Annotated in this window: 32 protein-coding genes and 2 pseudogenes (1 of these 34 cut by a window edge); 11 read left to right on the top strand and 23 right to left on the bottom strand. The window is 51.8% G+C overall.

The genetic code is table 11. The annotated features are described in order from the left end of the window. The 9 genes from OK023_RS04320 to speB all read right to left on the bottom strand — a co-directional run. A protein-coding gene (locus tag OK023_RS04320) for an NAD(P)/FAD-dependent oxidoreductase (protein ID WP_317695161.1) crosses the window boundary here: on the bottom strand, window positions 1-824 show its 5' portion. It extends 388 nt beyond the left edge of the window; only the first 824 of its 1212 coding nucleotides appear in the window; its start codon is at window positions 822-824; the stop codon falls past the left edge of the window. Further along, window positions 821-1762 (bottom strand): VOC family protein, encoded by a 942-nt coding sequence (locus OK023_RS04315; protein WP_317695159.1) that lies wholly within the window; start codon window positions 1760-1762, stop codon window positions 821-823. The genes OK023_RS04320 and OK023_RS04315 overlap by 4 nt, the downstream gene beginning before the upstream one ends. 256 nt (window positions 1763-2018) lie before the next feature. Then, a complete protein-coding gene (locus OK023_RS04310; protein WP_317695156.1) occupies window positions 2019-2813 on the bottom strand; it encodes an IclR family transcriptional regulator in 795 nt (264 codons plus the stop codon). Window positions 2814-2842: 29 nt separating this feature from the next. After that, a complete protein-coding gene (locus OK023_RS04305) occupies window positions 2843-3598 on the bottom strand; it encodes an SDR family oxidoreductase (RefSeq protein ID WP_317695154.1) in 756 nt (251 codons plus the stop codon). Next, entirely contained in the window at window positions 3595-4638 is a 1044-nt protein-coding gene (locus tag OK023_RS04300) for an aromatic ring-hydroxylating dioxygenase subunit alpha (RefSeq protein WP_317695152.1), read from the bottom strand. Before OK023_RS04300 ends, OK023_RS04305 begins: the two co-directional genes overlap by 4 nt. 19 nt (window positions 4639-4657) lie before the next feature. After that, entirely contained in the window at window positions 4658-4966 is a 309-nt protein-coding gene (locus OK023_RS04295; protein ID WP_317695148.1) for a recombinase-like helix-turn-helix domain-containing protein, read from the bottom strand. Window positions 4967-4968: 2 nt separating this feature from the next. Next, entirely contained in the window at window positions 4969-5286 is a 318-nt protein-coding gene (locus OK023_RS04290; protein WP_317695146.1) for a non-heme iron oxygenase ferredoxin subunit, read from the bottom strand. 325 nt (window positions 5287-5611) lie between these two features. Further along, entirely contained in the window at window positions 5612-6478 is an 867-nt protein-coding gene (rluF, locus tag OK023_RS04285; protein ID WP_317695144.1) for a 23S rRNA pseudouridine(2604) synthase RluF, read from the bottom strand. 341 nt (window positions 6479-6819) lie between these two features. After that, the gene (gene speB / locus OK023_RS04280; RefSeq protein ID WP_317695142.1) at window positions 6820-7740 is read right to left on the bottom strand and encodes an agmatinase; all 921 of its coding nucleotides are present in this window, start codon (window positions 7738-7740) and stop codon (window positions 6820-6822) included. Window positions 7741-9057: 1317 nt separating this feature from the next. Here speB and OK023_RS04275 point away from each other — a divergent pair. Beyond that, window positions 9058-19746 carry an Ig-like domain-containing protein gene (locus OK023_RS04275; protein ID WP_317695140.1) on the top strand — a complete coding sequence of 3563 codons (10689 nt, stop codon included), beginning with the start codon at window positions 9058-9060 and terminating at the stop codon, window positions 19744-19746. Between the two features lie 439 nt (window positions 19747-20185). Here the strand turns inward: OK023_RS04275 and msrA are convergent, their stop codons facing one another. The 5 genes and pseudogenes from msrA to speA form a co-directional block, all read right to left on the bottom strand. Continuing rightward, window positions 20186-20908 (bottom strand): peptide-methionine (S)-S-oxide reductase MsrA, encoded by a 723-nt coding sequence (msrA, locus tag OK023_RS04270; RefSeq protein ID WP_411569407.1) that lies wholly within the window; start codon window positions 20906-20908, stop codon window positions 20186-20188. Window positions 20909-20928: 20 nt separating this feature from the next. Continuing rightward, on the bottom strand, window positions 20929-21426 hold the full coding sequence (gene msrB / locus OK023_RS04265) for a peptide-methionine (R)-S-oxide reductase MsrB (RefSeq protein ID WP_317695138.1): 498 nt from the start codon (window positions 21424-21426) through the stop codon (window positions 20929-20931). A 353-nt stretch (window positions 21427-21779) separates the two neighbouring features. Beyond that, complete coding sequence (locus OK023_RS04260) at window positions 21780-28991, bottom strand: Ig-like domain-containing protein (protein ID WP_317695136.1); 7212 nt, start codon at window positions 28989-28991, stop codon at window positions 21780-21782. Between the two features lie 273 nt (window positions 28992-29264). Beyond that, window positions 29265-29693 (bottom strand): hypothetical protein, encoded by a 429-nt coding sequence (locus OK023_RS04255; protein ID WP_317695134.1) that lies wholly within the window; start codon window positions 29691-29693, stop codon window positions 29265-29267. A 1173-nt stretch (window positions 29694-30866) separates the two neighbouring features. Next, window positions 30867-32832, bottom strand: a pseudogene (gene speA / locus OK023_RS04250) (biosynthetic arginine decarboxylase). 857 nt (window positions 32833-33689) lie between these two features. On the opposite strand from speA, the gene metK reads away from it, so the two are divergent. Then, on the top strand, window positions 33690-34844 hold the full coding sequence (gene metK / locus OK023_RS04245) for a methionine adenosyltransferase (RefSeq protein WP_317695131.1): 1155 nt from the start codon (window positions 33690-33692) through the stop codon (window positions 34842-34844). Between the two features lie 127 nt (window positions 34845-34971). Here metK and fhuB read toward each other — a convergent pair whose 3' ends face one another. The 6 genes from fhuB to hrpB form a co-directional block, all read right to left on the bottom strand. Beyond that, window positions 34972-36990, bottom strand: a complete 2019-nt coding sequence (fhuB, locus tag OK023_RS04240; RefSeq protein ID WP_317695129.1) for a Fe(3+)-hydroxamate ABC transporter permease FhuB — start codon at window positions 36988-36990, stop codon at window positions 34972-34974. After that, complete coding sequence (fhuD, locus tag OK023_RS04235) at window positions 36987-37892, bottom strand: Fe(3+)-hydroxamate ABC transporter substrate-binding protein FhuD (protein ID WP_317695127.1); 906 nt, start codon at window positions 37890-37892, stop codon at window positions 36987-36989. Before fhuD ends, fhuB begins: the two co-directional genes overlap by 4 nt. After that, window positions 37892-38689 carry a Fe3+-hydroxamate ABC transporter ATP-binding protein FhuC gene (fhuC, locus tag OK023_RS04230; protein ID WP_317695125.1) on the bottom strand — a complete coding sequence of 266 codons (798 nt, stop codon included), beginning with the start codon at window positions 38687-38689 and terminating at the stop codon, window positions 37892-37894. The genes fhuD and fhuC overlap by 1 nt, the downstream gene beginning before the upstream one ends. Window positions 38690-38734: 45 nt before the next feature. Beyond that, window positions 38735-40924 (bottom strand): ferrichrome porin FhuA, encoded by a 2190-nt coding sequence (gene fhuA, locus OK023_RS04225; protein WP_317695123.1) that lies wholly within the window; start codon window positions 40922-40924, stop codon window positions 38735-38737. A 255-nt stretch (window positions 40925-41179) separates the two neighbouring features. Then, on the bottom strand, window positions 41180-43675 hold the full coding sequence (gene mrcB / locus OK023_RS04220) for a bifunctional glycosyl transferase/transpeptidase (RefSeq protein ID WP_317695121.1): 2496 nt from the start codon (window positions 43673-43675) through the stop codon (window positions 41180-41182). Between the two features lie 135 nt (window positions 43676-43810). After that, window positions 43811-46261, bottom strand: a complete 2451-nt coding sequence (gene hrpB / locus OK023_RS04215) for an ATP-dependent helicase HrpB (protein WP_317697483.1) — start codon at window positions 46259-46261, stop codon at window positions 43811-43813. 67 nt (window positions 46262-46328) lie between these two features. Here hrpB and thpR point away from each other — a divergent pair, with 67 nt between their 5' ends. The 6 genes and pseudogenes from thpR to folK all read left to right on the top strand — a co-directional run bounded on the left by thpR (window position 46329) and on the right by folK (window position 51415). After that, window positions 46329-46871 carry an RNA 2',3'-cyclic phosphodiesterase gene (gene thpR, locus OK023_RS04210; RefSeq protein ID WP_317695118.1) on the top strand — a complete coding sequence of 181 codons (543 nt, stop codon included), beginning with the start codon at window positions 46329-46331 and terminating at the stop codon, window positions 46869-46871. Next, window positions 46868-47575 (top strand): DNA/RNA nuclease SfsA, encoded by a 708-nt coding sequence (gene sfsA, locus OK023_RS04205; RefSeq protein WP_317695116.1) that lies wholly within the window; start codon window positions 46868-46870, stop codon window positions 47573-47575. Before thpR ends, sfsA begins: the two co-directional genes overlap by 4 nt. 306 nt (window positions 47576-47881) lie before the next feature. After that, entirely contained in the window at window positions 47882-48337 is a 456-nt protein-coding gene (gene dksA, locus OK023_RS04200) for an RNA polymerase-binding protein DksA (RefSeq protein WP_317695114.1), read from the top strand. A 66-nt stretch (window positions 48338-48403) separates the two neighbouring features. Continuing rightward, window positions 48404-49314: pseudogene (gene gluQRS, locus OK023_RS04195) on the top strand (tRNA glutamyl-Q(34) synthetase GluQRS). 167 nt (window positions 49315-49481) lie between these two features. Next, window positions 49482-50924, top strand: coding sequence for a polynucleotide adenylyltransferase PcnB (pcnB, locus tag OK023_RS04190; RefSeq protein ID WP_411569406.1), 1443 nt, complete (start codon window positions 49482-49484; stop codon window positions 50922-50924). After that, window positions 50924-51415, top strand: coding sequence for a 2-amino-4-hydroxy-6-hydroxymethyldihydropteridine diphosphokinase (gene folK, locus OK023_RS04185; protein ID WP_317695112.1), 492 nt, complete (start codon window positions 50924-50926; stop codon window positions 51413-51415). Before pcnB ends, folK begins: the two co-directional genes overlap by 1 nt. Before the next feature lie 16 nt (window positions 51416-51431). On the opposite strand, the gene qseC is transcribed toward folK, so the two are convergent. Then, the gene (gene qseC / locus OK023_RS04180) at window positions 51432-52790 is read right to left on the bottom strand and encodes a quorum sensing histidine kinase QseC (RefSeq protein ID WP_317695110.1); all 1359 of its coding nucleotides are present in this window, start codon (window positions 52788-52790) and stop codon (window positions 51432-51434) included. After that, a complete protein-coding gene (qseB, locus tag OK023_RS04175) occupies window positions 52787-53449 on the bottom strand; it encodes a quorum sensing response regulator transcription factor QseB (RefSeq protein ID WP_317695108.1) in 663 nt (220 codons plus the stop codon). Before qseB ends, qseC begins: the two co-directional genes overlap by 4 nt. A gap of 161 nt (window positions 53450-53610) precedes the next feature. Between qseB and panB the strand changes: the two genes are divergently transcribed. The 3 genes from panB to panD all read left to right on the top strand — a co-directional run bounded on the left by panB (window position 53611) and on the right by panD (window position 56053). Further along, window positions 53611-54405 (top strand): 3-methyl-2-oxobutanoate hydroxymethyltransferase, encoded by a 795-nt coding sequence (panB, locus tag OK023_RS04170; protein WP_317697477.1) that lies wholly within the window; start codon window positions 53611-53613, stop codon window positions 54403-54405. Between the two features lie 56 nt (window positions 54406-54461). Beyond that, complete coding sequence (gene panC / locus OK023_RS04165; RefSeq protein WP_317695105.1) at window positions 54462-55313, top strand: pantoate--beta-alanine ligase; 852 nt, start codon at window positions 54462-54464, stop codon at window positions 55311-55313. A gap of 359 nt (window positions 55314-55672) precedes the next feature. Continuing rightward, window positions 55673-56053 (top strand): aspartate 1-decarboxylase, encoded by a 381-nt coding sequence (gene panD / locus OK023_RS04160; protein WP_317695102.1) that lies wholly within the window; start codon window positions 55673-55675, stop codon window positions 56051-56053. Between the two features lie 35 nt (window positions 56054-56088). Here the strand turns inward: panD and OK023_RS04155 are convergent, their stop codons facing one another. Then, window positions 56089-57324, bottom strand: a complete 1236-nt coding sequence (locus tag OK023_RS04155; RefSeq protein ID WP_411569387.1) for a polysaccharide deacetylase family protein — start codon at window positions 57322-57324, stop codon at window positions 56089-56091. Between the last annotated feature and the right edge of the window lie 347 nt (window positions 57325-57671).

Below are 57671 nucleotides of genomic sequence, written 5' to 3'. Positions count from 1 at the left end.
AAAATAGCCGGGTGGCTGGTGCGTCCCTGCCCGTCGACAACGATGCCACCCTCTACCCGTAACCCGGCCGTTCGCGCCAGTTCCAGATTCAGTTCAACCCCAATCCCCACCACCACCAGGTCGAAAGGTTGTGCAGGGCTGTTTGTGCTGCCGATCCAGGCATCTCCCTGACGATCTTCAAGGGAGATATCACCGCAATCGCAGTGCACCGTTACTCCCTGTTGCTGATGCAGATCCAACAGTGCTTGGGAAACATCGGCTCCGACACTGCGCATGCAAAGTGCTGGCTGACGTTCAAATACCGTCACTTTTCTCCCCAGTTTGCGTGCAGAAGCGGCAATCTCTAATCCGATCCACCCTCCGCCAACAACGGCCAGCGTTTTACACTGCTGCAAAGCTTGACGCAGTCGGGTCGCATCATCCCAGGAGCGTAGAGTCATTACCTTTGGATGCTCTGCCCATGAGCTATTAGGCAGACGTGGGCGTCCACCAGTAGCAAGCAGTAGCTGCTCAAACTGCAACTGCCGGCCATCGCTGAGGGTGACAAGTTGCCTTGTGCCATCGATGGCTTCAGCGCGCAATGGGCGGTACCAGTCGATATTGAGTCCTTCAACCACTGCTTCGCTGAACAGGCGACTCAATGGGGGATTACTATCCAACAATGCGGCTTTAGAAAGCGGTGGACGTTCGTAAAAATCATAGGGTTCATCACTCACCACCGTCAGCTTGCCGCTATAGCCGTGTTCACGTAGCGTTTTCGCTGCCCAGCCACCCGCTTGCCCTCCTCCGATAATCACAATCCCTGCATGGATTGGCTGATTCATGCAACCCCCACTTTCTTATGCTGGCGGCGGGTATCATGATCGATCCCCCCTTCTACGGCCCATTCAGTAAATGAAACCAACGAATGTTCAAGCTCACGCGGCTGCCAGTTTTCTGTCAGGAAATCATCATTGGTGTAGTACTCGAAAGCGCCACCGGTTGGGCTGTTGACATACCAGAAATAGGCAGAGGAGATCGGATGGCGGCCTGGGCCAATAAAGGTGCTCCACTGCTGTTTGTTCATGGCGATCCCTCCGCCAATCACTTCGTGGATATCACGCACGGTGAAGGCAACGTGGTTCAGGCCGCGTGGGCGATTTGGCAATTTCAGCAAGAACAGGCTGTGATGCCCTCCACGAACCTGAGCACGCAGGAATACGGCACGGTCGATGTAGCGATCGGAAACCTGAAAACCAAGCTGCTCACGGTAAAACCGTTCGGTCGCGGGAAGATCTTCAACGAAGAACACCACGTGACCAATATTGACCGGTTCTGCCTTGTCATAAACCGGGCTGGGCTGGTCAATACGGCGTACATCACCCCATTGGTTGATGGGTAAAACCGGCAGTTTTACCGGTTGTTGGGCAGTAACGGCAAAACGCAGTGTCATGCCATTGGGATCGCGGCATTCCAGCTCTTCACCGACCTGACGAAAACCTGGCACCTGCGCCAAGCGTGGTTGCAATGCCGCTAGCGCAGCCGGGCTTTCAACTCCCCATGTCATCCGGCGCAGGGTGGAACCGGCTTCAAACGCGGCGGGAAGATCTTCACTGTTCTGCGGGCATAGCTCCACGCTGGCACCACTTAATGTGGTGAATACACGACGTGGTTCTCCTCCACACTGCAACGTAGGTTGTAGACCAAAGTCCTGCATGAATTTTTCGCACTTTGGCAGATCTTCAACGCCAAACTCCAGCTTTTCGATGCCGATGATGTTCATTGTTGTGCCTCACGTTATCGCTGAATACGTTTTTCAGGCGTAAGCGAAACCCGACCCATTAAATAGCCATGAGTCTTAGAAACTATCTCAATAGGCGTTATTGACGTAGGCAATTTGGACACCAACAGCGCACAGAAACCGGAACGTACAGGGGGATACGTGAGCGTTTCTAACACTGTCCAGAGCCAAAATGGCCAGTAAAATAGCGCTAATGAGAGAGGTTCTTATTCCTGCCTGAATCAAAAAGCCTTTTTAGTTAACCCACATTGGCCTGTTGCGGTGCGCCTAATAAACCGGATATCTTCACTGCCGCGTCGCGAACTTCCATACGCAACCGCTCACGATCCGCTTTGGGGATCTCATCAAACGGCACCATAATGCTGACCACCGCTTCCACCCGTCTTTCACGGTTAAAGATCGGATAGACGATTGAGGAAATACCGAGGCGGAAAAAGGATTCACCAATGACATAGCCACGCGCCTTATCCTGCTGCACCATTTGCCACAGCGCTTCGCGGTTGGCTGGTGAACCTAAAGATACATCGGGTAACGCCTCATGCGGGAACAGCCGTTCAAACTCTTCACGGCTGGTACTTGTCAACAACATGCGCCCAAGAGACGTGCGGTGTACCGGCAAACGCGTGCCTACACTGACTTGATTAATCTGCGAACCGGCAGCACTAACGCGGGCGATATAGATCACGTCATTCCCGTCGCGGATCGCCAGATGGCTGCTACATTGGCTACGATCGCGCAGTTGCTCGATCACCGGTTGGCCTGCCTGTGCAACATCCAGCGAGGCAATATATTCGAAGCCCAACCGCAGAACTTTAATCCCCAATGCAAAGGTGTTAGTACGCGGATTTCGTTCTAGAAAACCCAAGTGCTCCAACGTCTGCACCACTCGGTAGGCTGTCGCCTTCGGCATATCGACCAAGCGATGGAGTTCAGCAAAGGTCATCTCCTTATGCTGCTCACCGAATGCCAATAGCAGCTGTAACCCACGATCCAAACCCGGGATCAAATACTTACACGCTTGTTCATCTGCCATATACTGCTCCTGAAATGTTTGCCTGCCCGTCAGTTAAATACGAAACCACCGTTGACGGGAATTAGCTGACCGGTAACAAAATCTGCCAGCGGTGACAGCAAGTAAAGCACGCTACCGGTCACATCGTCGGGATGTTGCGCCCCAGCCAACGCCCGGCCTTGTTCATACAGCTGATGACGTTCAACAGGGACGTATTCAGTAGCTTCCACCCGCGTCAGACCCGGAGCAATCGCGTTAACACAGATCCCTTGTGGCCCCAACTCTCGGGCCATAGAGCGGGTCATTGAGATGACCGCCCCTTTGCTAGCCACGTAGGCCATCAGTCTCGGTGCTCCCCATAGCGCGGTATCTGACGCGATATTAACGATTTTCGCATGCGGCGCTTGTGCGAGTAGCGGCACTGCCGCCTGACTCACCAACCAGGTTCCACGCACATTGACTTGCATCACGTTGTCCCACAGGTCAATGTCGTACTCCATCATCGTTTTTCCACCCACCCCGGTCGCCAGCGCCGCGTTATTCACCAGCCCATCAATTGCACCACCTTCAGCGATTGCAGCAAATGTCGCAGAGATAGATTGTGGTGAAGCCAGGTCGATAGTATGAGATTCCACCTGTGCTCCCTGCTCACGCAAGCTGGCAGCACTGTCTTGCAACTCTTGCGCCAAGATATCGCACATCACCACACTGGCACCGGCCTGGGCCACCGCTGTAGCAAAACTGCGCCCCAGTCCGCGAGCCGCTCCTGTGACAACAATGCGCTTTCCCGCCAGCAAACCGTTCACTGTGCCGCCTCCTTTTCGCTGAGCATCGCCAACTGTTTTTGCGCTTCTTTCTGCATCATACGGCGCAGGCGGGAGAGACCAACGTCATGCTGGTAAAGGTATTCGCGACCACGCGCGTTAGGTGCCATATTTTCAAGCACGATACGATCCTGTTCCAGAACGTCCCAATGCAGCTGTTCCAAACGGTTACGATACATAAAGCGCCACATATCACGCTGCCAATCCTTAACCTTACGGATACGCCAGAAGAACACGCGGCAATGATCTTTATCCTCCGGCACAACCATACCGATGATCCAGAAGTGGCCCCCAGGCCCAAAGCGCTTTTTGTATGGGATCGACAGGCGCATCCAGTAAGTACCGCTGCTGCCAAACTCTACCCAGTCAAAGTTCACGCCAATCTGACCATTCTTTTTAAAGATAAAACCGCTGTCGGTGGGTTCAAGTGCCATATCCGCCTTGCGATCGCCTTCGGCCATTGAGTGAGATGAGGAGTGCAGATAAGTGCCATGCATCGGGTCCATAACGTTTTCCAATGCATACTGATAATTACAGTTCCAACTGGCAGTACACAGGAAATGGCTATAGCTCGTGTCATCTGCCAGTTCCTGTGGAAAGATCAGTTCGGCAGGCTCTTCATCAGCGGTCACACCAAAATAGAGAAACACCGCACCATGAGCTTCCTTCGCCGGGTAAGAACGCAGGCATTTCTGCCCGACCAATGGGCAACGAGCCACCGCGGGCACATCCTTGACCGTGCCATCACCACCCACTTCGATGCCGTGATACCAACAGGCGATGCGATCGCCCAAGTTCCAGCCCATCGATAAGCGAGCGCCACGGTGTGGGCAGCGGTCTTCCAAAGCATGTATCGTCCCTTCGCCATCGCGCCATAACACTATCTGTTGTTCGAGGCGGGTGATCCCTACCGGATTGCTACCGACTTCCCAACTGGCTAACACCGGGTACCAAACTCCGCGTAACCCTTGATCTAAATAGTTTTGTAATATTTGCTCGGAGGATGTGGTATTGGCTGTCATAGTCTTCTCCCTATGCGGTTCAGAAACCGTTAACGCGAAGAAACTCACGGAATGCGGTTTCATTCCACGGCTGACCATTTCTATCGAAAAGGCGACGCTGATTGAGTGCGCTGACGATCTGATCCAGTTCTTCAGCTCCCTGTTCGAAGATCTCTTCCAATGCCGACACCAGCGCAGTTTCAAACCCGTCTGGCACACGTGCACGGGTTTGCCAGATCACATTTTGAAACTTGCCAGGGTGGTGGATTTGGCCATTACCTCCAACACGATCAGGAGTTACCTGTTGGGTATCCGGCAGCCAGGGGTTGAAATCGGCAATATGCTGCATACTTATTCCTCCGCGATAAAGGTGATTTGGATTTGATTATCGATCACACGGGTAGGGTAGGTTTGCAGATCACGGCCACCCGGCTCACGCAGGCATTTACCGCTACGCACATCGAACACGGCTTCGTGCAGTGGGCACTCAACTTTTCCGTTATCAACAAACCCTTGGCTGAGCAAGGCATAGGCATGCGGACAAACGTCTTCCAGCGCGTAATATTGACCATCAATCAAATAAACGCCGACCTCTTTTCCCTCTACATTCGCAGAGAAAGGAAAATCTTCTTTAACCTGAGACACTTCGCACACGTTCTTCCAGCTCATTACTTTTATCCCCTATCTGATTGTTTCATATATGAAACTCAGTTTCTTATTTAATACTCTCAATATAGGTCTGGCGAATCTTTCGTCAAGTCGACAATGGAGAGTTTGTTAAAAGTTGGTTATTTAAAAGTTACAACTGAGGAATAGATCACAAAAGATGCACTGATAGGAAAAAACAAAAGCAAAACGCCCTTGGCCATCACTGACCAAGGGCGTTAATCGCCTTAATAAATACTAGGCTGTGCCCCTTAACTGTACGTGAGCGCCGCTGCCAGGGAATTAAAGAGCGCGGCTAATCGGTCACTAACGCTAAAATGCTCAACCATCAGCGCCCTTTCTTTTTACGTCCAGGCTGAGTAAAACGCTTGCGTGTAGCCGGGTTACCAGCGGGTTTGTCGGCCTTCTTCTGCCCACTGCCAGCAGCGGGTTTCTTCACTGCCGGTTTGGCTTTCTTGTTCGGTTTTTCCTCAGACGATGAACCTTCGATCATTTTAAACAGCTCAACCAATTCATCATCGGTGAGATCGCGCCATTCTCCCAATGGTAAACCAGCCAGGCCCACATTCATGATTCGAATGCGTTCAAGCTTGGTCACCTCATAGCCAAAATGCTCGCACATACGACGGATCTGACGGTTCAGCCCTTGTACCAGGACGATACGAAACACAAAAGGGGCTTCCTTCTTCACCTTACATTTTTTGGTTACCGTACCCAGCATTGGCACACCCGCCGCCAAACCACGGACAAACTCGTCCGTCACCGGTTTGTTGACCGTGACCAGGTATTCCTTCTCATGGTCATTTCCCGCTCGCAGGATTTTGTTTACCAGATCGCCATGGTTGGTGAGGAAAATCAGCCCCTGGGAATCTTTATCAAGCCGCCCGATAGGAAAAATACGCGTGCTGTGATTGACGAAATCGACAATATTGTCTTTTTCGCTGTCTTCCGTTGTGCTGACAATGCCAACCGGTTTGTTCAGCGCAATAAAGATCAGGTTCTCTTCGTTGCGAGGTTCGATTATCTGACCGTTAACTTTGACAATATCACCAGCAAACACTCTGTCACCAAGCGCAACACGCTTACCATTGATAAAGACATTACCTTGTTCGATATAACGATCGGCATCGCGACGAGAACAAATTCCGCTCTCGCTGATATATTTATTAAGCCGTATAGATGGTTTTGTCAGCACGGTTCCTCCGTAAACGCGAAATACAGGCAAACTGATATTATGGGCTGATAGATAGAGATTTTTGCAACCTTCATTCCTTTATCTCGCTATACCCAAAAAATTCGAGTTGCTTGTAGGCGGCAACTGAGTGAGGCCCTAGGAGCATAGATAACTATGTGACTAGGGTGAACGAACGCAGCCAACACCCAAGCAACTTGAAGTATGAAGGGTATATACCCTATGGATTTCATGCTACAGCGAGGCAACAAGCTTACTCATCCCCAGGAGCTTACTTTTGGGTAAGTGACTGAGGTGAGCGAATGCAGGTAACAGCGCTGTAGCTTGGAAGACGATGGGTATAGTTACCCCTGCTTTTTAGCCGCCTGCAGATACAGCATTTCCAGACCCAATGTCGCCGCCGCCAGCGCAGTGATCTCTGACTGATCGTATGCCGGTGCAACTTCTACCACATCCATACCAACAATATTCAGTGACTGCATACCACGCACCAGTTTCAACGCACGATCGGAGGTCAGACCGCCAATCACCGGGGTACCGGTACCCGGTGCAAAAGCGGGATCCAGACAGTCGATGTCGAAGGTCATATACACCGGCATATCGCCAACGATTTGTTTGATCTGAACCAGCAGATCGTCCACGCTACGATCGTTAACCTGCGCCGCATCCAATACGGTGAAACCATTGTCACGATCGAACTCGGTACGAATGCCGATCTGTACAGAGTGCTTGGGGTCGATCAGCCCTTCGTTCGGCGCATGGAAGAACATGGTGCCATGGTCAAACTTACTGCCGTTAGCATAGGTATCGGTATGCGCATCAAAATGCACCAGTGCCATTTTGCCAAAATGTTTGGCATGAGCGCGCAACAGGGGCAACGTGACAAAGTGATCACCACCAAAAGAAAGCATACGCTTGCCCGCTTTCAGCAGTTTTTCAGCATGAGCCTGTAGCTTGTCGCTCATGTCTTGCGCATCACCAAAGTTAAACACGATATCGCCACAGTCAACCACCCTCAGGCGATCGCGAAGATCGAAGTTCCACGGCCAGCGTGCACCTTCCCATGCCAAGTTGGTCGATACCTGACGGATCGCGGCTGGGCCATGACGTCCACCGGCGCGGCCAGAAGTGGCCATATCGAATGGAATACCGGTGATCACCCACTCTGCATCGCTGTCGTAGGGCATGAAGTTCAGCGGAAAGCGCAGGAAACCAAAGGCGTTAGACACTAAAGAATTATCGAGCTGATGGCCTAAGGTACTCATAGTAAACCCTCATATTTCAACGGTTCGTCCGTAGCCGAACGTTTGGCGATAAAAAAATCCCTCCCGCGTCGTTAACCCGACGAGGAAGGGATTTATTCGATGTCTGTTTCAGCATCGCTGATGAGCGGATTATCGCGATATTTCGTCAGTTCTTCAAGATACTCGTGACCAAGCACTGTTACAAAAACCCGGTAACTGCTCCGATTTACCTATAGGTTAATTAAAAGGAGCATACTATATGAATGAGCCCGTTTAAAACGGCCATCTTACCGCGAGGCTGTATCCCTTAACTGTGCGCGAGCGCCGCTGGCGATCATTTACGCGCAGAGCAAGGCGTGAACCGTGGGGTTGGGTGGACCCAATAAGCGGCGAACAACGCAGCAATGCGCGCAAATGGCGTCAGCACGTAGGGTGGTGCTCCAAAAGCCCATTCTCTGCGTTGTCGGGCTTGAACAGGGGACCACTCTGCCCTTCCCCCTCCGCCTTGATAATGGGCTTTTGGAGCTGCGACGGCACCACGGACAGTTAAGGGACACAGGCTAGTATCACAGTCCAATAAAGCGCGAGTTGGTATTTAAAGTCATTGAAAATATAAGTAATTTACTGAATAACGCCAACAGAGTTATACGGATAATCAGCATAAATGATGATTAAACGAATGCCCCTGATAAACTTAGGCTAAGTAGAAGACGTCATACACCGCGCACACCGCCTACGCCAGAAGTATAATGGTCTTACGCCATTTCACGATATCGTGTAGAAGACAACCATTAAAATAATATTTATTGTATCAATTTATTTCAAAAAATAGCATTAATATAAATTAAGTTATTGATTTTTTTAAATAAAAAAAGCAATTACATTCGGTAAAAAAATTATCTTATGCAACATCTTACAGCTTATACGCAACAGAAAATAATTCCGACTATTCTCTTAAGAGCTTTCTCCAAATTACTTTTTACTCAATAACCTTGGTCCTCAATCAGGCTTCGTACTCTCATTATAACCGAGTGGCGATGACATTTATTTTAAATTTAAAAACAATAACTTAAATATATAATTTAGTGTGCCAAACCAACGCAAAGACCAAGCGATTCTTACCTGAGCTCGGGCTTGTATTTGGATAATGAGGTTGCTTTGCTCTCCCAATACACCTGAATAATACGCACGCTACCTAGTGGCTTGAGTCTCAGCGTCAGAGCAAATTTAGAGCATCACGGCATCATCAGTAATTAATTAAAACCATCTGCACTGCCTTAAACCATCGAGTACCCAACGTGACTTGCTGTGTCAGTTAATTAGAATGGGGCAATCAAGATGAAAAAACGTCTCCTTTCAAAATCTAAAGCCATCAGAAAATATTTTAAAAAAGCAAAGCTTTACCTTTCATTATCCTTTGCTAACGTTACTACGCAAACCTTATTTCCACTGGGCGTCCTGTTTACCCCCGCCGTCATGGCGGAAGCCACGGAGAGAAAACGTTCGGCTTCCGCTGCGGAACAAGCCACAGCAAATGCAGCCTCCCGCTTGGCCAACATACTCACCAGTAACGATGCGACAAAATCGGCTGAAAACCTCGCTCGGGGGGTCACCACCAGCAAAGGTAACCAAGCATTAGAGCAATGGCTGAGCCAGTTTGGCAGTGCCAGAGTGCAGTTGAACCTTAACGATGAACTGACGCTGAATGGCAGCCAGGCGGATGCCCTTTTTGTCCTCGAAGATACCCCCAGCGCCCTTATTTTCAGCCAGTTAGGGTTCCGTAGAAATACGGAGGGTAACCTTACCTTGAACCTGGGGGTGGGAAAACGCCATTTTCTTGTCAGCCAGATGTTCGGCTACAACCTGTTTCTCGACCGCGATGTTCAGGGGCATCATTCCCGCGGTGGGTTAGGGGCTGAATACATGCGCGATAACCTGCGGCTCTCCACGAATACCTATCTGGCCCTGGAGGGTTGGCGGGATTCCAAAAAACGCCATGGATACAATGAAAAAGCGGCCAACGGTTTTGATGTACGTGCTGAAGGGTATCTCCCCTCACTACCTCAATTAGGCGGTAAATTAGTCTACGAGAAATATTTTGGCGATAATGTCAGGCTGTTCGGCAAAGATAAATTCCAGCCTAACCCCAATGCCATCACCTTTGGCGTCAATTATACCCCTATCCCCCTGGTAACATTCGGCGTTGACCATAAGAAAGGCACTCAAGGGATGCAGGACACCCGGTTTAATCTTGCGTTTAATTATGCTTTTGGTCGGTCTCTCACAAAACAGATCCAGGCGTCGAATGTCGCCGCCAAGCGCAGCATGGCGGGTAGCCGTTATGAGCTGGTCGATCGTAATAATGAAATCGTCTTGCAGTATCAGGAACAAATTCAACTCAGCGTCTCACTGCCTCCCATGCTGCAGGGAACGGCCGGGCAGACCCTCTCATTACAGGTCAAAACCACCAGTAAGAATGGGGTGGCACGCTATGAATGGGATAACAGCCTGTTGACCGCCGCTAACGGCAAAATGAGCGGTAGCGGGGATAACTGGCAGGTCACCCTGCCTGCTTACGTTCCTGGCGGCAACAACAGTTATCCACTCAGTCTGGTGGTCTACGATAAAGCCGGTAACCGATCCCAGGTGGCCCAGACACAGATCACCGTAACAGGGTATGGGATTGATGGCATGCTGGCGACCTTGCAGTCTGCCCAGGCGACATTGCCTGCCGACAGCCAATCAACCACGGCGGTTGTCCTGACCTTGAGCGACCCGAATCAACAACCCGTTACGGGCATTGCAGAACAGATCCAACTGACGGGTCAGTTCGAACCTCAAGCGCCGGTGTCGGTACCTGTTCAGCGCCGAGCAGCACGTCTCAGTACACAGAGCATATCAAGTGCTCCAGGCAACACGTTAAGCCAAGCGGGCTCACAAGAATATACCCTAAGCCGCGTGACGGAATCCCCCGAAAACCCAGGAGTCTACCTGGCTACGTTAACCGCAGGTAATGTGAAGGGGACCATCAATATTACTACCGTCGTACAAGGTACAGCTCTGGCTAATGCGACAACCACAGTGACGCTGGTTTCCAGCGTACCTGATGTGACCATTGCCGATAACAGCCTGACCGCCGGCAACGCCGGTAGCACCGTGGCCGACGGCACCACCAGCAACCCGGTCAGCCTGCCGGTGGTGGATGCGAACGGCAACCCGGTGCCGGACTATGAGGTCACCTTTACCGTGACGAAACCGGACGGCACGCAAGAGAACGTCACCGTCAAAACCGATGCCAACGGGATGGCTACCCTGCCGGTCACCAGCGACCAGGCGGGCACCGTCACGGTCACCACCTCCGTCGGCGGCAAAGACGTCAGCGTCGAGCTGGGCTTTATTGCCGACAGCAGCAGCGCGACGATTGCCGATAACAGCCTGACCGCCGGCAACCCGGGCAGTACCGTCGCCGACGGCAAGGCCAGCAATCCGGTCACCCTGCCGGTGGTCGATGCGAACGGTAACCCGGTGCCGAACTATGAGGTCACCTTTACCGTGACGAAACCGGACGGCACGCAAGAGAACGTCACCGTCAAAACCGATGCCAACGGGATGGCTACCCTGCCGGTCACCAGCGACCAGGCGGGCACCGTCACGGTCACCACCTCCGTCGGCGGCAAAGACGTCAGCGTCGAGCTGGGCTTCACCGCCGACAGCAGCACCGCCACCGTGGCCGACAACAGCCTGACCGCGGGTAACCCGGGCAGTACCGTCGCCGACGGCAAGGCCAGTAACCCGGTCACCCTGCCGGTGGTCGATGCCAACGGCAACCCGGTCCCGGACTATGAGGTCACCTTTACCGTCACCCAGCCGGACGGCAGCGACAGCACCGTCACCGTCAAAACCGATGCCAACGGGATGGCTACCCTGCCGGTCACCAGTGACCAGGCGGGCACCGTCACCGTCACCACCTCCGTCGGCGGCAAGGACGTCAGCGTCGAGCTGGGCTTCACCGCCGACAGCAGCACCGCCACCGTGGCCGACAACAGCCTGACCGCCGGCAATGTCGGCAGCACCGTGGCCGACGGCAAGGCCAGCAATCCGGTCACCCTGCCGGTGGTGGACGCCAACGGCAACCCGGTGCCGGACTATGAGGTCACCTTTACCGTCACCCAGCCGGACGGCAGCGACAGCACCGTCACGGTGAAAACCGATGCCAACGGGATGGCTACCCTGCCGGTCACCAGTGACCAGGCGGGCACCGTCACCGTCACCACCTCCGTCGGCGGCAAGGACGTCAGCGTCGAGCTGGGCTTCACCGCCGACAGCAGCACCGCCACCGTGGCCGACAACAGCCTCACCGCCGGTAACGCCGGCAGCACCGTCGCCGACGGCAAAACCAGTAACCCGGTCACCCTGCCGGTGGTGGACGCCAACGGCAACCCGGTCCCGGACTATGAGGTCACCTTTACCGTCACCCAGCCGGACGGCAGCGACAGCACCGTCACCGTCAAAACCGATGCCAATGGCGTTGCCACCCTGCCGGTCACCAGCGAGCAGGCGGGCACCGTCACGGTCACCACCTCCGTCGGCGGCAAGGACGTCAGCGTCGAGCTGGGCTTCACCGCCGACAGCAGCACCGCCACCGTGGCCGACAACAGCCTCACCGCCGGTAACCCGGGCAGTACCGTCGCCGACGGCAAAGCCAGCAATCCGGTCACCCTGCCGGTGGTGGACGCCAACGGCAACCCGGTCCCGGACTATGAGGTCACCTTTACCGTCACCCAGCCGGACGGCAGCGACAGCACCGTCACGGTGAAAACCGATGCCAACGGGATGGCTACCCTGCCGGTCACCAGTGACCAGGCGGGCACCGTCACCGTCACCACCTCCGTGGGGGGCAAGGATGTCAGCGTTGGCCTCGACTTTATTGCCGACAGCAGCAGCGCGACGATTGCCGACAACAGCCTCACCGCCGGCAACCCGGGCAGTACCGTCGCCGACGGCAAGGCCAGCAATCCGGTCACCCTGCCGGTGGTCGATGCCAACGGCAACCCGGTCCCGGACTATGAGGTCACCTTTACCGTGACGAAACCGGACGGCACGCAAGAGAACGTCACGGTGAAAACCGATACTAACGGCGTTGCCACCCGCCTGGTCACCAGTGACCAGGCGGGCACCGTCACCGTCACCACCTCCGTCGGCGGCAAGGACGTCAGCGTCGAGCTGGGCTTCACCGCCGACAGCAGCACCGCCACCGTGGCCGACAACAGCCTGACCGCCGGCAACCCGGGCAGTACCGTCGCCGACGGCAAGGCCAGCAATCCGGTCACCCTGCCGGTGGTCGATGCGAACGGTAACCCGGTGCCGAACTATGAGGTCACCTTTACCGTGACGAAACCGGACGGCACGCAAGAGAACGTCACCGTCAAAACCGATGCCAACGGGATGGCTACCCTGCCGGTCACCAGCGACCAGGCGGGCACCGTCACGGTCACCACCTCCGTCGGCGGCAAAGACGTCAGCGTCGAGCTGGGCTTCACCGCCGACAGCAGCACCGCCACCGTGGCCGACAACAGCCTGACCGCGGGTAACCCGGGCAGTACCGTCGCCGACGGCAAGGCCAGTAACCCGGTCACCCTGCCGGTGGTCGATGCCAACGGCAACCCTGTCCCGGACTATGAGGTCACCTTTACCGTCACCCAGCCGGACGGCAGCGACAGCACCGTCACCGTCAAAACCGATGCCAACGGGATGGCTACCCTGCCGGTCACCAGTGACCAGGCGGGCACCGTCACCGTCACCACCTCCGTCGGCGGCAAGGACGTCAGCGTCGAGCTGGGCTTCACCGCCGACAGCAGCACCGCCACCGTGGCCGACAACAGCCTGACCGCCGGCAATGTCGGCAGCACCGTGGCCGACGGCAAGGCCAGCAATCCGGTCACCCTGCCGGTGGTGGACGCCAACGGCAACCCGGTGCCGGACTATGAGGTCACCTTTACCGTCACCCAGCCGGACGGCAGCGACAGCACCGTCACGGTGAAAACCGATGCCAACGGGATGGCTACCCTGCCGGTCACCAGTGACCAGGCGGGCACCGTCACCGTCACCACCTCCGTCGGCGGCAAGGACGTCAGCGTCGAGCTGGGCTTCACCGCCGACAGCAGCACCGCCACCGTGGCCGACAACAGCCTCACCGCCGGTAACGCCGGCAGCACCGTCGCCGACGGCAAAACCAGTAACCCGGTCACCCTGCCGGTGGTGGACGCCAACGGCAACCCGGTCCCGGACTATGAGGTCACCTTTACCGTCACCCAGCCGGACGGCAGCGACAGCACCGTCACCGTCAAAACCGATGCCAATGGCGTTGCCACCCTGCCGGTCACCAGCGAGCAGGCGGGCACCGTCACGGTCACCACCTCCGTCGGCGGCAAGGACGTCAGCGTCGAGCTGGGCTTCACCGCCGACAGCAGCACCGCCACCGTGGCCGACAACAGCCTCACCGCCGGTAACCCGGGCAGTACCGTCGCCGACGGCAAAGCCAGCAATCCGGTCACCCTGCCGGTGGTGGACGCCAACGGCAACCCGGTCCCGGACTATGAGGTCACCTTTACCGTCACCCAGCCGGACGGCAGCGACAGCACCGTCACGGTGAAAACCGATGCCAACGGGATGGCTACCCTGCCGGTCACCAGTGACCAGGCGGGCACCGTCACCGTCACCACCTCCGTGGGGGGCAAGGATGTCAGCGTTGGCCTCGACTTTATTGCCGACAGCAGCAGCGCGACGATTGCCGACAACAGCCTCACCGCCGGCAACCCGGGCAGTACCGTCGCCGACGGCAAGGCCAGCAATCCGGTCACCCTGCCGGTGGTCGATGCCAACGGCAACCCGGTCCCGGACTATGAGGTCACCTTTACCGTGACGAAACCGGACGGCACGCAAGAGAACGTCACGGTGAAAACCGATACTAACGGCGTTGCCACCCGCCTGGTCACCAGTGACCAGGCGGGCACCGTCACCGTCACCACCTCCGTCGGCGGCAAAGACGTCAGCGTCGAGCTGGGCTTCACCGCCGACAGCAGCACCGCCACCGTGGCCGACAACAGCCTGACCGCCGGCAACCCGGGCAGTACCGTCGCCGACGGCAAAGCCAGCAATCCGGTCACCCTGCCGGTGGTCGATGCGAACGGTAACCCGGTGCCGAACTATGAGGTCACCTTTACCGTGACGAAACCGGACGGCACGCAAGAGAACGTCACCGTCAAAACCGATGCCAACGGGATGGCTACCCTGCCGGTCACCAGCGACCAGGCGGGCACCGTCACGGTCACCACCTCCGTCGGCGGCAAAGACGTCAGCGTCGAGCTGGGCTTCACCGCCGACAGCAGCACCGCCACCGTGGCCGACAACAGCCTGACCGCGGGTAACCCGGGCAGTACCGTCGCCGACGGCAAGGCCAGTAACCCGGTCACCCTGCCGGTGGTCGATGCCAACGGCAACCCGGTCCCGGACTATGAGGTCACCTTTACCGTCACCCAGCCGGACGGCAGCGACAGCACCGTCACCGTCAAAACCGATGCCAACGGGATGGCTACCCTGCCGGTCACCAGTGACCAGGCGGGCACCGTCACCGTCACCACCTCCGTCGGCGGCAAGGACGTCAGCGTCGAGCTGGGCTTCACCGCCGACAGCAGCACCGCCACCGTGGCCGACAACAGCCTGACCGCCGGCAATGTCGGCAGCACCGTGGCCGACGGCAAGGCCAGCAATCCGGTCACCCTGCCGGTGGTGGACGCCAACGGCAACCCGGTGCCGGACTATGAGGTCACCTTTACCGTCACCCAGCCGGACGGCAGCGACAGCACCGTCACGGTGAAAACCGATGCCAACGGGATGGCTACCCTGCCGGTCACCAGTGACCAGGCGGGCACCGTCACCGTCACCACCTCCGTCGGCGGCAAGGACGTCAGCGTCGAGCTGGGCTTCACCGCCGACAGCAGCACCGCCACCGTGGCCGACAACAGCCTCACCGCCGGTAACGCCGGCAGCACCGTCGCCGACGGCAAAACCAGTAACCCGGTCACCCTGCCGGTGGTGGACGCCAACGGCAACCCGGTCCCGGACTATGAGGTCACCTTTACCGTCACCCAGCCGGACGGCAGCGACAGCACCGTCACCGTCAAAACCGATGCCAATGGCGTTGCCACCCTGCCGGTCACCAGCGAGCAGGCGGGCACCGTCACGGTCACCACCTCCGTCGGCGGCAAGGACGTCAGCGTCGAGCTGGGCTTCACCGCCGACAGCAGCACCGCCACCGTGGCCGACAACAGCCTCACCGCCGGTAACCCGGGCAGTACCGTCGCCGACGGCAAAGCCAGCAATCCGGTCACCCTGCCGGTGGTGGACGCCAACGGCAACCCGGTCCCGGACTATGAGGTCACCTTTACCGTCACCCAGCCGGACGGCAGCGACAGCACCGTCACGGTGAAAACCGATGCCAACGGGATGGCTACCCTGCCGGTCACCAGTGACCAGGCGGGCACCGTCACCGTCACCACCTCCGTCGGCGGCAAGGACGTCAGCGTCGAGCTGGGCTTCACCGCCGACAGCAGCACCGCCACCGTGGCCGACAACAGCCTCACCGCCGGTAACGCCGGCAGCACCGTCGCCGACGGCAAAACCAGTAACCCGGTCACCCTGCCGGTGGTGGACGCCAACGGCAACCCGGTCCCGGACTATGAGGTCACCTTTACCGTCACCCAGCCGGACGGCAGCGACAGCACCGTCACGGTGAAAACCGATGCCAACGGGATGGCTACCCTGCCGGTCACCAGTGACCAGGCGGGCACCGTGACCGTCACCACCTCCGTGGGGGGCAAGGATGTCAGCGTTGGCCTCGACTTTATTGCCGACAGCAGCAGCGCGACGATTGCCGATAACAGCCTCACCGCCGGCAATGCCGGCAGCACCGTCGCCGACGGCAAGGCCAGTAACCCGGTCACCCTGCCGGTGGTCGATGCGAACGGTAACCCGGTGCCGGACTATGAAGTCACCTTTACCGTCACCCAGCCGGACGGCACGCAAGAGAACGTCACGGTGAAAACCGATGCCAATGGCGTTGCCACCCTGCCGGTCACCAGCGAGCAGGCGGGCACCGTCACGGTCACCACCAGCGTCGGCGGCAAAGACGTCAGCGTCGGTCTCGACTTTATTGCCGACAGCAGCAGCGCGACGATTGCCGATAACAGCCTGACCACCGGCAATGCCGGCAGCACCGTCGCCGACGGTAAAGCCAGCAACCCGGTCACGCTGCCGGTGGTGGACGCCAACGGCAACCCGATCCCGGACTATGAGGTCACCTTTACCGTCACCCAGCCGGACGGCAGCGACAGCACCGTCACGGTGAAAACCGATGCCAACGGGATGGCTACCCTGCCGGTCACCAGTGACCAGGCGGGCACCGTCTCGGTCACCACCTCCGTGGGCGGCAAAGACGTCAGCGTCGAGCTGGGCTTCACCGCCGACAGCAGCACCGCCACCGTGGCCGACAACAGCCTGACCGCCGGCAACCCGGGCAGTACCGTCGCCGACGGCAAGGCCAGTAACCCGGTCACCCTGCCGGTGGTGGACGCCAACGGTAACCCGGTGCCGAACTATGAGGTCACCTTTACCGTGACGAAACCGGACGGCACGCAAGAGAACGTCACGGTGAAAACCGATACTAACGGCGTTGCCACCCGCCTGGTCACCAGTGACCAGGCGGGCACCGTCACCGTCACCACCTCCGTCGGCGGCAAGGACGTCAGCGTCGAGCTGGGCTTCACCGCCGACAGCAGCACCGCCACCGTGGCCGACAACAGCCTCACCGCCGGTAACGCCGGCAGCACCGTGGCCGATGGCAAAGCCAGCAACCCGGTCACCCTGCCGGTGGTCGATGCGAACGGCAACCCGGTGCCGGACTATGAGGTCACCTTTACCGTCACCCAGCCGGACGGCAGCGACAGCACCGTCACCGTCAAAACCGATGCCAACGGGATGGCTACCCTGCCGGTCACCAGTGACCAGGCGGGCACCGTCACCGTCACCACCTCCGTCGGCGGCAAGGACGTCAGCGTCGAGCTGGGCTTCACCGCCGACAGCAGCACCGCCACCGTGGCCGACAACAGCCTCACCGCCGGTAACCCGGGCAGTACCGTGGCCGACGGCAAGGCCAGCAATCCGGTCACCCTGCCGGTGGTCGATGCGAACGGTAACCCGGTGCCGGACTATGAGGTCACCTTTACCGTCACCCAGCCGGACGGCAGCGACAGCACCGTCACGGTGAAAACCGATGCCAACGGGATGGCTACCCTGCCGGTCACCAGTGACCAGGCGGGCACCGTCACCGTCACCACCTCCGTCGGCGGCAAGGACGTCAGCGTCGAGCTGGGCTTCACCGCCGACAGCAGCAGCGCGACGATTGCCGATAACAGCCTGACCACCGGCAATGCCGGCAGCACCGTCGCCGACGGTAAAGCCAGCAACCCGGTCACCCTGCCGGTGGTGGACGCCAACGGCAACCCGGTCCCGGACTATGAGGTCACCTTTACCGTCACCCAGCCGGACGGCACGCAAGAGAACGTCACGGTGAAAACCGATGCCAACGGGATGGCTACCCTGCCGGTCACCAGTGACCAGGCGGGCACCGTCACCGTCACCACCTCCGTCGGCGGCAAAGACGTCAGCGTCGAGCTGGGCTTCACCGCCGACAGCAGCACCGCCACCGTGGCCGACAACAGCCTCACCGCCGGTAACCCGGGCAGTACCGTCGCCGACGGCAAGGCCAGCAATCCGGTCACCCTGCCGGTGGTGGACGCCAACGGCAACCCGGTCCCGAACTATGAGGTCACCTTTACCGTCACCCAGCCGGACGGCACGCAAGAGAACGTCACGGTGAAAACCGATACCGGCGGGATAGCCACCCTGCCGGTCACCAGTGACCAGGCCGGCACCGTGACCGTCACCACCTCCGTGGGCGGCAAGGACGTCAGCGTCGAGCTGGGCTTCATAGCCGACAGCAGCACCCCTACGGTTACCGACAGTGCAATGACAGTCAGTAACACTGGCTACACCCTAGCAGATAGCAAGAGCAGCAATAACGTTACATTGCTGGTCACTGATGCCAACGGCAACCCGCTGCCGAACTATGAGGTCACCTTTACCACCACGAGTGTGGCTGGGGTCCCGAGCAACAACGCACTTAAAACCGACGTCAATGGGCAAGCTACCTTAGCGATTACCAGTGGCAGTGCAGGTACAGTTACTGTCTCAGCCAAGGTTGGAGAGAGAAATACCAGCGTAAAAGTCAGCTTCGTGAGTTTTGAACTTTCTCCTGCTAATAAGAAAATTGCAGAGAAAAGCTCTTACCAACTGTCGCTGTATCTCATAGATGGCAAAGGTAACAACACATTGATTAAAAACGGTATAACCTGGTCATCCGCTAATACAGGTATTGCAACTGTGAACTCGGCAGGCATAATTTCAGCGGTGGCTTCCGGCTCAGCCAATATTAAAGCTACGGGGACCTATGAAGGCATGAAGTTTGATGTCAACACCAGTTTAGAAGTTTTACCCTTAGTCTACTCAAAGGCCTATGGTGCAGCGAGAACGGGGGACCAGCAAGGTACTTTGATTATTCAGGCACCCGACTATTTCATTCCTATGACATGTGGTTGGCTTGTCGCCAATATGGGAGGAGTTGGGGGAAATGGTCCAACGAAAATCGATGTTGATAATACCGATATGTTAGCGAAGATCAAAATATTCAGTGGGTATAGTAGTGGTTGGGGTGGAATAGTTATAGGCCGACTGGTGTTTGTTTATAAGGATGGTACTAGCGTGACCTGCGGTAGTAATCCACAAGGTGATATACCTACATTAACTGAAGAGGAGTTTGTCATAAAAGATGGTTATACCATACAAGGCTATGAGGTATATGGTTCTAAAGTCATCCATCAAGTTAAATTTATTACGGCATACTCTGGGTAGTTAAGGCTGTCTCAACAAATGTCTATTTCGAAGAGACAGCTAACGAAACTATCTATACCCAAAATAATTCGAGTTGCAGGAAGGCGGCAACGCAACGAATCCCCAGGCGCTTACTCAAGTAAGTGACTGGGGTGAGTGAGGAAAGCCAACGCACATGCAACTTGAAGTATGACGAGTATACTACCCATTCCCTCCTGACAATCAAAGAGAGGTGGATACAGAACAAAAGAGAGTCTAAGAATCTTGCCCCAAACAGGGAGCATTCCTTAAAAAGTATAAAAAGGCTCAAGGTACATTTTAACGCATCAAGGCAGTAATTTTCTGACCGGTCACTGGTCAGTAAGCGATAATGTTCAACATATCAGGTGGCTAATGTTCCACAAACGAGTCTCTAATTAGGAAATTTTTCTCCCGAAACTGTCATACATCGAGACATTGTTCAATTAACCAATACCGGTTCTATACGATATTGTGTTGGGAATAATTGCTGTAACTGTTTGATCTTTGGCAAGTCATTGATCACGATATAGGGCTGGTTGGGATTGTTGGTCAAATAGTTCTGATGATAGTCTTCCGCAGGATAGAAATGCCTGTTTACCTCAACGCTGGTCACCAGGGGCTTAGAAAAGCTTTTACTGGCGTCCAACTGCGCTATATATGCCTTAGCAACCCGTTGCTGTGACTCGTTGAGTGGGAAAATAGCTGAACGGTACTGTGTACCACTGTCTGGCCCTTGACGATTAAGTTCGGTCGGGTTATGGGCAACAGAAAAAAAGATCTGCAACAATTGACCATAGGATATCTGCTGTGGATCAAAGGTCACCTGTACAGACTCCGCATGGCCCGTACTCCCATCACTCACCTCTTGGTAGCTCGCCGTTTGCTGCATTCCGCCGGTATAACCCGACACTGCATTGGTCACACCCTTAACATGCTGGAAAACACCTTGGACGCCCCAAAAACAGCCACCGGCAAATATTGCTGTTTCAGTAGGAGACGTTGTAGGTGATTCGTCTTCTACTGGTGCAGGGATCACTACCGCTGTTTCCGCATTATTTAGCGGCCAGGCAAAAGTGTTAAAACACGTTACTGCAGCAACCATAATGGCTCCCAACAAACCGTATGAACGTAACCGAACTGCCAGATTATTCACCTTTTTCACCATATACCTCACTTAATTGTTCAAGCAGACTGTGGCGTAAAGACCATCGCTAGGCCATTCATGCAGTAACGTAGACCGGTCGGCGCAGGACCATCATCAAAAACATGTCCTAAATGACCACCGCAACGAGAGCAATGCACTTCTTCACGAACCATGCCAAATGAGCTGTCCGTTCTTGTCGCTACAGCCTTTTCTATAGGTTGCCAGAAACTTGGCCACCCAGTGTGGCTGTCAAATTTGGTGTTGGAATAGAAAAGTGGCTGGTCGCAACCCGCGCAGGAAAATACCCCCTGACGGTGCTCATCGTTAAGAGGACTGCTATAGGGGGCTTCTGTCCCTTCTTCACGCAAAATAGCGTATTGCCTGGCAGAAAGGCGTTGGCGCCATTGCTCGGCGGTATAGTTGATAGCAAATTGCTCTGCTCTTACAGAACGGGAGAAGAGTGCTGAAAGTAAACCCACGGCATAAATGGCCGTAACCGCCCCACAGCCAAGGATGAAATACCGTCTGTTGATCATTATCGTCACCTCAGATAAAAAACCGATAACGATAACTTACAGAGAAAAACCTGACCAAATCCTCACGGCTAGTTAACAAATTTGTGATAACTTGCAGCCAATTTGGAGCCGTAGATGAGGGCTAGCAGCGGTAGTTTAAGGTACACACGCTGAAACCTTATATTTTATAGGGCTTCATTCACTAACCATTAACTGCGCCTACAATGCCTTAACCCCCCGTTGCTCTTCAAAATGCTGGTGTTTTGGTTACCTCAATCCTTCGAATGGGTTGATTGCATCAACCCGTCTGATTCATCTCGTTCACCTACCAACATCTTGAAGAAACTTGGGTTCATGTATTTTCAAAAACCGGGTTATCTGGCTTTATCATCAAGTACTGGCATAAATATGAATTTAATCGTGTGGAGATAGCCAGCTCTCGACCCTGCGACATCATAGCCTTGCAAGATATACCCTTCTGGTACAGAAACATCATACTCTTTCGGTGAAGGGTCTCCCCTATCTGCCCCTCCACCAACCGTCATAGTTCGACCATCACGAAAATGGAAAACCAGTTTTGAAACCACATCAACACCCTGTTCTTTATTCCAGGATTCGTTGGTATGGCTGATTTTCACTGACACCTTATCAACGCTATTGAGGTTAGGTATAGTAATTGCGCCCCCCCCGGAACCACCAATCTGACGCTCAGTAGTTCCAATGGCATCCACATAAGCACCTCCAGATGCATACAGTGAATAACTTGGCGGCTCTACGATAAATTTATCAGCGATATCTCCCGACCTCTTGTTACCATACTCATCTGATGTTCTTGGGGATTTTACCTGAAGCTCAGCGGTTTCCTTATAATCAAACCCCTTGTATGTACCTTTAGCCTCAATAGAGACATTACCTTCCTCTTTACCTGTTGCAATAGCCGCAGTGTCAACTGTCGCTATCGCCGTTGCACTGCTTGTCCAGGTTGTACCTGATGCTACAGTTTCAACCGCCTTGGTATCAGAAGCTGTAGCCACAACGGAAAACTGATGTTTACCCCCAATGACAACCCTCACAACTGATGGCGCAATTGCAAAGTTATAATTAAACAAGGTCAAATTCTGCTCTCTCAGATCAATCTGATCGCTCCCTTGCATTATGGTCACCATCGCAGTACCTGTCGTTGTACCGCTTAACCTTGCCGTGTAGCTCCCTGGTTCACCTTCAGTAAAGTCCGTCACGCTTGTATCAGATACACCGCTTACTACTGCTTTCAAAGCATTGCCTATGCCGCTCACTGCGTTAGCATTTTTATCTTTAAGCGCCAAGCTGAGCACGGCCTGATCTTGCCCATTCGCCATGATTCGAACTTGTGAAATTGTGAATGTTGAATCCTTTGGGGACACAGCATCAGCGACAAAGCTCACTTTTTTATCTGCTGCCACTGGTGTGAGTTGATTGTCCGTCATCGCACTCAAAGTGACATCATTCCACGCTTTGATGTTACCTATACCTGTTTGTAGCTGCCCCTGTGCATCTGTTTTATGATTACTGGTGGTAATACTTACCGATTTATCGGTAGATACCCTAACATCGACATCAGGTACTGGATTGCCGTTAGCGTCAACGACCTTCACGGTATACATGAAACTGATCGTTCCATTCGCTGGTTGAGTAACATCAGTGCCGTTTAGAGTCACAGTGCTCACTACGGCGGTACTGGCATCTGCCTTAAAGTGGGTCTCCACCGTCTGCTTGCCGTCGCCCAAGGTGGCCGTCACTTTGATAATACCTGCTAACGTGCTGCTCAGCGTTGCTGTAGCCTTGCCGTCCTCCCCGGTGATCACGCTCTTGGCAATCGTCGCACCTTGCTCTGTAGCCAACATCACCGTTTGGCCGTTCAGCGCGTTACCCTGTGCGTCCGTAACCATCAGTTGGATAGTATTGGTGGCTTTACCGTTGGCCAATACGTTGTCCTGCGTGACCAGCAGAGCAGCGACCTTGGCCGTACTGCTATCCGCTATGAAGTGCGTATCCGTCGTCTGCTGACTCTCACCTAAGGTGGCCGTCACCTTGATCACACCAGCTACCGTGCTGCTCAGCGTTGCTGTAGCCTTGCCGTCCTCCGCAGTGATCACGCTTTTGGCAATCGTTGCCCCTTGCTCTGTAGTCAGCGTCACCGTCTGGCCGTTCAGCGCGTTACCCCGTGCGTCCGTGACCATCAGTTGGACGCTATTGGTGGCTTTGCCGTTGGCCAATGCGTTGTCCTGCGTGACCGCCAAAGTGGCAACCTTCGCCGTGCTACTGTCTGCCCTGAAATGCGCTTCCACCGTCTGCTGGCTATCGCCCAGCGTCGCCGTCACCTTGACAGTACCTGCCACCGTGCTGCTCAACGTCGTTGTGGCCGTTCCGTTTTCGCCAGTAATCACGTTTTTGGCGATTGTCGCCCCTTGATCTGCCGACAGGGTCACTGTTTGTCCGTTCAGCGCGTTACCTTGTGCATCTGTGACTGTCAGTTGGAGACGATTGGTGGCTTTGCCGTTAGCCAACGCGTTGTCCTGGGTGACGACTATCGCTGTGACCTTCGCCGTACTGCTGTCCGCTCTAAAATGCGCCTCTACTATTTGCTGACTGGTACCCAACGTCGCCGTTACCTTGACAGTGCCTGCCATCGTGCTGCTCAACGTCGTTGTAGCTTTACCGTCTTCACCAGTGCTGACGCTTTTATCTATCATCGCCCCCTGATCGGCCGCCAAGGCGACAGTTTGCCCATGCAGTGCGTTCCCTTGCGCGTCCGTGACCATGAGTTGAAGACGATTGGTGGCTTTGCCGTTAGCCAATCCGTTGTCCTGCGTGACCATCAAAGCAGCCACCTTCGCCGTACTGACATCAGCCTTAAAGTGTGCTTCCACCATCTGCTGGCTAGCACCCAACGTCGCCGTCACCTTGATCACACCTGCTGCCGTACTGCTCAGCGTCGCAGAAGCCTTGCCGTCCTCATCCGTAGTGACGCTCTTAACGAGCGTTGCATCACGATCTGCCGCCAGTGTCACTGCCTGCCCACTCAACATATTTCCCAGTGCGTCCGTGACCGTGATTTCGATACGATTGGTGGTCTTGCCGTCGGCCAATGCGTTGTCCTGTATGACCGCCAAAGCTGCGACCTTCGCCGTACTGACATCGGCCTTAAAGTGCGCTTCCACCGTCTGCTGGCTGGCACCCAACGTCGCCGTCACCTTGATCACGCCAGCCATTGTGCTGCTTAGCGTCGCTGTGGCCGTTCCATTCTCGCCAGTAGTCACACTTTTGACGACAGTTGCCCCACCATCTGCCACCAGCTCTACCTGTTGACCATTCAGCGCGTTACCCTGCACGTCTGTAACCGTGAGTTGGAGACGATTAGTAGCCTTACCGTTGGCCAGTGCGTTGTCCTGCGTGATCGTCAAAGCAGCCACCTTCGCCGTGCTGGCATCGGCCTTAAAGTGCGCTTCCACCGTTTGCTGGCTGGCACCCAACACCGCCGTCACCTTGACAGTGCCTGCCATCGTGCTGCTCAGCGTCGCTGTAGCCTTGCCATCCTCGTCAGTAGTCACGTTTTGGACAATCGCTGCCCCGTGATCTGCTGCCAGTGTCACTGTCTGCCCACTCAACACATTTCCCTGTGCGTCCGTAACCGTCAGTTGGAGATGATTGGTGGCTTTGCCGTTGGCCAATGCGTTGTCCTGCGTGATCGCCAAAGCTGCGACCTTCGCTGTGCTGACATCGGCCTTAAAGTGCGCTTCCACCGTTTGCTGGCTGCTGCCCAACGTTGCAGTTACCTTGATCACACCTGCTACCGTACTGTTCAACGTCGTTGTGGCTTTGCCGTCTTCGCCAGTGGTGACACTCTTATCTATCACCGCTACCTGATCGGTCGCCAGGATCACCGTTTGCCCGTTCAGTGCGTTCCCTTGCGCGTCGGTAACTGTAAGTTGGATACGGTCAGTTGCTTTGCCGTTAGCCAATGCGTTGTCCTGGATGATAGCCAACGTGGCCACCTTGGCTGTCCTAGCGTCAGCTCGGAAGTGCACTTCCGCCGACTTCTGGCTGCCACCCAGTATTGCAGTCACCATGCTGGCACCAGCTTTGGTACTGGTAAGCATCACCATAGCCATTCCGTTCTGATCTGTAGTGGCACTCTTGGCAACCGTTGCACCCTGATCTGCCATCAGCGTTACAGTCTGCCCACTCAACACGTTACCATTGGCATCCTTAACCATGAGCCGTACACGATCCATCGCCGTGCCGTTGGCCAACGCGTTGTCTTGCATCACCTTTAATTCAGTCAACGTCGCCGTGCTGCTATCGGCGATAAAAATAGAGGATATCTCTTTTGTCGTCACACCATTGAGCGAAGCTGTCAGCAAGTTGTCTCCCGCAACCGTACTGAAAAGCGAGGTTTGTGCAACTCCGTCAGGCCCGGTAATTACTTTTGTTTGTGTCAGTTGTGCGTCACCTTTTGTCACTGCAAAGGTCACTGTTTGACCCGCCACTAGGTTTCCCAGTGCATCAGTCACAACGACTTTCACGAGATTACTACCTTTACCGTCAGCCTTTGCACCACTATCTGCCGTAAAATACTCATTTCTGATTGTCGCTGTTTTACTATCCGCAGTGAGTGTCACATTAGGGACATTATTACTGGCCTTCTCTGCACCGTGCACTGCTGCCACAGCCACCTTGCCTGCCACAGAGCCTGTCAGCATTGCCGTATAATTACCTGCAGAGACTTCAGTAAAACCCGTCACCTTGGTGCCAGTCACCCCAGTTACCGCTGCACTTAAGGCATCGGCCTGCCCTCTGACTGCATTACCATTTTCGTCCTTCAGTGTCAGGGTCAGTATGGACATACTCTTATCGTCAGCTACGATGCCTTCCGGCAAAGCACTAAACGTCGATTTACCAGGACTCACCGCCCCAGCAATGAAGTTGACCTTCCTGTCTGCCGCAACAGGGGCACCTTCATTACCCGTCATTGCACTCAATGTGATATCACTTGCTGCAGTGGTACTTTGCATCGTCACAGTAGCCTGGCCATTGTTATCCGTCACCGACTTCACTGTGACGTTGACCTCTTTCTTATCTGCAACGGCTGTAATAGGCATATCAGACACGGGGTTACCGCCGCCATCAATCACCTTAACAAGATAAGTAAAGCTACTCTTACCGTCCGCAACTTTGCTGTTTTCACTATCACTCAGGACTACTGAACCTATAGTTGCCGCAGTGAAACTGACCTGCTTGTCTGCCATCACCTGCGAAGCCTGGTTTCCAGTCCTTGCACTCAGCAAAATGCCATCCACCGCTTTTGTACTACTGAGCAACTGTACCTTTACTCTGCCCTCGCCATCAGTGACGCCGATTACAGGCGACAATGTCACATCACCACGGTTTTTACTCCAAGTTACCGTTTCATTAGCGACCGGGTTGTCATTCGCATCCCGCACAACTGCACTAAAAGTGAAGGCATTTTTCCCATTAGCAACTTTATTGGTCACTTTGTCATCCAGCCAGATCTCCCGAACAGTGGCTGTCGCGCTATCACCTGCAAAGGATAGCGGCACCTTCCTGAAATTCCCGTTAGCCATCGTTGCGGTAATATTGCCTTTACCCGCTATACGGCTACGTAGCTGTACCACAGCCTTGCCGTCAGTTTTCGTCGTAACCATCAACTGGCGGGGATCGGATGGGACACTGTTATCCACAGAATTTAGCTGTGTCCCAGGTTCACCTTTTATGTCAGTCAGCCCATCAACACTAAACGTGATTGTCTGGCCAGCAAGAGGCTTATTATCTACATCTTTCACAATGGCAGTAACTGCATAGGCTGCCGTATTATTTGCGGGTTGCTGGTGGTCATTGGGTGCAAGGGTCAAGCTACCCACTACATTGTCAGATGGCACAAGGCCTAGCATCATGACAGCCTTGTTAGATTGGTTACCGTTGTTATCCGTCGCTACTGCGCTGATCTGATACTCCTGTGGTATTTCATCGTGTTGCGCGAGCGAATAGTTGGAAACTGCTCTCCTCGTGAACACATAGGCGGGAAGTGTTATCTGCAATTGCGTCGGTGATAAGATACGATATTGCCCGCCATCTCTCGTAAACTCTGGTGAAACAGACCAATCTACGCTTTTCAGGCCATGCTTAGCCCGAGAAACGTTCAGCGAAATAATGGTGGTTTCCAACGCCTGTACGTTCTGCCTTGCTGGTAGCTGGATATGCAATAAATCTTGCTTACGGTACTGCATGACAATGTTGTAGTTACGATCAACAAGATCATATTTATTCCCTGCCAAACTACGCATGAGATCAACAGAATCTGGGCTTATCTGGCGATACCACGGCACCCCAAGGCGATAATTGATATCCAGCCCTAGGTGAGTGTTATTTGAGTTACCGACAGAGCGGGAAGCTGAAAGAGTCATTAACGGAAAAGGTGTATAGTTAAGCCCCGCCGTCAATACCATGGGATTTTCTTTCAACGAGTTAGGGCTGGCATTATCAGAGACTGAAATTCCTTTCCCCAAATATTGCTCATACTTTAGGCTGCCACCTAAGTTCGGCCAGGTAGGTACATACCCTTCAGCTCTGATATCAAAACCGTTTGCAGGACGTTCATCATAATCCTCCATAGCCTGGAGCACAGACTGATGCCAATTCGTTAACCTGATATAGCCATTAACTGCCAATTTCAGATAGTTACGCCAAGCTTCTCCCCCAACACCTAACCGACGGTTCTTTCCTGTATAGTCATAGTCATAGAAGGTGTTTACTCCTAACAACCAATCATTGAGATACTGACGGTAGCCCAGCCCCAAATTAGCCGTATTACGATCTTGACTGTGGCGAGTACCAATCTGGGAGAAAAGAATATTTTGAACAGAGTCATGAAGAGGAATAAGTATGTCACCAGAAATTTTTTTATCCGTACCGAAAGAGACTTTTGCGTTACCAAACTGGTTCAACCAATCATTCACCTGCTGATTAATTAGCCCCTCCCCAATACTTCTTGCGTAATTAATTGTAGCCTCTGCCTTATTTTCACTGGATAGCAAAGATCCAACCTGCATGGCACCAGAAGCAAGGCTATTTGTTGGTTCATCATTATTGTTATTGCTGATAGCAAACTTACCCAATTGAGTATTCTGTTTCGGCTCAACTGTTGGTGAACCACTATCAGACATCGGATAAGGCAGGTCAGGAAGCCTATCGGAATCAGCAAATGAAGGAACGCTGTTTCCCGATTTATCTGTTTTTTCTGAAGTTGGCAAGGGGGAAGTTGTATACCCACCACTCTTTTCGGCAGGCGGAAACGAGGGCATCTGTTCATTTTTTTTAGCATCTGATGTTGGTGCTGCCGGTAATGATGGACTTAGAGGGTTATCCCCAAAAATCAGTGTATCCAACCCACTAATCGTACTCTGCATTTCGGGGGGAACATCTGCTCTAACAGCTGCTGGCACCATGCTCAATACCGGCGTTATAAGCTGTGCAAAAATAAGCAACCATGAAGTAACTTTCCTGAGTCCGCACACAGAGGTCATCATTTACTATTCCATTAGTTAATATTGGCAATATCTCTATTGCCCATCAATATGCAGGAGATGACACATCCAGGCCTAATTCATATAATTGAGCCTGCATACTCTAAGCAAATGCTTATTTTCGTTTCCCTGCAACATAAAATTACTTTGACTATATTGGCTATATCAATAGCTAAAATCATCCACACGTTGATACTAAATAAACCATCTCACACCCCCTACAATACGCTAAACAGTATTCATCTAAACATGAATACTGTTTAAAACTTCATCGTTTTATATTCCACCAAGTTCTTTTATTTTTTGTTTGATGATCTGGTAACTGGCAAAATTCACCTTATTACACAGGGCATCAAGTTTCATATCCAATTTCATGGTGTATACAGATTTTGCATCATCCCCCATGATATTTTTGTTCACATTAAGGAATTTATAGCCAGTGCCAACTTTAATATAGTCAAGAGAAAACTTCTGATATTGGGTACTATCTGCCTGCCGGAGAAAATTAAAATTATCAACACACTCATTATTGCTCGAAGCAATAGCATCCATTGACATCGAAGAATTTTTCTCTTGGGTGTACTTTTCAGCCTGGACCTGCTGTTCTTGACTTACTCCGATCTTATCAGCCTTTTTATACCCACTGCTGGATGAGCAGGCTGTCAGTAACAGAATTGACGCAACCGGAATCAACTTTAAAATCATAAAAACCTCATTCAATTGAACACATAATATTCAGCGGATAACAGCATATTGCCTAACCATCTGCGCTTAATAGCATTTCACTTTACGCTTCAGGCTGGTGGGATTGATATGAAACGCCGACACAGTGTGGCTCCTCCCTTGTGATTTTTATCAAGCTCATGTACTTAACGCTCGACTAACCCTACATCACTCCCATCTGAAGAACGTGCATCTATTTGGGCACAGCTATTTAGCATTCCTTCCCATCATGACAATCCGCTCTTTATGAGCACTATCCGTGCACCGCGCATAATAAATCCGTAAGCATAACGAAGGGAAATCCTCCGGCTACTGTAGACCCGTATATCCATTATCCTTCATACTTCAGCAATATTGATTGCCTTCGAGTGAAGGATGATTTGAACAATGCTTGCTCACCTACAACATGTAGCCTCTGCAATGAGATTCATAATTCCGATGAGCTTAAACTCATGATGCTTCAAGTTGCTTGGGTGTTGACTGCCTTCGTTTAACCGCGTCACTTACCTGAGTAAGCTCCTGGGAGTTCGCTCAGTTGCCGCCTAAAAGCAACTCGAATTATTTTGGATATAGACAAAATTATAAGTTTGTTACACTCATGTAACTCAAGTTGTTCCGAATATTTGGTAATACTTTTCATCGGCATGAAAGAATGTCATTCCAGAACATCTGTGAAAGCCTGATAACTATTCAGTTAGTCTTCATTATTCTCCTTATAAAAAAGATACTACTTATTACAACATCCTTTGGGGTAAAAAGTAAAAATTAAGAGTTATCGGTCTTAAAAAGGAGAATAGCGCAGAACAAATCAACTTATCAATAAAAAACGCTCTAAAAATCAGTATTGATAGCAATCAACTATCAATAAAAGATATTTCCTCAAGAATCCGTGGTTTTAATTTAAATCTTGAGGGTTAAATAAAAAATAACTCAGGATACTTAGCGGCACTTACATAGAAAATAACAACATTTATTTATTTGTTTTATGATTACATTATTTAAAATTAGAATTATATTTAATTTTTGGATCATCAATTCATAAAGTAAATTATGACTAAAAAGGTTATTGAACAGTCAATTTGAATTATTAACATAAATTGAAATTTTAGACGATCCCCTCAGTAGTAACATTTGAGGGGACCATGCAGTATTTAGTTACTCATCCTCAAGATAGGTATATCCATATAGTCCGGCTTCAAACTCTTCCACAAACTGTGCTTGCAATTCAGTATCCAAATCGGTTTCTTTTACCTGATCGCGGAACTTGGCCAACAGCGCAGTGGGGTCAAGCTGAACATATTCCAACATATCAGCAACCGTATCACCTTCATCAGACAACTCGGTTTCTACCGTACCGTCAGGGAACACAAACACATCAACCGATGCGGTATCACCAAACAGGTTATGCATATTGCCCAGAATTTCCTGATAGGCACCAACCATGAAGAAACCCAGTGCAGGTGGATTTTCTGGATCGTATGGCGGCATTGGCATCGTTGTTGCTACACCATCACCATCGACATAATGATCGATGGTGCCATCGGAATCACAGGTGATATCCAACAATACAGCGCGTCCCTCTGGTGGTTTGTCCAAGCCTTCCAATGGCAATACTGGAAACAACTGATCGATCCCCCAAGCGTCGGGCATCGACTGGAACAACGAGAAGTTGACGTAAAATTTGTCTGCCATTCGCTCTTGCAGTTCATCAATAATCGGCCGGTGTGCGCGATTGCTCGGATCAAGTTGCTGTTGGATCTTATTGCAAATGTTCAGATATAGCTGTTCCGCATAGGCGCGTTTGGTCAAGTCCAGCATGCCATGCGCATATTGGGTGTGCACATCATGCAGATCCATCTGACTATCATGTAGCCATTCACGCAATGAGCGTCGATTTTCTGGCTCGTTCATTTCTTGCCAGGTTTCCCACATACTTTCCAGTGCACGTGGAGCATTTTCAACCGGAGGAACAGGATCACAAAACTCGTTGCGTTCAACACCAATAACGTTAGACACCAGCACAGTATGATGGGCGGTTACAGCGCGACCAGACTCGGTAATGACCGTGGGATGTGGTAAGCCGTGTTCATTACAAGCATCCCCAATTCCCCAAATAACGTTGTTGGCGTATTCGTTCAGACCATAGTTTACCGAGCAATCAGATTGTGAACGGGTACCCTCGTAATCAACCCCCAGGCCACCACCTACGTCGAAACATTGAATGTTAACGCCAAGCTTGTGCAGTTCCACATAAAAACGCGCAGACTCACGTACGCCAGTGGCAATGTCGCGAATGTTGGCCAATTGAGAACCGAGATGGAAATGGAGCAATTGCAAACTATCCAAACGCCCTGCTTCACGAAGCGTTTCTACCAGTTTTAGTACCTGAACAGCCGCCAGACCGAATTTAGATTTCTCGCCCCCGCTCGCCTGCCATTTACCGGACCCCTGAGAAGCCAGACGCGCGCGCACACCTAAGCGTGGTATCACATTCAGGCGTTCAGCTTCTTCAAGTACCGGCTTGATTTCCGACATTTTCTCGATCACCAGGTACACTTTGTGCCCTAACTTTTCACCGATCAATGCCAGACGAATATATTCACGGTCTTTGTACCCATTACAAACGATCACTGAACGAGTCATACCGGCATGAGCCAATACAGCCATTAGTTCCGCTTTAGAACCGGCTTCCAAGCCTAACGGCTCACCGGAATTGACCAGCGACTCAATCACACGACGGTGCTGATTGACCTTGATCGGATAAACCAAAAAGTAGCCACCTTCGTAACCAAATGACTCGCGTGCGCGTTTAAATGCAGCGTTAATGGAACGCAAACGATGTTGCAGGATCTGCGGAAAACAGAATAAGGCGGGCAGGCGTAAGCCCTCTTTTTGGCGCTCTTTCACCAGTTCGGCGAGGTCGACACGCGCATGCGGAACGTCTGGATCAGGGCACACGCTGATGTGGCCGAGTTCGTTAACGTCATAATAATTGTTGCCCCAGTAGGCGACGTTATAAGTACGCAGCATCTTGCTGGTATCACGAGCATTCATGGCAACCTCCTGTTTGGAGCGTAAAGATAAATTTTTTACCCGCTACTGACGAGCGATGAATCGGCATATCGGCAAACATTATTCTCTTCACCTGATACATTAACGGTATAGTCAGTCACTACTTCAGCTAAAAACCAGCACAGTAAGCCTAAAAAATAATTATAATAGTGATTTATTCTAATTACCTTAATTGGCAATCGATTTTTATATGTTGTAGAGCAGCCTGCCCAAACCTCATGAGTCGGATCAAAACACGTCCTACAGAAAAGCTATAGACAACGATTTTCTGTTATTTAGACGGCCGATAATCAGCCAGAGGATACTGAATAGCCCTCAGATGTTGTGCAACATCGGATAGACGTAGTTAAGACCAGACGGGAAATAAAAGGAAAATGCGCGCCGGAACGGCACTGCTGTTGAGGGGCAACAACCGGTAGACAATGGATCATTAATCCAACCACCTCCATGCTCGTCGTTTCTCATGAACGACCGAGTCTCAATATAGTGTAAGAGCAAAAATTGCCAATTAAAGTGGCATTGTCGGTTTTTACAAAAAGTGACAATTTCCTGCCATACGCTGCACACGAAATGAGCCATGCGGGCAGTTTATACCGGAGCACCGGGCAAAATGCAAAATGAAAATCCGCTTGAAACTGTTTCAAACGATAAAAATGGTGGCACAAGCCTTGAGTAAAAGAGTGGGGAAGCAAAATATTGCTAGCAATCCGGCTAAAAGCTGACCTAAAATAGACGTCCAGATGTTAATCCGTCTATATCGGTTAACTGTTAAACTGCTTAACGGCTTTGCCTGAGGGGCGTTACAGGATCCACTTCACCATCAGAGGAAGGCCTTTCCCGCTGATGCCCGGATCTCTAGTGCTGTGCAGTCATTTCTAACCCGTCTTATGCAAGGTAAAGAACACTATGGCTAAACACCTTTTCACGTCAGAATCTGTCTCTGAAGGACATCCTGATAAAATTGCAGACCAAATCTCCGATGCCGTTCTTGACGCCATTTTAGAACAGGATCCAAAAGCACGTGTGGCTTGTGAGACCTACGTGAAAACCGGTATGGTCCTGGTTGGCGGTGAAATCACCACCAGCGCTTGGGTTGATATTGAAGAGATCACCCGTCAGACCGTTCGCGAGATTGGTTATGTCCATTCTGATATGGGTTTTGATGCCAATTCCTGTGCAGTATTGAGCGCTATAGGTAAACAATCCCCAGATATCAACCAAGGTGTAGACCGTAGCGATCCACTTGAACAAGGTGCTGGCGATCAAGGGCTGATGTTTGGTTATGCCACCAACGAAACTGAAGTTTTGATGCCTGCACCAATCACTTACGCACACCGTCTGGTTCAGCGCCAGTCTGAAGTCCGTAAAAACGGCACGCTGTCGTGGCTACGTCCTGATGCCAAAAGCCAGGTCACTTTCCAGTATGATGATGGCAAAATCATTGGTATTGATGCAGTGGTTCTTTCCACACAACACTCTGACGATATCGCTCTAAAGGATCTGCAAGAGGCGGTGATGGAAGAGATCATCAAGCCGGTTCTCCCTGCGGAGTGGTTGACAGCAAGTACTAAATACCACATCAACCCAACCGGGCGCTTTGTTATTGGTGGCCCAATGGGAGACTGTGGTCTAACGGGTCGTAAAATCATCGTCGATACCTACGGTGGTATGGCCCGTCATGGTGGCGGCGCATTTTCCGGTAAAGATCCGTCAAAGGTTGACCGTTCTGCTGCCTACGCTGCGCGTTACGTGGCAAAAAATATCGTTGCTGCTGGCTTGGCCGATCGTTGCGAAATCCAAGTGTCCTATGCTATCGGTGTGGCTGAACCCACCTCTATCATGGTAGAAACTTTTGGTACTGAGAAAGTCTCTACTGAGCAGTTGACCATGCTGGTGCGCGAATTCTTCGATTTACGCCCATATGGCCTGATCAAGATGATGGATCTGCTACAGCCTATTTACCGTGAAACAGCTGCTTATGGACACTTTGGTCGAGAAAACTTCCCTTGGGAGGCGACCGACAAAGCAGCTCTGTTGCGTGAGGCCGCTGGGCTGAAGTAACGCGTTATTTCGTAAGTAAAAACGGCGAGCCAATGGTTCGCCGTTTTTATTGCTGAGTGCTGTGCCAGTAACCTGTTAGCGGCACGCATGTGCAGTGAAGGGAAATCACCCAATGTCGGGAAGCAGCTCAGGCACTTTGTTTACGCAATAGATAAATAAAGTAAGGTGCTCCAATGAAGGTTGCCAATAGTCCAGCCGGGATCTGATAAGGGAACATCACCATTCGGCCACACCAGTCCGCAAAAACCATCAGAATTCCACCTATCACTGCAGCCGCTGTGATTTGGGGCAATACATGGCGAAAACCAAGCATTCGCGCTATATGTGGTGCCATCAGGCCAATAAAACTGAGTGGGCCAACCGTCAACGTTGCCATCGCCGTCAGCATTGCTGCCAACAGCAGAATGGTCAATCGCACTGGCGTTAATGCAATTCCCGCCGAACGTGCGCTGGCTCCACCTAGAGGCAAGATAGTCAACCAACGTTGGCATAGTGGTGCTAATGCAATTAGCACCACAGCAACAGTTGCAGTGCGCACAGCCTGTGAAGATTCTACCGAGTAAGTTGAACCAGAAATCCATACCAGTAGCCCCCCCATGCGCGGGTCACCGCTGGCAAGCAGGACAAACATCGTGGTGGTGAAAGCGGTACCAAGCGCGATACCTGCCAACAACATGCGTTCCGTGGAAAACCCACCTCTACCGGCCACAGCCACAATTAACATAAGTGTTGCAGCAGCGCCCAAACTGCCCGCTGGCAGTAACCAATTAATGGCATCACCTGGCACAATAAACAGCATCACTACAATGCCAAACGCAGCGCCAGAACTGACTCCCAGTACCTCCGGGCTAGACATAGGGTTACCCGTCAATTTCTGGATCAGAGTCCCTGCAACCGCCAACATCATACCTGCAGACAATGCAGAAACGACCCGTGGCCAGCGCCAAGGCAATAAAGCCTCCAACTCACCGCCTAGGCTCCAGTGCCACCCACTGGCATTTCTTCCAAACATCAGTGCAACGGTTATCACGCTAATAAACAGCAAGCTACCTAGCGCGATCCATCCACGGTGGTGTCTTGTAATGGCAGTTAAACAAGGCTGATATCTCAAAATGCGCGGTTTTTTTTCACCAGGTACCATTGATGGAGGAAACGCACTGTCACGCAAGCGTGGCAACAGCCACAGCAACAAGGGAGCACCAATCAGTGCCGTTGCAGCGCCCGTCGGGATTTCGCGCCATACCTGCGTCAGCCAAAGGATTATCTGATCGGTCAACCACAACAGTAATGCCCCTAAAAACGGAGCCAGCATCATCCGCTGTACCAAACGTCTGGCTCCCATCATTTTAGCCATTAACGGTGCAAACAGGCCGATAAAACCGATCACACCCACTGCATTGACCAACATTGCGCTGATTATTATCGCCAGCGCCAATGCAGCAAAGCGCGAGAAAGCCAGACCAAGCCCCAAATTACGAGCTACTCCGTCATCAAGCCCTAACAGAGTCAGAGGACGCAGCAATAGTAATGTTAGTACGGCGGCAATCAGCAAGCTTGGCAGGATAAGTTTTACTGTTCCCCAGTCCTGCTGATTCAGCGAACCGCTACTCCACAGGAACACCCCCTGAAGTTGTTCATAATTGAACAATGCCAGCAGGCTATTAACCGCGCCGCAATACAATCCCATTACCAGCCCAGCGAGGATCAGCGTGACAGGAGACATTTGTTTCCCCCTGGCAACACCAAATACCACGCCTCCTACCGCTATCGCTCCCACCATAGCCGCCAGTTGTCGGGTTAATTCTCCCCCTGGCAGTGACCATAAGGTCACGATAGTCAGCCCAAGTTGGGCACCAGCAGAAACACCTAACGTGGCAGGTTCGGCCAATGGATTACGGAGTACCTGCTGGAACAGCACTCCCACCAGCCCTAATCCTGCACCAACCAGCAATGACAATGACAAGCGTGGTAACAGGCTGTAGTGGAATAACATTTGTTCCACACTATCTCTATCCGGCTGCCATATTGCCTGTAACCACTGAGCACCAGGCAGTTGGTGTAACAGATTGAGTAGTGTTAAACCGCATGCCACCATCAATAGCACAATAATCTGCGTTATCGTTAGGATACGCCCGCGCATGCTCATGGCTTAGCCTCCTGCGCTTGCGCCAGTAAATGGCAAAAGCGCATAGCCGATAATGTCGCCCCGTAAAACCACACCGCTGGCATCTGCCGCAATTGCCCCTGGCGAACAAAGGGTAATGCCTGCCAAAGAGGCGTAGTACTGACCTTATCCATCATCGTTTGATTGCCATGATCAAGATAAATCGCACGTGCGTTTTTTACGGTCATCAGGCGTTCAATACCAACCACCGAAGTCCCCCAGAAATTGGTTTCCTCCTGCCAGGCATTTTCGATATCCAACCTTTCCATTACTGCCTGAAACAGGCTGTTCTGACCAATGACCAATGCGTGACGGGTATCCAACAGAGAAAACAGCAACAACGGTTGTTGTCTGTAACTCTGCAAACGGCTACGAGCATCCACTAGGAAAGTATCAAACAGTTGTAAATGTTGTATCGCTCGGGCTTCAAGCCCTATCCGCGTTGCCAACTGTTGTAAAGAGTTTTTAGCCACATCAAGCGGTTCCCTCCCCCCATCATTGAAAGCAAATTCCATCGTTGGGGCAATAGGTTGCAGTTTTTGTGGTGCCGGGCCGTATCCCTTGGAAAGCAGAAGCAACGAGGGGTTAAGCTGTTGTAACAATTCCAGATTTGGCTCTGTACGCTGCCCAACATCTATCACCGATTTCGGCAACCGTGGGTGTTGCACCCATTGGTTGTAGTTATGGATATCCGCCACGGCAAGCGGCATCACACCGAGAGCAACAAGCAGTTCGACAGGCAGCCATTCCAGAGCAACGATACGGGTAATATCCAGACGTTCTGTGGCGCGCGTCGGCAAGGAAAACAGCAGCGGTGATAATGCCATTGCTGCTAACAAACGACGGCGTAAGGGATCATGATAGAAATCAGAAAGTGAAGACATTAATAGACAAAGCTCACTGGTGCACCACCCTTCGGATGCGACAGTATCCCCATCGGAATACCATAGATCTGCTCCAACACGCTTTCCTGCATAAGTTCAAGCGGTGAGCCTTGCGCGATCGTAGTTCCCCCTCGCAGGGCAATCAGGTAATCGCAAAAGCGGGCAGCCATATTAATATCGTGCAATACGGCAATCACCGTCAGCCCACGCTCATGACTTAGGCGTTGAACCAGAGCCAAAACATCAACCTGATGCGCAATGTCCAATGCAGAAGTCGGCTCATCCAATAATAGGCAGCGGCTATCCTGTGCAACCATCATTGCCAGCCAGGCACGCTGACGTTCACCACCCGAGAGGCTATCTACCAAGCGGTTAGCGAAGGGTTTCAATCCTACCAATCCAATCGCTTCTTCGACATGTTCACGATCGGTCGTTTTGAAACGCCCCAATGCGCCATGCCACGGATAGCGGCCAACGGCTACCAGTTCACGTACTGTCATCCCCTCCGCCGCTGGCAATTGTTGAGGTAAATATGCCACCTGTCGTGCAAAAGCTTTACTCTGCCATTGATCCAACTTTTGCCCATTAAGCATTGCCTGGCCAGCGGTAGCACGTTGATGACGAGCAAGAATTTTCAACAGTGTGGATTTTCCCGAACCATTATGGCCGAGCAAACCACACATTTTGCCCTGGGGGAAAGTCAGCGTGAGGGGTTGTAACAGCTCACGACCACCAACAGCAAAGCTCATTTGTTCAAGTCGGAACGTGGCATCGTGATTAAGGTGTTTATCCTGCATAGACCCTGCTTATCAGGAGCAGCACATAGCCGCCCCTTTAGTCGATTAGAAGCGGAAAGTTGCGGTAGCAACAACTTGGCGTTCTTGCCCCCAGTAACAGGCATGGTCACGATAGCAACTTGATACATAGGTTTTATCAAACAAGTTATTCACGTTAATCCCAACTGATGAGCCTGGTAGGCCAAAACGGGCTAGGTCATATTTCACGGTTGCATCAACCAATGTGTAGTCGGGCACGTTGAACGTAGTGTTATCGGCGTTAAAGCTGGAACTGGAGCCGACATAACGCACACCAGAACCGAAGGTCAGACCACTAAGTACTGTCTCATGGAAGGTGTAGTCCGCCCACAAAGAGGCCAAATGCTTCGGCACTTCTACCGGCCGCTTACCCTGAAAATGGGTATCCTGCGTATACTCCGCATCCGTATAGGTATAAGAAGCGGTAAGGTTTACGTTCGCATTAAGTGCCGCTTTGGCTTCTAACTCAAGACCGCGCGAACGGATCTCACCACTCTGGACACTAAACCGGCTATTGTCAGGGTCGCTGGTCAGATTGTTGTCCTTGGTCAATTGATATAACGCAGCAGTCAGAACCATCGGGCGATCTTTCGATACATACTTCACCCCGGTTTCATACTGCCTGCCAATAGACGGTTTAAAAGTACTACCACTGGCTGTTGTGCCAAGATTAGGCTCAAAGGATTCACTGTAGCTGAAATAAGGCGTTATGCCGTTATCAAACAGATAGTTCAAACCGCCACGCCAAGTGAATTGGCCGTCAGTCTGCTCATCGGTAGCATTCTTATTACGATTGTAGGCCGAGGTTTTAGCCCGGTCATAACGGCCTCCCAGGGTCAATAACCATTGATTCCATTGCCCTTGTTCCTGTGCATACAGTCCTGTCTGCTCCTGACGGTTAAGATAATCATAGGGAAAGGTAATGGTATAACTATCATTGCCATATTGCGGATTAGTGAGGCTGAGGCTGTCAGCAGAACCAAACCCAGCGTTGATGTCATTACGCATGCGCATGTAATCGACACCAAACAGCAGAGTATGGTCTATCGTACCCGTTTCCAGTTTGGCCTGTGCCTGAGTATCAACGGTGAAACTATTAAGATGTTCTTTTGACTGAACATAGGCCCGATTCAACGTCGTTGGCATTGCTGGTGAAACACCGTTACCGTAGATACTCTTAAAGTCGGTTTCCAACTGCATATAGCGCAGATTCTGTCGTACTGTCCAAGTATCATTAAAAGCGTGATCAAAACTGTAGCCAAGCATACGTTGCTTGCGTGCCATGTAATTACTGGCTTCACCGTCATTGAAACGGGTTGATAACTTGCTGCCATCGGGTAAAGGGATCAGTGTCCCCTGCTTCGGCAACCAGCCGTAGAATCCGGCATAAGGGTCGTTCTGGAAATTGGTCAGCAAAGTGAAATTGGTCTTGTCATCAGGATGCCAAGTGAAAGAAGGAGCTATGGCATAGCGTTTTTCTTTCACCATGTCCTGCTGAACGTTGCTATCTTTCGCTAGCCCAGTCAGACGATAGGAAAAAATACCGTTATCATCCAGTGCATTACTGAAATCAAAACCCGTCTGGAACAGGTTATCGGTTCCCATTTTAAACTGGATTTCTCTCAGGAGTTCCGTCGTTGGCCGTTTGCTCACCATGGTGATTACGCCGCCAGGATTACTTTTGCCATACAGAACGGAGGATGGTCCGCGCAATAACTCCACTCGTTCGAGGAAGTAAGGATCAATGGAGGCCTCAGAGTAATTGTCTCCCTGAAGCTTGAGGCCATCTAAGTACTGATTGGTATTCACCGTGGTAAAACCACGGATCGCAATCGCATCGTAAGTATTAGAGCTACCACGGCTGGCAAAAACACCAGGGGTATAACTCAAAATGTTTTTCACCGAAGTAGCATTACGCATCTCTATCTCTTCTTTGGTGATCACAGAAACAGACTGAGGGTTCTTTTGTATCGGCGTATCGGTTTTGGTTCCTGTCGCACTATGCTTCGCCACAATGGTACCCACAGGGCCCCAGGCATTTTCTTGCTGGGCGCCACTGGCCCCACCGACCACCGTAATAGTATCTGCATCAGTGGCTAACGAGGTTTGAGCCGCAACCGCTGGCAACGTTAGCGTAGCTGCAATTGTGGCGACTAATACGCTAACGGGGAAAAAGTCTGGTTTAGCCGGTGATGAGTAGTGACGCTTGGTCGACATATCTGATTTCTCTGGTGTAAGTTGATTACGAATGCAAATGATAATGGTTTTTATAAGCAGAGAATTTTATGCGTAAGCAAAGGAAAACTGCAAGAGGATTTCTGTTGTAAAATAACGATAAAAATAAGAGGGATAACGGCATTAACAGAAATGAAATAAAAAATCAGAATGACAAAAAAGCCTGCAACAGAAAGCCGCAGGCTAAATAACAGAGTAACGTTAATTGGCCATCATGCTTAACATGGCAACCGTTCTTTACTGACCAAACATATCCTTAATCCAGCCTGCAACACCATCGTCATCTTTCTGCTCACCTTGCGATTGCTGTTGGGTTTGTTGCAGCCCAGATGCCTGGCATAAACGCTGCGGGTTTTCGGTCCAAACCGGGATAGTACGCGCTCCGCTGCCGCTACAGATAAAGTTACCGTCGGTATCAATTGCCATCTGGCTGATCCCTTCTGGCTGTTGCAACGTCAAAATCAACGGCGTTTGGTTTTCCAGATAACGACGGTACAAGGTCAGTGCACCGCTGGCTCCTGTGAGTTTGGATGGGGCATTGTTGTCACGCCCTACCCAGGCGATCGCCACTTCCTTACCGTCGATACCGGCAAACCAGCTGTCGCGTAAGTCATTAGTGGTACCGGTTTTAGCTGCCAGATTGTAATTGGAGAACTTGGCCGTCAGTGATCGGGAAGTCCCGCGAGCCACGCCCTGCTGCATCGCATACATTGTCAGATAAGCCGCTTGTGCCGGTACCACTCGCTCCGCTTGTGGGAAGCTCTGATACAATACGGAACCATCTTCCGCAATCACCGAGCGCACGGCAGACAGCGGCGCACGGTTGCCTCCGCTGGCAATAGTTTGGTATTCCTGCGCGACTTCCATCGGTGTCAGACCGATCGCCCCTAATAGCATCGAAGGCAAAGGGGTGATCGCTGTTTTGGGAATGCCCAAAAGTTGCAATGTGGCACTGATATGATCCAGTCCCACAGACATACCCAAGTTTACCGTCGGCACGTTGAGCGAATTGGCCAAAGCATCAACCAGCATCACTCGGCCACGGAACTGACGATCATAGTTATTAGGCTGCCAAGAGCTACCATTGGGTAATTTGATCGACAAAGGCTGGTCGGACAACCAAGTATTGAGGCGATATTTATCCGGTTCAGACAATGCGGTTAAGTAAGTTGGCGGTTTAGCCAATGACCCCACCAAACGGCGCGCCTGCATTGCGCGGTTAAAACCAGCAAACTGCGAATTAGCTCCGCCAACCATAGCACGCACCTCACCGGTAAAACGATCGACAATCACCATCGCCGCTTCCAGATCGTTAAGATGGCGTGCCGCACGCAGTGCGGGAATACCCTCTTCTACCGCCTTCTCGGCTGCATCCTGTGAAACAGGATCAAAGGTTGTGAAGATTTTTACACCTGAAAGATCGTTAATTTTATCACCCAGTTTGTTCTGCAACTCCTGACGTACCAGTTGCATAAACGCTGGCTGCGGTGAAATCACACCACCTTTTGGCTGCACACCCAATGGACGCGCACTCAGCATGTTATAAAGCTCTGCATCGATCACCCCCTGGTTCTGCAATAGCTTGAGTACCAGGTTACGGCGTTCTAGCGTGAGTTTCGGATTACGCCAGGGGTTATACAAAGATGCCCCTTTTACCATACCCACTAGCAACGCCTGCTGATCCAGACTCAGTTCATCGACCGGGCGGCCAAAGTAATACAAACTGGCTAACGGAAAACCACGGATTTCGTCACTACCGCTTTGACCGAGATACACTTCATTCAGATACAGTTCCAGAATGCGGTCTTTGCTATAGCGATAATCCATCAACAGCGCCATATAAGCTTCGTTAAGTTTCCGCCACAGTGAACGTTCATTGGTCAGGAACAGGTTTTTTACCAATTGTTGAGTCAAGGTACTGCCGCCCTGCACCGCGCGTCCGGCGGTCAGGTTAGCCAACACCGCTCGAGCAATAGAGTAAGGGCTGACGCCTTCATGCTCATAAAAATGACGATCTTCGGTAGCGAGCAGCGTCTCCACGAGCAGGTCTGAAAAACCCGTACGCGGCACAAACAGGCGCTGTTCGCCATTTGGCGATTGCAGCATAGTGATCAAGCGCGGATCAAGGCGGAAGAAACCAAAGTTGCGCTGGTTTTCCATGTTGACGATTTTAGTCAACCTATTGTTCTGGAAATCAAGCCGGGCATGGATCTGCCCTTCTTTGCCATCAGGGAAGTCGAACGGACGACGCAGCATCTCAATACTGTTATCTTGCACGGTGAACTCACCTGGACGCGTCATGCGGCTGACCTGACGATATTGCATTCCCTCTAGCAGGCTGATCATCTCCTTTTTGCTGTATGGCATACCCGGCTCTAGATTCACCATGCGGCCATAGACCGCGGCTGGCAATTCCCAGACCTTGCCGTCAATACGGCTGCGGATCTGAGAGTCCAAATAAACGCCGTAAACTGCCAGCAATACAGCAATAACCAGAAATAGTTTGATCAGCAAACCAAGCCAACGGCGTTTTTTAGGTGGCGAATTCGCTTTTACCTTACGCGGCATGCGCTCTTCCTCGTCATCGTGTTCATCTTCTTTCTCATCCCGATAATCGTCTTGTTCATCATCACCGTAGTCATCATCATGGCGACGGCGTAACATCTTGCGTGATGCATTACGTTTTGGTTGTTTCCCTTTACGCCCAATCGGCTCGCGGTCATCACCAGCCATTGCTGTTGCTCTCCACGCTAGTGGCCCTCTCAGCCATTTTTTGTCGCTTAATCTGTTCCCATACCGTGAGGTTGAACAGAAGAAACATCTGAATTCAGCAAATTCTCACCTGCCATGCTACTAACAGGTATTTGATTATTGGTGTTTTTTTGTTCGTCTGGTAGGGGCGGAACTGGCCGGATCGTCTGGCCATACATGTTTGGGATAGCGCCCTTTCATCTCTTTTTGTACTTCGCGATACGCCCCCTGCCAAAAGGCAGCCAGATCGCTGGTTATCTGCAACGGCCTGTATGCGGGTGAGAGTAACTCAAGCACCACAGCAATGCGACCCTCAGCCAACATTGGGCTGAATTTTTCACCGAACATTTCTTGTAAACGCACAGCCAGTGCGGGCGGTTTATCTACGTCATAGCGTATGGGTAGGTGACTCCCGGTCGGCACGGTGTAATGCGTAGGTAACGCTTTATCCAGCCGCTGTTTTTGCTGCCAATCCAGCAGGGAAACCAACGCTTGGGCGATATTCACCTGTTTCAATCCCCGAAGATCGCACACCCCCTGCAGCGATGGCAGAAGCCATTTTTCTAATGTTTCAAGCAACGACTCATCATCTACCCGCGGCCATGCTTCTTCCGGCAGCCAGCGTTGAGCACAGTGCAACCGCAGCCGTAACTGTTCCGCTGTATTATCCCAGTTCAACACCGTCAAACCTTCAGCCCGTACCCAGTTTATCAGTGCCTGCTGTAGCTCTTCTTCGGCCGGTTTGGCCTGCAGTTGAGCACGCAATATCAAGCGGCCAATCTGCTGGCGTTTCCAGGCACGTAACGTGCCCTTTTCCTCATCCCACTCTACGGCTGTCTGACTGCTGACAATCTCTGGCAAGCGAGCAACCAGTTCCTCAACGTCGACGGGCAAAGCCAACAGGATACGTGCGTCTGGACTGTTATGCCCTTGCAATAAACTGGGGATAATCAACCAAGGCGCTCTGGAGAGCGCTTCGTCCTGACTCATCGCTGCCCCTAGGCCGTTAGCCAAAAGATAACGGCCATCTTGGCTACGCCGCTGGGCAATGCGATCGGTAAAAGCCTGTGCCAGCAGCGGAGCAGCCAGATCGACGTCAATCTGGCTGCTTTTCTGAGTTAACCGTCTGCTTAGCTGAAGTGCACGCCGCTGCCAATGAGATTGGGGACGACTCAACCAATAGCTGATATCCATTTGTCCACCGCGCGGTGGTTCTTCCAGCAACGCTGCTAACAATGCTGCCGTGGCTACCCCTTCTCCGCCCATCTGGGCACCGGCGTAAAGCATAGATGCCAGCCTGGGTTCACAACCCAATTCGGCCATCAGGCGGCCTTTGGCAGTTAACTTCTCTGCTTCGTCAATGGCTGCCAGGGCATGCAATACGCGGCGAGCAGCTGCTAATGCCGCCGTCGGTGGCCGATCAATCCAGGTCAGTTGACCAACATCGACACAGCCCCATTGCAGCAATTCAAGCCAAAAGCTGGTCAAATCGCTTTGCAGAATTTCCGGTTCGGCATGTTCGACAGCTCGCTCTGCCTGCTCTTTGGCAAACAGATGCCAGCAGATGCCGGGTTCAATACGCCCAGCACGCCCGGCTCGCTGGATCATTGAGGCCTGACTGATACGCTGGGTGACCAGCCGGGTCAAACCGGAACGCACATCATACCGGGCAACACGTTCCAGACCACTGTCGACGACTAGGCGAATACCTTCAATGGTCAGGCTGGTTTCTGCGATGTTGGTTGCTAACACAACCTTGCGCCGCCCGGCAACCGCCGGTTGGATTGCTTTTTGTTGCTGTGCCAACGGCAATGCTCCATACAATGGGCAGAGATCGACATCGGCAGCAATATCCCCTGTGAGCCGCTCGAGCACACGGTTGATTTCGGCTACCCCTGGAAGGAAAAGCAGTAACGACCCAGGCTGTTCAGACAACAGACGCTTTACCGAAGATGCCACGCCATCTTCCAACCTTTGATGACTTGCCAAGGGTTGGTATTGACGCGCCACCGGATAGCTGCGCCCTTCAGATACCACCACCGGTGCTTGTGGCAACAGTTGTGACAAACGCGCATTGTCCAGCGTTGCCGACATGATCAACAATTTCAGATCGTCCCGCAGTCCCTGTTGCACATCAAGCAACAGAGCAAGTGCCAGATCGGCCTGTAAACTACGCTCGTGAAATTCATCAAGAATGATCAGGGAAACACCTCGCAGCTCTGCATCCTGCTGCAACATACGGGTAAGGATACCCTCAGTGACCACTTCTAAACGTGTATGGGGCCCGCTTTGACTCTCGGCACGCATACGATAACCTACGGTCTGACCTGGCTCTTCTCCCAATTGCTGTGCCAAACGATAAGCCACGTTTTTTGCCGCCAATCGCCTGGGTTCCAGCATAATAATACGCCCCGGCAAACCGGCTTTTGCCAAGATCTGCAGCGGTAACCAGGTGGATTTTCCCGCACCGGTTGGGGCATGCAGTAACACCTGCGGTGCAGATTGCAGTGCGGCGAGCAGTTCATCAAGAACCGCGCTGACGGGCAGTGAGGACACAAAACTCTCCATGGGGTAGTTAATGGACGGCGCACATTGTAGCATTACACCCAGCGTTTCATTCATTTACCGGAAATCCATGCCTCATTTTCGCCGCCTGTTTTTTGCCCTCTCGCTACCAGATGCCTTGCAGCAACAAGTGAGCCGCTGGCGTGCCCTTTCTTTTCATCCCGATGATGGCCGCCCGGTAGTTGCCGCCAATCTACATCTCACGCTGGCATTTCTTGGCGAAGTCAGTGCGCAAAAAGAACAGGCGCTGAAAATGCAGGCAGGGCGCATTGCCCAAACCGGTTTTGACATGAGCCTCGACGATCTCGGCCATTGGCCTGGTGCGGGTGTGGTATGGCTGGGCACCAAACGCGCACCGCGCGCATTATTACAACTGGCGCAACTGCTGCGTTCACAGGCTGCACGCAGTGGTTGTTATCAAAGCCCACTCCCTTTTCACCCCCATATTACCCTATTGCGTGCAGCCACCAAGCACGTCGCGATCCCTCCGGCCACACCAAATTGGCGGTTCAACGCCAGTCATTTCTCTTTATATCAGTCAGTATTTGAGCATGGCCGCACCCGCTATCATGAACTTGAACGCTGGCAGCTTTGCCAACAGGATAATCGATGATTTTCACTCCACCGCTGAAGCCAGCACGGCTTATCAAACGTTACAAACGTTTTCTGGCCGATGTGATCACACCAGCAGGCGAAACCTTTACGTTGCATTGTGCCAACACCGGTGCGATGACAGGCTGTGCCACGCCGGGAGATACCGTCTGGTATTCCACTTCAGACAATCCCAAGCGCAAATATGCCCACAGTTGGGAACTCACTCATACTCAGCAAGGCGACTGGATTTGTGTGAATACCCTGAGGGCTAACGCCTTGGTTCGCGAGGCAGTTGAGCGTAATTTAATCAATGAATTATCTGGTTACAGTAAAATAACTGGCGAAGTAAAATATGGCAGCGAGAATAGCCGTATCGACTTGTTATTACAGGCGGAAAATAGGGTTAACTGCTATATTGAGGTGAAGTCAGTCACACTATTGCAACAACAACGTGGTTACTTTCCTGATGCGGTGACGTTGAGGGGACAAAAGCATCTGCGTGAACTGTTAAGCGTGGTTGAACAAGGTCAGCGGGCGGTATTGTTTTTCGCCGTTTTACACAGCGGTATTCATCAAGTCACCCCCGCGTACCATATTGATCGGCGTTATGCGGCATTACTGGCACAGGTTAGGCTGTTAGGAGTGGAAGTTTTTTGTTACGGGGCGGAATTATCGCCCGATGGTGTTTATCTATCTGATAAGTTGCCTTTTTTTATTGACTAGCCTTTGCAGGAAAAAATGAATCGACAACTGAATATTACGTAGTCGGTTATACCTTCCTTCGCAGGTACAGCCAAGCAGGCAACAGGAATAATTGCCATCACCCTTCCCTTCTGTTATTTATAGCGGCCTGTTTTTCCCCCATATTGGGGATTCGACATACCTTGTTGCATTCAGCATGAGGGGCAACGGTCACAGAGCAGACCTTTGGCAACGGTAAGCTTAGGTAGCCAGAGTGGGCAATGCGGCCGATGTCTCGGCAGTTTGTTGAATGATGGGTATAGTGCGTGTGTATGTAGGAGAAGCAATATGCAAGAAGGGCAAACCCGTAAAACCTCGTCCTTGAGCATTCTCGCCATCGCTGGGGTGGAGCCGTATCAAGAGAAGCCGGGCGAAGAGTACATGAATAACGCCCAGTTGTCGCATTTCAGGCGCATTCTTGAAGCATGGCGCAACCAACTCAGGGACGAAGTAAACCGTACAGTTTCACATATGCAAGAAGAGGCAGCAAACTTTCCTGATCCAGCAGACCGTGCTACTCAGGAAGAAGAGTTTAGCCTTGAATTGCGTAACCGTGATCGTGAACGCAAACTGATCAAAAAGATCGAGAAAACGCTGAAGAAAGTAGAAGACGATGATTTCGGCTACTGCGAATCTTGTGGCGTTGAGATCGGCATTCGTCGCCTTGAGGCACGCCCAACTGCCGATTTGTGCATCGACTGCAAGACGTTGGCCGAAATCCGCGAAAAGCAGATGGCCGGCTAAGCAGTGAGTTGTTACCCCCTGCGGCACGTGTGCAAAACGCGTGCCGCACAGAGTAAAACCTCTGGCATGCCACAAAGTCACTATGTGGGGCGCTTCGCCCCGTCACCTTCCGGGGATCTTCATTTTGGTTCGCTGATTGCCGCTCTTGGGAGCTATCTCCAGGCTCGGGCACAAGGTGGGCAATGGCTGGTTCGCATTGAAGATATCGATCCCCCGCGTGAAGTTGCAGGAGCCGCTGCCCGTATCTTATCTACGTTAGAGCATTATGGTCTCTACTGGGACGATGAGGTTCTCTATCAATCACAACGCCACGATGCCTACCGCGCTACACTGGATTGGCTGCAACAACAGGACAGGAGCTATTACTGCTGTTGTACCCGTAGCCGTATCCAGCAGATAGGTGGTACATACGATGGCCATTGCCGCAATCTTCAGCTTGAATCACAAGGGGCTGCGATGCGTTTGCGACAATCAAATCCCGTCTACGTCTTTCACGATCGGTTACAGGGCGAACTGCAAGCAGATCGGGCTCTGGCACAGGAAGATTTCATTATCCGCCGCCGTGACGGCCTGTTTGCCTATAACCTGGCGGTCGTCATCGACGATGATTTTCAAGGCGTTACCGAAATAGTACGGGGTGCCGATCTAATCGAACCCACGGTGCGCCAGATTGCACTGTACCGGCAATTACAAGCTCGCGTTCCTGAATATGTCCATTTACCGCTGGCGTTGGGTTGTAATGGGCTTAAACTATCGAAGCAAAATCATGCTCCTGCACTTCCCTTGAGCGATCCGCGTCCGGTACTAATTGAGGCACTGGCATTTTTGCACCAGCCGCTACCAGAATGCTGGCAAGATCTTGATTTGTCATTGTTATTAAGCTGGGCAGTGAAACATTGGCGGTTGGAGAATGTCCCGCGTCAACAGGCTATTCACTGCGTCAAAACACAACAGCATTCTCAAAGGGATTATGGTGAGCTATGATTAGCCGCTATTTTTTTGTTATCACTATTTTTATCCGTCAATATCGAGGTGTGCCATTTTTACCCGAGTAGCCAATTTCTGCCGTAAGGTACTAACCCGCGATGACAAGCTAAACCGCGATGAAGCGCCGGCGAGCGATAAAAAAGCAGATCGCGGAGAAATTACGCCCGCAGAAAAATCAGCCACAGTGCCACTGCATCTAGCAGAAAACAGTAGAGAGGCGCCTGCGCATCGTCCTGTTACGCGTCAGCACTTACCGGCGCTGGCGGCAGAGGGAACACACTCAATGGATGTGATCCCTCGCGAGCAGCATACGATCTCACGCAAAGATATCAGCGAAAACGCCTTGAAGGTTCTGTATCGCCTGAATAAATCCGGCTATGAAGCCTATCTTGTTGGCGGTGGCGTTCGAGATCTGTTACTCGGCAAAAAACCCAAGGATTTTGACATTACGACCAACGCCACGCCTGAACAGGTACGCAAACTGTTCCGCAACTGCCGTCTGGTTGGTCGTCGTTTCAGACTAGCTCATGTCATGTTCGGGCCAGAAATTATTGAGGTTGCTACTTTTCGTGGTCATCATGAGCAGAGTGAAGAATCAGACAAGAATTCATCTCAGCAGACCCAAAATGGCATGCTATTGCGTGATAACATCTTTGGTTCAATTGAAGAGGATGCTCAGCGCCGTGATTTCACCATCAATAGCCTGTATTACGCCGTAGCAGACTTTACCTTGCGGGATTACGTGGGCGGCCTACGCGACCTGCAACAGGGTGTGATCCGTCTGATTGGCGATCCAGAAACTCGTTATCGTGAAGACCCGGTGCGTATGCTCCGCGCCGTTCGCTTCGCCGCCAAGCTGGATATGAGCCTCAGCGAAGAAACTGCCGAACCCATCCCTCGGTTGGCTTCACTGCTGCGGGAAATCCCGCCAGCACGTCTGTTTGAAGAATCGCTGAAATTGCTGCAGACAGGCTACGGCTATAAAACCTACCTCAAGCTATGTGAATATCAACTATTCCAGCCACTGTTCCCGCTAATTGCGCGCAATTTCACACCGCAGCAAGATACGCCAATGGAGCGTATTCTGGTACAGGTACTGAAAAATACCGATCATCGTCTGCAAAACAATATGCGCGTAAACCCAGCGTTCCTGTTTGCGGCCATGCTGTGGTATCCGCTGCTTGAGCATGCACAAAAGCTGGCACAAGAGAGTGGGTTGGCTTATTACGATGCCTTTGCGCTGGCGATGAACGACGTCCTTGACGAAGAATGCCGTTCACTGGCTATCCCAAAACGGATCACTACGCTGGTACGTGACATCTGGCAATTGCAGTTACGTTTGTCTCGTCGCCAGGGAAAACGTGCGCACAAGCTGATGGAACATCCTAAATTCCGTGCAGCGTTCGATCTGCTGGTGCTACGCGCAGAAGTGGAAAATAACCCTGAAATGCTGCGTTTGGCAGAATGGTGGGATGAATTCCAAGATGCAACACCAGCGCAACAGAAAAACATGCTGAGTACGTTGGGTGAAGATGCGGCACCACGCCGTTCGCGTCAGCGCCGTCCCCGCCGCAGGACGCCGAATAAAGAAGGGTCATAATGGTCCGCGTTTATATCGCGCTGGGAAGCAATCTGGCGCATCCATTACAGCAGGTGAAAGCCGCATTAGGCGCGTTAGAAGATATTCCGCAAAGCTCCCTGATCATCTGTTCACCATTTTACCGTACTAAACCGCTTGGGCCGCAAAACCAGCCGGATTATCTCAACGCCGTAGTGGCACTGGATACCCAGTTGACAGCTGAGCAATTGCTTGATCACACCCAAGCTATAGAACGTCGCCAGGGGCGGTTACGCAAAGATGAGCGTTGGGGTCCCCGCACGCTGGATCTGGATATCATGCTCTACGGCAACGAGTTCATTAATACTGACAGGCTGATCGTGCCTCATTATGGCCTGAAAGAACGTGAGTTCATGCTCTACCCACTGGCAGATATTGCTGCCGGGTTGGTTCTGCCAGATGGTGCCCTCCTCACTGAGTGCTTGAAGCGCGTACCCAAAAATGGCATGGAACTTTGGCATCACAGCACATAAAACTCAGCTCTGGCGCTTAAAATATTACCGTAGCGATAAACCCTCCTTCAGGCCGGTTAGCAAAGCTCACTTGTAACCCATGTAAGCTAGCAATAAGTTGCACAATTGAAAGCCCCAGCCCACTCCCCGTCTGCTCCTGTCCCGGTGGGCGATAAAAACGCTCACCCAATCTGGCAAGGTGCTCATCCGTTACGCCGGGGCCATCGTCCTCTATCTTGAGTTGTCTGGCAGTCAGTGTGACCGTTACTGAACCACCAGCGGGAGTATAGCGCACTGCATTATCTAACAGATTGCGTACCAGCAACGATAACAGTAGCCGTTGCCCCAATAGTTGCGAAGGTTCTCCTTGCTGCTCATAACGTAGCGTAATGCCGGCAGCGTGAGCAATGTGGTCCTGTTCTTCGAATGTCGCCGTAACCAGTTGGCGCCAATCGACAGACTCAAGATCGTCTAAGTCGGAAAACGAATCCAGACGAGACAGAGTGAGCAGTTGGTCAACCAATCGTGTGGCACGATCGATACCCACCGTCAGATTTTTCACCGCATGCTCACGCATTTGCGTGTCGTCACCTGCGAGCTGCACCACTTCGGTTTGCACCCGCAATGCCGTCAGTGGGCTGCGCAACTCATGGGCAGCATCTGAAGTGAAGCGTCGCTCGCGCAGCAACATGATATTGATACGTGCGAACAGCGTATTGAGCGCATCGACAAGTGGACGAACTTCTGTTGGTACTTGCTGAACATCCAACAGCGAAGCATCGTCTGGAGCCCGATGTCGTAACCCTGTAGCCACTTCGCGTAACGGCCTGAGTTCACGGCCCACCATCAAGGCCATCAACAACATCAGGATCGGTAACGTCACCAGCCACGGAACCAATTGCCCTGTGACCATATCCAACGCCATATCCTGACGATATTCCCACTCTTGACCAACAACAATACGGTAGCGATCATCTGGGCTGTTCAGCCAAAGTAACCGCCAACTATCGCTATCGCCTTTCAGTTTACTATCGATAAAACCTTCTGATTTACCGTCAAACAGAAAGTCTGTACCGTTTTCTCCGTCGTTGAGCAACATTTTGCCCTCACGAGAAAAAACAGCAAACGCCAGCGCGTCCTCCTCCTGTTCGCCTCGCTTGCCATGATGCAGAATTGTTTTGTTTTTCGGCAGACTTTGCTCATTCTGGGCAGTGAGACGACCTCCCAGGTTAGTAGTTGCTAACCGCTTGGCAAACAGCATCTGTTGTGTATCAAAGACTTCGTTGATGCTGTGGCGTGTAATCATCCAAGCCACCGCACTGGCAGCACACCAGGTGAATATCGCCAACATGCTGAAGATAAATATCAGACGTAATCGCAAGCTTAGAAACTTCACGGTACATCTCCCAACGTGTAACCTATGCCATGAACGGTACGAATAAAGCCTTTCCCTAACTTCCGGCGCAAATGATGGATATGAACCTCAACTGCGTTGCTGCTCACTTCATCGTCCCAGTTATACAGTTTTTCCTGGATCAGTTCCCGTGCCAATACTCTTCCTTTGTTGAGCAGAAACAGCTCCAATACCGCCAGCTCGCGCGGTGTCAACGTGACAGACTCGCCATTACAGGTCACATTGCGGGACGCTGTATCAAACACAACATTACCGTGGTTCCATTGAGGTGCCAATTGACCGTGACGACGGCGGACCAATGCCTGTAAACGCACAGCAACTTCGGTAAGCGCGAAAGGTTTGCACAGATAGTCATCCGCTCCATTTTGTAACCCGTTAATACGCTGTTCCAACGCATCACGCGCAGTGAGAATCAACACTGGCACATCATGTCCTGACTGACGCCACAGACGTAAGAGATCAAGCCCATCCATTCCCGGCAGGCTGAGATCGAGGATCACCGCGTCATAAGGGGCACTTTCCAACGCGTTCTTGCCGAGCAGACCATCGGTGAACCAATCAATAGTAAAACCCAGTTTGGTTAAACCGGCCTTGATGCCATCACCAATCAACTTGTCATCTTCGATCAACAAAATTCTCATAAACTCTCCCTTTAGCATTTGCAGCTATTACATCATAAGGTTCTTAAGAACATCTTACCGATCATGATCGATGCTACCCACCCCGTAAGGGTTACAGTAGAATGACAACACTTTGCCCCAGTACCGCAGCCACAGTGCAGCTATTTTCAGGAGAAGTTATGATGAAACCTACCACCTTGAGCCATTTGCGCCAATGGAAGCAGGAACAGCGCAAGTTTGCTACCATAACGGCTTACGACGCCAGCTTCGCACAGCTGTTTGAAGAACAAGGTATTAAGGTGTTGCTGGTTGGCGACTCGTTAGGTATGACCTTGCAAGGTCATGACTCAACGCTCCCTGTTACCGTTGCCGACGTTGCCTACCATACCCGTGCAGTACGCCGTGGTGCACCCGCTAGCCTGCTGCTGGCCGATTTACCCTTCATGAGTTATGCCACACCAGAACAAGCATTTACCAGTGCAGCGGAGCTGATGCGTGCCGGGGCAAATATGGTCAAACTGGAGGGTGGCAGTTGGCTATACGAAACGGTGAAAATGCTCACGGAACGTGCCGTTCCTGTCTGTGGCCATCTTGGTCTTACTCCGCAATCTGTGAACGTCTTTGGTGGTTACAAAGTACAAGGGCGTGACGAATTGGCAGCCAAACAGCTACTGGAAGATGCAAAAAACCTGGAATTGGCAGGGATACAACTGCTGGTACTGGAATGCGTGCCGACTGAACTGGCACAGAAGGTCACCGAGGCTTTATCGATCCCGGTCATCGGTATTGGCGCTGGCAAAGCCACCGATGGTCAGATCCTGGTGATGCATGACGCTTTAGGAATAACCGGCGGGCATACCCCTAAATTTGTTAAAAATTTTCTGGCGCAGAGTGGTGATATCCGCAGTGCCATTCGCCAGTATATTCAGGAAGTAGAGCAAGGCATCTACCCCGATGAAGAACACTCGTTCAATTGAGTGAGCAACTGAAAATAAGGCTGCACGCTGACGGTTACACCTCAAGGAGTTAAAGAATGGTAATTATCGAAACCCTGCTACTGCTGCGCCAGCAAATCCGCCGCTGGCGGCAAGAGGGTAAACGCATCGCTCTGGTGCCGACCATGGGCAATCTGCATGAAGGCCATATGATGCTGGTTGAAGAAGCACGCGCCCGTGCAGATATTGTGGTTGTGAGTATTTTCGTTAACCCGATGCAATTCGAACGCCCGGACGATCTGGCGCGTTACCCACGCACTCTGCAGGAAGACTGTGAAAAACTGGATCGTCGTAACGTTGATTTGATCTTTGCCCCAGCACCTGCGGAAATTTATCCTCAAGGTCTTGATGAACAAACTAGCGTCGATGTTCCGGGGATCTCCACCATGTTGGAAGGAGCCAGTCGACCAGGGCATTTTCGTGGCGTTTCCACTATCGTCAGCAAATTGTTTAATCTAGTGCAACCCGATCTGGCATGCTTCGGTGAAAAGGACTACCAACAGTTAGCATTGATCCGAAAAATGGTCGCGGATATGGGCTACGATATCGATATCATTGGGGTGCCCACCGTACGAGCTAAAGATGGCTTAGCACTCAGTTCACGTAATGGTTATCTCACCGCTAAAGAACGTAAGATCGCTCCACAATTGAGCAAGATCATGAACGAGTTGGCAGAACAACTCGGCAACGGTGAACACCACGTTGAAGAACTGTTGACTCAAGCAGTCGATAAACTGCTTGCCGTAGGTTTCACACCGGATGAACTGTTTATTCGCGATGCGGATACTTTGCAACCTTTAAGTTTGGAGAGCCGCCGAGCAGTAGTGCTGATGGCTGCCTGGCTGGGCAAAGCCCGACTGATCGACAATCAGCAGGTCGATCTAATCTAAACAATTCCAGTAGCATCTAGGCTGTAAGACCGGGACCGAACCGTCGGGAATAGATTTGAACAACGCTTGCACGAAGGGTGGACTCAGGGAAGAGATTCATAATCTACCAGAAGCATAGCCTGCTATGTGACTGATGCTGTTGGTCGTAGCCAACATCTAAGCAACTTGAACATGATGAGTACAAGCTATTTGTTTTAGATTCATTGCCGTTTTCACCAGGTTGGCAGTAGACTGATCGCAGTTTGGTAGCGTTATGCTCTTAAATTTAAATCTGTGGTTTAAAGTAAACGGTGCCAAGAAGCAGGAAATATATACAAACTCAGCCGCCTGCAAAGGCAGATAATCAGTTAGGTAACACTATGATACGTACTATGTTGCAAGGCAAACTGCATCGAGTGAAAGTGACTCAGGCTGACCTGCACTATGAGGGTTCCTGCGCCATTGACCAGGATTTTCTGGACGCCGCTGGGATCTTGGAATATGAAGCAATCGATATTTACAACGTTGATAACGGCCAGCGTTTTTCCACCTATGCTATCGCTGCTGAACGTGGTTCACGCATTATTTCAGTCAATGGGGCTGCCGCCCGCTGCGCGTGCGTTGGCGATAAGCTGATTATCTGTTCATACGTGCAGATGAGCGATGCAGACGCCCGCAAACACCGCCCGAAAGTCGCTTACTTTGAAGACGAAAACCACCTGCAGCGTAAAGCGAAAGCCGTTCCAGTTCAGGTTGCCTGACAGTAAAACGGGCACCTTCAGTGCCCGTTTTATCTTTAATGAGCCGTCACGGCTCCCGGCTTATTAGAGATGCGCTCAGCCATGGTAGGAATCGAATCGGTACGCAGGATATATAATCGTTTCAAGGTATACGGATTATCCCCTGGTTTCACTTTACCCTGAACCGTGGTCACCGCCATGTGGAATCCAGCATCTTTTGCCGCCTGGATAGCATTTTGGTTATAACCTCCAAACGGGTAGGAAAGATACAACACATGCGGGTTAAACTGTTCCAATGCCCTTCTTGAACGCTCAAAATCAAACTCAATATTGTGCAAAGAACGGCTCAGCAAAATCGGCTTGCGGTTAACGCCGGTGCGATGCAAAAAATGAGTGTGTGATTGAATATCAAAAACATCCTGGATTTCTCTCAGCTCAGAAATACTCACAAACTGAAGCGAGTCCGGGTTCCATTTTTGCGGATAGCGTTTAACCCTAGAAGAAATAACAAACGCTGTGGCACGGAAACCATACTCTTTTAAAACCGGATAAGCGTAGCGATAAACCGATTTTAGTCCATCGTCGAAGGTGAGCACTACAGCTTTTGCTGGCAAGTTAATCCGATTCTTCAGATAAGCTTCCAGTTGGTACAGGGAAATGGTGTCATAGCCCGCACGTTTGAGGTAAGTCATCTGATTGCTGAATGCCACGTCAGAAGTGGTGGTTGACGTGTTTCGGAAACGCTTGTTCTCTTCGTTTTTCAGCAAATGATGATAGGTAAGCACCGGAATACCGTTATCAATCTCACAGTCCCGTTCGCTGACAAACCCCAAACGTTCACCGATATTCACTTCATACCAAGTGTTGTTTAGTCTGTCTTTCCGTTTGCCGATAATCGGGTAACGTAGATTCTCTTCCAGCACACCAAAGATTTCACTATTGCTGTCAGGCGCAGTGTAAACGTTGGTTGACCGCTGAGTGATCAGGTTTTGGTTAGTAACCTGCCTTTTCAATTCCCCCAGTCTGTAATTTATTTTTCGGGATTCTCCGACGTTACGCACGTCAGATTTATTTATAAAGCCAGTCCCGTGACCAAACTTGAACTCATAGTATTCTGCCTCTGCCGGGAAGATTTGGAGCACTTGCCCCTTCTTCACCTGGCCGACAGGGATAACATGCTCGCCGATCAACGAATAGATTTCACTATTACGCTGTGCCTCCATGTACTCGGCTTTAACAGTACTTTTTTTCGGCAGCAAATTTGCTAACGCCGAGTGGACCGATAACGACATAAAAATGCCAAATAATACTGCCACTGTTTTGTGTTGAGGCTGCATGGTTTGTTCTACTTCGGAATGTGTAATTAGAAATAAAAAAGCGGAGAGCTAGCATAACACGATTTAAATCATTGAGAGAAAGAGGTTACACTCACAACTCTATTGATTTAATTGATACATGAGCCAAATCAATAAATCCTCTTCCACTGAGTGGGGACAGCCTAAATAGGTGCACATAATAGTGCAACAGGTGTCAGTGATGCAGATTAGCCGACCATTGAGCGCAGGGATGCGCGATACCAGCCCCCTGGGAGGGGTTTACAACGTGTCGGCGTTCCTCATCATTCCCACCTGCCAGAAGC

Source organism: Serratia sp. UGAL515B_01 (assembly GCF_033095805.1).
Taxonomy (GTDB): Bacteria; Pseudomonadota; Gammaproteobacteria; order Enterobacterales; family Enterobacteriaceae; genus Chania.
The sequence above is the reverse complement of the archived record's forward strand: the minus strand, read 5'-3'. Positions and strand labels throughout refer to the sequence as shown.

What these genes read in the sequence shown, in the direction of transcription:
- OK023_RS04315 (WP_317695159.1), bottom strand. Translation starts at nt 1,762, where the DNA reads ATGAACATCATCGGCATCGAAAAGCTGGAGTTTGGCGTTGAAGATCTG.
- OK023_RS04310 (WP_317695156.1), bottom strand. Translation starts at nt 2,813, where the DNA reads ATGGCAGATGAACAAGCGTGTAAGTATTTGATCCCGGGTTTGGATCGT.
- OK023_RS04300 (WP_317695152.1), bottom strand. Translation starts at nt 4,638, where the DNA reads ATGACAGCCAATACCACATCCTCCGAGCAAATATTACAAAACTATTTA.
- OK023_RS04295 (WP_317695148.1), bottom strand. Translation starts at nt 4,966, where the DNA reads ATGCAGCATATTGCCGATTTCAACCCCTGGCTGCCGGATACCCAACAG.
- OK023_RS04290 (WP_317695146.1), bottom strand. Translation starts at nt 5,286, where the DNA reads ATGAGCTGGAAGAACGTGTGCGAAGTGTCTCAGGTTAAAGAAGATTTT.
- speB (WP_317695142.1), bottom strand. Translation starts at nt 7,740, where the DNA reads ATGAGTACCTTAGGCCATCAGCTCGATAATTCTTTAGTGTCTAACGCC.
- OK023_RS04275 (WP_317695140.1), top strand. Translation starts at nt 9,058, where the DNA reads ATGAAAAAACGTCTCCTTTCAAAATCTAAAGCCATCAGAAAATATTTT.
- msrB (WP_317695138.1), bottom strand. Translation starts at nt 21,426, where the DNA reads ATGATCAACAGACGGTATTTCATCCTTGGCTGTGGGGCGGTTACGGCC.
- OK023_RS04260 (WP_317695136.1), bottom strand. Translation starts at nt 28,991, where the DNA reads ATGATGACCTCTGTGTGCGGACTCAGGAAAGTTACTTCATGGTTGCTT.
- OK023_RS04255 (WP_317695134.1), bottom strand. Translation starts at nt 29,693, where the DNA reads ATGATTTTAAAGTTGATTCCGGTTGCGTCAATTCTGTTACTGACAGCC.
- metK (WP_317695131.1), top strand. Translation starts at nt 33,690, where the DNA reads ATGGCTAAACACCTTTTCACGTCAGAATCTGTCTCTGAAGGACATCCT.
- fhuB (WP_317695129.1), bottom strand. Translation starts at nt 36,990, where the DNA reads ATGAGCATGCGCGGGCGTATCCTAACGATAACGCAGATTATTGTGCTA.
- fhuD (WP_317695127.1), bottom strand. Translation starts at nt 37,892, where the DNA reads ATGTCTTCACTTTCTGATTTCTATCATGATCCCTTACGCCGTCGTTTG.
- fhuC (WP_317695125.1), bottom strand. Translation starts at nt 38,689, where the DNA reads ATGCAGGATAAACACCTTAATCACGATGCCACGTTCCGACTTGAACAA.
- fhuA (WP_317695123.1), bottom strand. Translation starts at nt 40,924, where the DNA reads ATGTCGACCAAGCGTCACTACTCATCACCGGCTAAACCAGACTTTTTC.
- mrcB (WP_317695121.1), bottom strand. Translation starts at nt 43,675, where the DNA reads ATGGCTGGTGATGACCGCGAGCCGATTGGGCGTAAAGGGAAACAACCA.
- hrpB (WP_317697483.1), bottom strand. Translation starts at nt 46,261, where the DNA reads ATGGAGAGTTTTGTGTCCTCACTGCCCGTCAGCGCGGTTCTTGATGAA.
- thpR (WP_317695118.1), top strand. Translation starts at nt 46,329, where the DNA reads ATGCCTCATTTTCGCCGCCTGTTTTTTGCCCTCTCGCTACCAGATGCC.
- sfsA (WP_317695116.1), top strand. Translation starts at nt 46,868, where the DNA reads ATGATTTTCACTCCACCGCTGAAGCCAGCACGGCTTATCAAACGTTAC.
- dksA (WP_317695114.1), top strand. Translation starts at nt 47,882, where the DNA reads ATGCAAGAAGGGCAAACCCGTAAAACCTCGTCCTTGAGCATTCTCGCC.
- folK (WP_317695112.1), top strand. Translation starts at nt 50,924, where the DNA reads ATGGTCCGCGTTTATATCGCGCTGGGAAGCAATCTGGCGCATCCATTA.
- qseB (WP_317695108.1), bottom strand. Translation starts at nt 53,449, where the DNA reads ATGAGAATTTTGTTGATCGAAGATGACAAGTTGATTGGTGATGGCATC.
- panB (WP_317697477.1), top strand. Translation starts at nt 53,611, where the DNA reads ATGAAACCTACCACCTTGAGCCATTTGCGCCAATGGAAGCAGGAACAG.
- panC (WP_317695105.1), top strand. Translation starts at nt 54,462, where the DNA reads ATGGTAATTATCGAAACCCTGCTACTGCTGCGCCAGCAAATCCGCCGC.
- panD (WP_317695102.1), top strand. Translation starts at nt 55,673, where the DNA reads ATGATACGTACTATGTTGCAAGGCAAACTGCATCGAGTGAAAGTGACT.
- OK023_RS04155 (WP_411569387.1), bottom strand. Translation starts at nt 57,324, where the DNA reads ATGTCGTTATCGGTCCACTCGGCGTTAGCAAATTTGCTGCCGAAAAAA.